Below are 57,671 nucleotides of genomic sequence, written 5' to 3'. Positions count from 1 at the left end.
GTCATAGGTGCTGGCCGAGCCGTAGCCGATGACGATCCCCTTGCGCGCCAACAGGTTCCAGCTCTGCGCGTAGCTCTGCGCGCCCAGGTGGTCGAACACCGCGTCCACCCCGTCGGGCGCCAGCTCACGCACCCGCGCCGGCACGTCGCCGCGGTAGTCGATCGGTTCGGCGCCCAGTTCGCGCACGGCCTCGTGCTTGGCCGCCGAGGCGGTGCCCAGCACCCGCGCGCCCGCGTTCAGCGCGAGCTGCACCAGCAGCGTGCCCACCCCGCCACTGGCCCCGTGCACCAGCACGGTCTGCCCGGACCCGAGCTTGGCCCTGGCGGCCATCTGGAACGCGGTGATCCCGTTGAGCACCGCGGCCACCGCGGTCGGGCTGTCCACGCCCTCGGGCACCGGCACCAGCTTGGTGGCCTCGACCTCGGCGAAACTCCGCCAGCCGCCGGTGACGGTCAGCGCGGCCACCCTGGTGCCGGTCAGGTGCTGGGAGACGCCGTCGCCGATCGAGCGCACCTTGCCGACCAGGTCGTAGCCGGGGGTGAACGGGAACTTGGGTTGGGCGGGGTAGGTGCCGTGCAGCATGTGCACGTCCGCGAAGGCCACCCCGCTGGCCTCCACCTCGATCAGCGCGGTGCCTGCCGCCGGGTGGTGTGCGGTGCGTTCCCGCACCTCAACCGGTCCGCCCTTGGCCGCAACCACGATCTCGCGTACCCGAGTCACCAGGGCACTCCTCCCAGTCAGGGGGTGAGCACGATCTTGCCGGTGACGCCGCCCGCGGTGAGTGTGGTCAGCGCCTCACCGGCCCGGTCCATCGGCAGCCTTTCGGCCACCCTTGGGTCCAGCTTTCCACCTCGCGCCAAACCGAAAACTTCAGCCAGTGCGGCGCGGCAGTCCTAACAGGTCTCTTACTGGAGTAAGAACTTCTTACATGAGTTTGACTCTGTTACATTCATCCTGTCAAGCGGGCAGGAGGACACGGGTGAGCGACCGGCGCGAGCGGTTCCGCGAGCAGACCATCGCCGAGGTGAAGGAGCACGCGCTGGCCCAGGTGGCCGAGGCAGGCGCGACCGGGGTGTCGGTGAACGCCATCGCCAAACGCATGGGGGTGACCGGCCCGGCGCTCTACCGCTACTTCGCCAGCCGGGACGCCCTGCTCACCGCGCTGATCTCGGACGCCTACCACGACCTGGCCGACGCGGTGACCGAGGCGACCACCGGCGCCGCCGGGCAACGGGCCCGCGCCTACGCCGCCGCCTTCCGCGGCTGGGCCCTCGCCCAGCCGCACCGGTACCTGCTGCTCTTCGGCACCCCCGTGCCCGGCTACCAGGCTCCCGAGGACACCATCGCGGCCGCCAACCGGGCGATGACCGTGCTGCTCACCGTCTTCGACGACACCGGCCGTAAGCCCGGCCCGGAACTACCCGGTCAGCTCCGGGACGAGCTGGCCACCTGGGGCGCCCGCGCCGGGCACGGCGACCGCAGCCCGGCCGAACTGCACTGGGCGCTTACCGCGTGGAGCCGCCTGCACGGCCTGGTCAGCCTGGAGGTGACCGAACAGTTCGGTCCGATGGGCATCTCGGCGGGCGCGCTGTACGAGCGCGAGGTGGACGAACTGGTGGCCGAGCTGCCGGGGTAGGACCTAGCCCGCGGCCACCGGCGGCACCGAGGACCAGCCGCCGGGCAGCAGGTCCCACTCCAGCCAGGGCACCGCCCCGGCCCGCTGCAGCGCGGCCGCGGACAGCCACACCGCGGCGAAGGTCAGCACCGGCAGGATCAGGCTCAGTTCGACCTTGCCGCCGGTCTTCATCCGCAGCAGCTTCGGCGGGGCCACCGGGAACCACAGCTTGCCCATGATCGGCACCGGCCACAGCATCGGGCAGCCCTGCTCGGTGATCGCGTCCCCGATGTAGTGCGCCACGCAGCCGGTGATCACCGCGATGCCCAGCGCCGGGGCCTGCTCCGGCCCGGTCTGCGCCCAGGACCAGCACAGGATGGTCAGCAGCGCGGAGGAACCGCTGATCGCCCAGGCGTCCCGCTTCGGGCACCACTTGTGCATCAGTCCGCGCACGGCCAGGCCGCAGAAGAAGAACAGCAGGATCGGCAGCGCCCACCGGTTGGTCGCCTGCACCACCGCGGTGGTGCCGATCCCGGCCAGCAGCGCGAAGACCACGGTGTGGGTCAGTCCGCGGTGGCCACCGTCCCGGTTGGAGTCCTTCTTGGTCCGGGTTCCCCGATACACCGCGTGACTGACCGTGTTGATCGCCTTGGACGCGGCTTTGCTGATCGGGCCGAAGGTGCGGGACACCGTGGAGCCGGGGTGGTCAAGATCGGGCAGCAGTGCCGCGCCGGAGGCCATGATGGCCCCCACCACCACGGTCTGCGGGGTGAAGTGCCCCAGGTCGTAGGCGCCGAAGCCGACCACCACCGCCCCCCAGGCGGCTGTGCCACTGATCGCGTGCGTCGGCCCTGTCGACATGGTTCCCCCCGCAGATTCACCCGGTTCAGCGAGGGAAACCTATCGGTCGGCACCGACAGCGAGTGTGACGGTGTTCCCTTTTCCCGAGGGCCAAAAGCAACTACCCGCCGCTACCAGTACGCTTGTCTTGCTTGCATTGTCGCGAGAGGAGAGCCCGCCGCATGGGCAAGATCAAGGTTCACGGGACCGTCGTCGAGCTCGACGGCGACGAGATGACCCGCATTATCTGGCAGTTCATCAAGGACAAGCTCATCCACCCGTATCTCGATGTCAACCTCGAGTACTACGACCTCGGCATCGAGTACCGGGACGCCACCGACGACCAGGTGACGATCGACTCGGCCAACGCCATCAAGAAGCACGGCGTCGGCGTGAAGTGCGCGACCATCACCCCCGACGAGGCGCGCGTCGAGGAGTTCGGCCTGAAGAAGATGTGGCGGAGCCCGAACGGGACCATCCGCAACATCCTCGGCGGCGTGGTCTTCCGCGAGCCGATCATCATCTCCAACATCCCGCGCCTGGTGCCCACCTGGACCAAGCCGATCATCATCGGCAGGCACGCGCACGGTGACCAGTACAAGGCCAGCGACTTCAAGGTCCCCGGTCCTGGCACCGTCACCATCACCTACACCCCGGCCGACGGCTCCGCGCCGGTGGAGATCGAGGTGGCGCAGTTCCCCGAGGGCGGCGGCGTCGCCATGGGGATGTACAACTTCCGCAAGTCCATCGAGGACTTCGCCCGCGCCTCGCTGTCCTACGGGCTGCTGCGCAACTACCCGGTCTACATGTCGACCAAGAACACGATCCTCAAGGCCTACGACGGCATGTTCAAGGACGTGTTCGAGGAGATCTTCCAGGCCGAGTTCAAGGCCGAGTTCGACGCCAAGGGCCTGACCTACGAGCACCGCCTCATCGACGACATGGTCGCCGCGGCCATGAAGTGGGAGGGCGGCTACGTCTGGGCGTGCAAGAACTACGACGGTGACGTGCAGTCCGACACCGTGGCGCAGGGCTTCGGCTCGCTGGGCCTGATGACCTCCGTGCTGATGACCCCGGACGGCAAGACCGTCGAGGCCGAGGCCGCGCACGGCACCGTCACCCGGCACTTCCGCCAGCACCAGGCCGGCAAGCCGACCTCCACCAACCCGATCGCCTCGATCTACGCGTGGACCGGTGGCCTGAAGCACCGCGGCAAGCTGGACGGCACCCCCGAGGTCACCGGCTTCGCCGAGGCCCTGGAGCAGGTCATCATCAACACCGTCGAGAGCGGCAAGATGACCAAGGACCTGGCGCTGCTGATCAGCAAGGACCAGGAGTGGCTGACCACCGAGGACTTCCTCGGCACCCTGGATGAGAACCTGCAGAAGAAGATGGCCGGCTGAGTCCGGTCACCACAGGTTCCGAGGGCCGTCTTCCCGCGCCGGAAGACGGCCCTCGGGCTTTTTCCGCTCACCGTTCGTTGCCGCCGCAAGCACGTTCGGGTGGCCGGTCCGGCCACCCGAGTGCACTTGCCCGCCGCCCTCTTCGCAGCTCAGAGCCAGCCCGCTATACCGGGTACAGGCCCGTGAGCGCCGAGGAGGCTGCCGTGTTCATGATCCGTCCGGTGCTGTTGGCAGGTGCCGCCGCCGCTGGTCTGTTCGTGCTGTCCTTCGGCAGCAACGCCCAGGGCGACAAGCCGGGGGAGGCCCCGGCCGACGGCAAGCCCCGCTGCGAGTTCCATGTGCAGGCCGATCTGCTCAACGTCCGCTCCGGCCCCGGCACCGCGCACAAGGTGGTGGCCAGGCTGCGCAAGGACGCCCAGACCGGCGGTCACGGCGAGACCAAGGACGGCTTCCGCAAGCTCGCCGACGAGCGCTGGGTGGCCGCGGAGTTCCTGAAACCGGACTCCCGCAACACCTGCCAGTAGCGCCTCAGCGCACCCCGGTCACCACGCCACCGGCCCCCAGTTCGACCCGGGGCCGCTCCCCGTCCATGTCCAGCCCCCGCACCCCGAGTCCGGACACCCCCGAGGGCAACGGCGCGCGCCGTGGCGCCGCCGCCGCCCGCGCGCCCTCGGGCAACGCGTCGATGGCCACCGGATCTCCCGCCACACTGGCGTTCTCCGCCACGACCACCACCTGATTGCCCTCGATCCGGGCCCCCAGCACGAGGTCCACCCGGACCCCGTCCACCTCCCCGCTGAGCCGCCCGTCCGGCGCCGGCCGCAACCCGGTCACCGCGGGCAGCGAGACGAACCAGGACACGTCCTCGGCCCGGTGCCGCCCGGGGTCCACCTGCCGGGCCAGCACCCGGACCGGGTTCCCCATCCCGTCCACCCCGCTCGCCTCGACCAGCTCGAACCAGCTCCCCGCCGAGTCCACCCCCGGCAGCCCCTCCACCCGGACCCCGGACACGTCGCCGCCCACCAGTGGCCGCACCTCCGCCGCCGCGGCGGCCTCCGAGGCCGAGTTCCCGGCCAGCAACAACGGCGCGATCAGATAGCCCACCACCGCCAGCCCCGCGGCAAAGGCCGCCACCCGCCCTGCATTGACCCGCCGCCCGGTCCCCATGTCCGCTGCTCCTCCCCAGTGAAGTTGCCCCCACCCTGCCGGGCCACCGGGAGCCCGCACCTCGGCTGAAAAGCCGGAGATCGAGCCGGCGGATCGGTCATTCGGCCAGCCCTGTCACCGCTCCGACCAGCCTTGACACCCTCAAGACGACTGGTCATATTTAACTCATGCCACGTCCCAGCGTCCGCGAGGTCATCGTCGAGACGGCCCTCGCCGAGTTCCACCGCAGCGGCTATTCCGCCTGCTCGGTGGACGCCATCACCCGCGCCGCCGGCGTGCCCAAGGGCTCCTTCTACAACCACTTCCGCAGCAAGGAGGAGCTGGGCGTCGAGGTGATCGGGCGGTACGCGGCCAACCCGGAGTGGAGCCGGGACGCCGACCCCGCGGCCGCGCCGCTGCAACGGTTGCGCGCGCGGTTCGGGATCATGCGGGATGTCATGGTGGGCAACGAGTTCACCCGCGGCTGCCTGATCGGCAACATGGGCTCCGAGCAGGCCGATCACAGCGCGGCGATCCGGGCCGAGGTGGACACCGACCTGAGCGCCTGGTCCGGGGCGATCGCCGAACTGGTGCGGGAGGCGCAGGCCGGCGGCACCGCGCCCGCAGGGCTGGACCCGGACCGGGTGGCCCGGTTCGTGCTCAACGCCTGGCAGGGTACGGTGCTGCGGACCAAGGTGGTGCGGTCCGGACAGGCCTTCGACGACTTCTTCGCGACCGTGTTCGACGACCTGCTCGCCGCGGACTAGTGTCCTGAGTCGTTAGTTCGTGTGCAGTGGCTTAGGGTTCAGTATGCCCAGCCCTAAGCTGCCCGCACTGGCGCTCTCCGATGACGAGCTACACACACTGAACGGCTGGGCGCGGCGACGGAAGACAGCCCAGGCAGTGGCGCTGCGATCACGGATCGTGTTGCGCTGCGCTGAAGGCGGCTCGAACAGCGAGATCGCCACCGAGCTGGGCATCCAGCGCAACACAGTGGCCAAGTGGCGTTCACGGTTCATCGCCGACCGTCTGGACGGCCTGCTCGACGAAGCACGCCCCGGCCGTCCCCGCACGATCTCCGATGAGCAGGTCGAGGCGGTGATCGTGAAAACACTGGAGTCCACACCGGCCAACGCCACGCACTGGTCCACACGTTCGATGGCCGCCGAGTCCGGCCTGACCCAGACCGCGGTCTCCCGGATCTGGAACGCCTTCGCACTCCAACCGCACCGACGTGAGGCATGGAAGCTGTCCAAGGACCCGTTGTTCGTGGACAAGATCAAGGACGTGGTCGGCCTCTACCTCGCACCACCGGAACGGGCGGTGGTGCTGTGCGTGGACGAGAAGTCCCAGATCCAAGCACTCAACCGCACCGCACCCATCTTGCCCCTATTGCCGGGAACGCCACAGCGGGCCAGTCACGACTACATCCGGCACGGCACCTCAAGCCTCTACGCCGCCCTGGACATCACCACCGGCAAGATCATCGGACGGCTCCACGCACGGCACCGCGCGATCGAGTTCAAGAAGTTCCTGATCGCCATCGACAAGGAGGTCCCCGCCGAGCTGGCGGTGCATCTGGTGCTGGACAACGTCTCCAGCCACAAGACACCGGTCATCAAGCGCTGGCTGGCCGCCCACCCGCGCTTCACCGTGCACTTCACCCCGACCTCAAGCTCCTGGCTCAACCTCGTCGAACGCTGGTTCTCTGAACTGACCACCAAAAAGCTCCAACGCGGAAGCCACACCAGCGTCCGCGCGCTCAACGCCGACATCCGCGCCTGGATCAAGACCTGGAACGACAATCCCCGGCCCTACGTCTGGACCAAGACCGCCGACCAGATCCTGGAATCCATCGCCCGCTACTGCACGCGAATTAACAACTCAGGACACTAGGCCGTCAGGTCGAGCACCACGCGGAAGCGGGCATTGCCGGAGAGCATGTGCTCGTAGGCCTTGGGCGCCTCGCTCATCGGCAGCACCTCGTTCATTGCCCGGATCCCGCCGCGCACGCTGAAGGCCAGGTTGTCCTCGTTCTCGATCGAGGAGCCGGTCAGGCAGCCGGTGATCGACCGGGTGCCGAAGATCAGGTCGGTGGTGTTCACCGTGATCGGGTCCCCGGCCGCGCCGAGCACCAGCAGCACGCCCCGCGGCGCCAGCCCGGCGACCAGCGGTGACATCGAGGCCCCGCTGGCGGCGGTGGCCACGATCGCCGCCGCGCCGCCGAGCCGCTGCAGGGCCTCGCCAGGGTCCTCGGTCCGGCTGTCGATGTAGTGCTCCGCGCCCAGCTCGGCCGCCAGCGCCGCCTTGTCCGTGCCCCTGGCGATCGCCGCCACCCGGTAGCCGAGCGCGCGGGCGTACTGCAGTCCCAGGTGCCCGAGCCCGCCGATGCCCTGCACCGCCACCAGCGCGCCGGGCCGCGCGTCCAGCCCCGCCAGCGCGCTGTAGGTGGTCAGCCCCGCGCACAGCAGCGGCGCGGCCTCCACCGCCGACAACTCCGCCGGGATCCGGACCAGCCCGGACGCCCGCGCGTAGACCACCTCGGCGTACCCGCCGTCCACGCTGGTGCCGGTGCGCGGCTGGTCCGCGCAGTTCACGAAGTCGCCCCGGCGGCAGGACTGGCAGGCGCCGCAGTGCCCGCCGAGGAAGCCCACGCCCACCCGCTCACCGGCCTGCCAGCCGCGCACTCCGGCGCCGACCGCCTCGATCACCCCGACGATCTCGTGCCCCGGCACGATCGGCTGGCTCGGGTCTTCGCGCAGCCCCTCGGCCGCCATCGCGTCGGTGTGGCAGACGCCGCAGGTCAGCGCGCGCAGCCGCACCTCGCCGGGGGCCGGCTCCCGGATCTGCCGTTCGACCAGCGTGAACTGCCGGGAACCCCGCGCCTCGACAGCGCGGTAGGTGGACTTGGATGCAGTGGTCATGAGGTCAATATGACCGGTCGTCTTAAACTCTGTCAAGCGACACCTTGGCTGGTCGGCGGTCCGTCCTCAGCCTCGCCGGCGCGCTGGACGAGCGGTTCCGCCGCTACCCGTGACAGCTCAGCGCGGCTTGCCCTCCTTGAGCGTCTCGACCGACTTCGCGATCCGCCGGGCCCTGGTCTCCGCGGTCTTCGCGCCGTCGATGTTGAGCGTGTGCCAGCGCTGGTTGCTGTAGGACAGGCCCCGGAAGAACTCCGCCGCGGCGGGTTCGGCGGCCAGCGCGGCGGCCAGGTCCGCGGGCATCTCCACCGTGCGCGGCGCGGTGTCCAGGGCCACCGTCACCTCGATCCGGTCACCCGCCGCCACCCCGGCCGCGGTGCGGTTCTCCGCGCTCAGCGGCAGCCAGTACTCCCCGCCCATCACCGCGACCGTGCTGCGGTAGCGGTGCCCGCCGATGGTGACCAGCACGGCGGGCCGCTTGCCCGCGTCGAGCACCTCCACCACCTCCACCGGCACCCGCAGCCCGGTCGCGGTCTTGCCGCCCAGCTCAACGGTGGTCAGAAACTTCATCGCGGTGCCCTTTCCACTGTGGTACCAACGCGATCGTGACCACTGCCGCGGATCGTCTCGACCACTGGATCCGCACGCGGTTCGCCGACCTCAACACCGAACTGGAGCAGCGCTACTTCGCCGCCCACACCGAGATCCTGCTCGGTGACCCCGACATCGACCGGCTCAAACACACGATCGTGACCCAGGGCGCCACGCTGATCGCCGAACTGGACCCGGTCACCAGCTACGACCTGCTCGGTCTGGTCGGCTTCTACCTGGGCGCCTGCCGCAGGCACGAGGTCGGCAGTGCGGCCGAGCTGACCCCCGCGCACGCCGTGGCCAACCGGATCGGCCTGGCCCTTGGCGTCGCGCCACGCTACGTCTTCGCGCACCAGTCGCTGTACAACCTGGCAGGCCGCGCGGGCTACCGCACCTTCACCACCCTGCCCGACGAGCGGATCTTCATCGAGTACAACGGCCTGGCCGTGCTGGCCTATCAGCGCGCGGCCACCGCGCTGCGCCGCATCCCCACCCTGGGCGTGGGCAACCCGCTGGCGGGCTACCTGCTCGAGGACGCCCGCGCCGCGCTGCTGGATGTGTTGCGGTTCAACCAGAGCCTGGCCAAGGAACTGGACGTGGACCGGTTCTTCCTCAACATCCGCCCGTACTTCAAGTCCTACCGGGTCAACGGCATCGAGTACCGCGGCGCCAACGCGGGCGACTTCGCCGCGGTCAACGAGATCGACCTGCTGCTGGGCCTGTGCCGCCAGGAAGACCCGTTCTACCAGCACCTGCTCAGCGAGAAGGCCCCGTACCTGCCGCCGGAGGACCAGCCGCTGCTGCGCGCTGCGCTGCGGACCGAGCCCCTGCTGACCGCCTTCCTCCGCGAGTCCGCCGAGCCCATGCCGCCCCAGCTCCGCGCCAACGCGGAACTCTTCCTGGCGGTCTGCCGGGCGCACGCCGCCGCCTACACCTTCCACCACCACCAACTGGTCAAGCCGTACCTGGAGGTCCCGGCCCAGCAGACCCCGCCCAGCCGCCAGGAAGACCTCACCGCCAGCGGCCCACCGCTGGCCGTGGTGATCGAGTCCCTGGCCCGGCTGGCCGACCTGCGGGCCGCCAGGGACCGCCCCGGCCTGACCACCGCGCGCACCCGCCTGGACCAGCTCCGCGACCGCTGCGCCTAGCCCGACCCAGCCAGCAACGCGCGCAACCGCAACGCGTTCACCTGCGCGTTGCCCTCGCAGCAGTTGTTGAACACCACCTGGCAGGTCTCCGCCAGCCCGGCCAGTTCCCCGGCCCGCTCCGCCACCCGCGCCAGTTCGGCGTCGTCGTAGCGGTACCGGTACCGCTCCTGCTTGTTCCCGCGCTCCCAGTCCGGACTCCGCCCATGCAACCGCAGCACCGCTGCGGCCGCGGTCGCCGCCGTGACCGGCGGCACCGAACCGGCAAGCCCGGCCGGCATGTCCACGCACACCAGCGCGATCCCTTGCCCGGCAAGGAAATCCAGGGTCCGCTGACACTCCGGCCCGCTCAGCCAGGCCGGATCCCGGAACTCGGCGCACAGCCGCAGCGGCGCCGCCCGCCGTGCGCACTCGGCCAGGTACGCCCGCGCCCGCTCCCCTGGCCGGAACCCGGACGAGAACTGGAACAGCAACAACCCCAGTTTCCCTGCCGCCACCAGCGGTTCCAGCTCCCCGAGGAACCGCTGCCACACCTGCTCGACCAGCTCCGCCCCGAGGTCATCGGCCCGGACCACGCGCACTCCCGGCGGCCGCAACTCCGGCGGCAGCATCGCCACGGGCGTGCGATGCCGGGTCAGCAGACTGAACGCCTTGACGTTGAAGACAAAGTCCGCAGGCGAGCGTTCCGCCCAGCCCCGGACGACCGAGGCCCTCGGCAGTCCGTAGTAGGTGGAGTTGACCTCCACGAAGTCGAACTGCCCGGCATACCAACGCAATCGCTGCTCGGGTCGGTAGATCCCCGGCGGGTACCAGCCCGCCGCGTCCGACCACCCCGCGGTACCCACTCGAATACGTCCCACCCGGCACGGCTGCCCGCCCCGGCAGGCTCCAAACGGCCCCACCCACCGAGGCTCCGGCCAGTGCGGCCACCTATTTAATTCGCCGCCCCTTGACTGTGATCAGCGTCACCGGACACGCTCGCCCCATCTTGCTACTCGTGAGTAGGGAAGGTCCCCATGGCTTCAGGTGTTCGTGCTCCCGGTCGCTTCCTGCTCGCGGCAGGCCTGGCCGCGACGATGGCCCTGCCCGCCGCGTCCGCCATCGCCGCCGCCCCGGCCGGCGTCGGGCGCTACGTGGCGCTGGGCGACTCCTTCGCCTCCGTCGGCACCCTGACCAACATCCACCTCGACCCGGTGGGCTGCGCCCGCTCCAAGGACAACTACCCAGCCCAGCTGGCCGCCCGGATCAAGCCGAAAACCTTCGTCGACCGCACCTGCGGCGCCGCCACCACCCCCGACATGACCGCCCCCCAACAGGTCCCCCTTGGCGTCAACCCACCCCAGTTCGACGCCCTGACCGCGGACACCGACCTGGTCACCCTGACCATCGGCGGCAACGACATCGGCTTCGCCGAGATCGTCCTGACCTGCGCCACCCTCAGCGTCACCGACCCCGGCGGCGCCCCCTGCAAGAAGCACTTCACCAAGGACGGCGACCAGCTCCAGCGCCGCATCGCCGACCTGGGCCCCAAACTCACCAAGGTCCTCACCGGCATCAAGGCCAAGTCCCCCAAGGCCCGCATCGCGGTCGTCGGCTACCTCCGCATCCTCCCGCCCAGCAAGGGCTGCTGGCCGCTCGTCCCGATCGCCGCCGGCGACGTGGCCTACTTCGAGACGGTCCAGGCCAACCTGAACACCAGCATCGGCGGCTGGGCCAAGGCCGCCGGCGCCACCTTCGTCAACCCGGGCCTGGTGACCGGGCACGACGTGTGCCAGCTGCCGGGCACGAAGTGGGTCGAGGGTCTGATCCCGACCTCGCTGTCAGTGCCGGTGCACCCGAACGCGCTGGGCCAGGACTACGTCGGCGGCCTGACCGCCGACGCACTGCGCTAGGACTGACCGATCAGCACCCGCATCCGCTCGGCTTCCAACCCACGCCGCTGCTGCACGAACAGCTCCAGTGCCTGCTCCCGCGTGGCTTGTGCCGCATCCGGATCCCTGCTGGCCAGGGCGTCACCGAGGTGGACCAGCACGTCTGCCTCGGTGGCGGCATCGGTCCGTTGCCGGCACAGTTCCAGGGCTTGCTGGTAGAGGTCGATCGCCTGGTCCAGGTCGCCGGTGCGGGCGGCGATGTAGCCGAGGCTGAGCAGGCAACGGGGGATGCCGCGCTGGTTGTTGTCCTGCTGGCAGCGGGCCAGCGCTGCCGCACAGTGCTCCTGCGCGGTGGCCAGATCGCCGAGCAGCGCGGTGTACCAGCCGATCTCGTTGAGCGCATGCGCGCCGCTGACGGCGTGCGCGAGCTGGTCGTAGAGCCGCAACGCCTCGCGGGAGTGGCGCAGCGCCTGCTGGTAGTCCGCGCGCAGCGCGTAGGTGGACGCCACCGCGCGGTGGGTGTGCGCCTGCCCGAGCTGGTCATCGTCGGCCGCAGCCACCTCCAGGCCACGTTCCAGGTGCTGCAACGCCTCATCGTGCTTGCCGAGCTGCCCGCAAGCCCGGCCCAGATGCCGGTAGGCCTGGGTGCGGTAGAGGGCTTTGCTCAGCTGCGCGGCAGCTGCGGTCCCGGCCCGCCACATGGTGTGGTTGTCGTGCAGGTGACCCTGGCCCAGGTTGAACGAGGTCATGGTCCAGGCCAGCTGCCACACCGCCGCATCGCGGCCCTGCTGCACTGCCAGGTGCTGTGCTGCCATCAGATTGGCGTGCTCGCCAGCGAACCACGCCTCGGCTTCAGCCTCGCTGGCCGGGGGCACAGGCACGCAGCCGTCAAGCAGGCCGGGCAGCTCAATCTCGATGTGGTGCTTAATGAGCTGCCGGTCCGCGCCGTGCGCCATGTGCACGTAGAAGTCAAACAGCCGCTGGGTGGCCAGCTCCTGCTCCCGCTGGGACAGCTCACTCCTGGCCACCTTGCTGGCGTAGAGGCGCAACAGGTCGTGCATCCGGTAGCGCTCGTGCTCGCACTGGAGCAGGGACACTGCCACCAGTTCGTCGAGGATTCGCTCCACCCGTGACTCCGGCAGCCCGGCCAGGCTTGCCGCTGCCGCAACACTGATGTCCTGTCCGGGCGCCAGTCCCAGCAACCCGAACACCTTCTGCTGGTCCTCCGACAGGCCCCGGTACGAGCTGGACAGCACCGCCTGCACCGAGTCCAGCTCGGTGCCACCCAGTCCGGCCAGTCGCTCGGACTCCTCGCGCAGCAGCCTGGCCTGCTTCGTCAGCGAAAATCCGCTCTGGCGCACCTGGGCGGCCACGATGCTCAACGCCAGTGGCAACCCGGCGCAGCAGCCCAGCAGCGCAGCGGTCGCCTCCGGCTCCGCGTCCAGCCGCTGCTCGCCCAGTCGCCTGGCCAGCAGTTCCCTGGCCGCCTCGTCGTTGAGGACCTCGACGTCCACCGGGTGAAAGGGCGTGCTGACCTGCAACCCGGCCAGCCGGTTGCGACTGGTGATGAGCACGGTGCAGGTGCCGCCGCCGGGCACCAGGTCCTTGACCTGCGCGCCGTCCAGGGCGTTGTCGAGCACGATGAGCACTTTCCGGTTGGCCAGCAGGGTCCGGTACAGCGCGACCTGGGCGTGCTCCTCCGCGGGGATCTTGTCCGGGGGCACGTCGAGTGCGGTCAGGAACCCGTGCACGGCCTCCCGTGGTGCCATCGGCGAGCCGGTCGGGTGGAACCCGTTCAGGTCGACGAACAACTGACCGTCCGGAAAACGTTCGATGTTCTGGTACGCCCAGTGCAGCGCCAGCCAGGTCTTGCCCACCCCGCCGGTGCCGTTCAGCGCCGAGATCACCACGGTGGCGCCTTCGGTCGCCCCGTCATCCAGGGCCTTGTTCAGGACCGCCAGCTCGTCCGCCCGGCCGGTGAACGTGCCGGGTGAGTGCGGAAGCTGCCGCGGTGTCGGCCATATCCAGTCGGCGGAGATCGCGACCCCGCCGTAGATCGTCCCGGCCTGCACCAGATTCCCGCTCACCGGTCCGCCAACGGTGTTATGAACCTCGGGAGTGGCCGACATGGCGCACAGTTTGCCCGACTGGCAACAACAAGTGCCCTCTATCGGGCGAACGTCCTACGAGTGTCCTAACTCTCCTGGATGACAGCCCGCCACCCGCGGCGACGAGCCACGGCAGCTCCATCGTCAACTTGATTCATTCCAGAAAATGGGCCAGACTGCCGCCTGTGCCCACCACCTCGGACTTCGAGCGCATGTTGCGTGGGGCCGCCCTGCGGGTGACCCGGCCGCGGCTGGCGGTGCTCGCCGCGGTGCACACGAACCCGCACGCGGACACCGATTCCATCCTCGGTGTGGTGCGCACGGATCTCGGCGCCGTGTCGCACCAGGCGGTCTACGACGTGCTGCGGGCGCTGACCGGGGCGGGTCTGCTGCGGCGGATCGAGCCGCCGGGTTCGGTGGCCCGCTACGAGGCCAGGGTCGGGGACAACCACCACCACGTTGTGTGCCGGTCCTGTGGCGCCATCGCCGATGTCGACTGCGCCGTCGGCGCCGCGCCCTGCCTGACCGCCTCCAACGACCACGGGTTCGTCATCGACGAGGCCGAGGTCATCTACTGGGGCCTGTGCCCCGGCTGCTCCACCACAACCAGTTCCTGAGCACACCTTTGATCTTGGAAGGATTCCCGTGGCTGACAGCCCTGACGCCGTTGTTGGAGAGATGAATGAGGAAGCCGCGGGCGGCTGCCCGGTCTCGGTGGGGCGCCTGAGCCACCCGACCGAGGGCGGCAGCAACCGTGACTGGTGGCCGAACCAGCTCAACCTGGCCATCCTGCGCAAGCACTCCGAGGTCGCCAACCCGATGGACGGGGACTTCGACTACGCCGCGGAGTTCCAGACCCTCGACCTGGACGCGCTGGCCCGCGATGTCGACGAGGTGCTGACCACCTCCAAGGACTGGTGGCCCGCTGACTTCGGCCACTACGGGCCGTTCATGATCCGGATGGCCTGGCACAGCGCGGGCACCTACCGCACCCACGACGGCCGTGGCGGCGCCGGTGCGGGCATGCAGCGCTTCGCGCCGCTGAACAGCTGGCCGGACAACGGAAACCTGGACAAGGCGCGCCGCCTGCTCTGGCCGGTGAAGAAGAAGTACGGCCGCAAGATCTCCTGGGCGGACCTGATGATCTTCACGGGCAACCGCGCCCTGGAGACCATGGGCTTCAAGACCTTCGGCTTCGCCGGCGGTCGCGCGGACGTCTGGGAGCCGGACCAGGACGTGTACTGGGGCCCGGAGCGCACCTGGCTCGGCGGCGACGAGCGCTACACCGGTGACCGCGACCTGGAGAACCCGCTGGCCGCGGTCCAGATGGGCCTGATCTACGTCAACCCCGAGGGCCCCAACGGAAACCCGGACCCGCTGGCCTCGGCCCGCGACATCCGGGACACCTTCGGCCGGATGGCGATGAACGACGAGGAGACCGTCGCGCTGATCGCCGGCGGCCACACCTTCGGCAAGGCGCACGGCGCGGCCGACCCGGACAAGTACGTCGGGGCCGAGCCCGAGGGCGCGCCGCTGGAGGAGCAGGGCCTGGGCTGGCGCAACAGCTTCGGCTCCGGCAAGGGCCGGGACGCCATCACCAGCGGTCTCGAGGTCACCTGGACGGCCACGCCGACCAAGTGGGGCAACGGTTTCTTCCAGAACCTCTTCGGCTACGAGTGGGAGCTGACCAAGAGCCCGGCCGGCGCCCACCAGTGGCAGCCCAAGGACGGCGGCGGCGCGAACACCGTGCCCGACCCCGAGGACGGCTCGCTCACCCGCCCGCCGACCATGCTGACCACCGACCTGGCGTTGCGCTTCGACCCGATCTACGAGCCGATCTCGCGCCGGTTCCTGGAGAACCCGGACCAGTTCGCGGACGCCTTCGCCCGCGCCTGGTTCAAGCTGACCCACCGCGACATGGGCCCGCTGCAGCGTTACCTCGGCCCGCTGGTGCCGCAGGAGAAGCTGCTGTGGCAGGACGTCATCCCCGAGGTGACGCACGAGCTGATCGACGCCGAGGACGTGGCCGCGCTCAAGGCCAAGGTCCTCGACTCCGGCCTGTCGGTCGCCCAGCTTGTCTCCACCGCGTGGGCCTCGGCTTCCACCTTCCGCGGCAGTGACAAGCGTGGCGGGGCCAACGGCGCCCGCATCCGCCTGGAGCCGCAGCGGGCCTGGGAGGTCAACGGTCCGGACACGCTGGCCACCGTGCTGCGCACGCTGGAAGGCATCCAGGAGAGCTTCAACAGCGCCCAGACCGGCGGCAAGCAGGTCTCCCTCGCCGACCTGATCGTCCTCGGCGGCGCCGCCGCGGTCGAGCAGGCCGCCAGGAACGCCGGCCACGACGTCCAGGTGCCGTTCACTCCCGGCCGCGCCGACGCCACCCAGGACCAGACCGACGTCGAGTCCTTCGCCGCGCTGGAGCCGACCGCGGACGGCTTCCGCAACTACCGCGGCAAGGGCCACCGCCTGCCTGCCGAGTACCTGCTCATCGACCGGGCGAACCTGCTCACCCTGAGCGCCCCCGAGCTGACCGTCCTGGTGGGCGGCCTGCGCGTGCTGGGCGCGAACCACCAGCAGTCCACGCTGGGTGTGCTCACCACCGCGGTGGAGTCGCTGACCAACGACTTCTTCGTGAACCTGCTCGACATGGACACCGAGTGGAAGCCGGCCAACGCCGACGCGGAGACCTTCGAGGGCCGCGACCGCGTCACCGGCGAGGTCAAGTGGACCGGCAGCCGCGTCGACCTGGTGTTCGGCTCGAACTCCGAGCTGCGCGCCGTCGCCGAGGTCTACGCCAGCGATGACGCCCAGGAGAAGTTCGTCAAGGACTTCATCGCAGCCTGGGACAAGGTCATGCAGCTGGACCGCTTCGACCTGGTCTGATCGGACCGTCCAGGCCGGCCGCCACCCGGCCGGCCTGGACGCCGGGGCACCGCGCCGCCAATTGAGGTGAACTGCGCGACCCGCTCGACCCGTACTTCTGCACAAGTCGGAACCAAACCGGTGCAGGAGGTCGTCGAATGCGCGCTCGACACAAGAGGATCAACCGCCCCAAGATCGTGGTGACCGCGGCAACCATCACCCTGGCCGCAGCGGTGGTCATCGCCCTGCCCCAGGCCAACGCCGCCAACACAGAGGCCGTAGACCCCGCCGCCGCACCCACGGAAACCTTGCGCAGCAAGGCATCCATCCCCGGCACCGCCTGGGCGGAAGACCCCCAGACCGGCCAGGTCGTGGTGACTGCGGACAGCACCGTCAAGGGCGACAAGTGGAACACCCTGATGTCCACCGTCGGCTCCATCGGCACAAACAAGGTCCGCGTCCAACGAGCCCCCGGCAAGTTCACCCTCTTCGCCGAAGGCGGCGATGCCATCTTCAGCGGCAACTCCCGCTGCTCCCTGGGCTTCAACGTCACCACCAACGCCGGCGCCCCCGCCATCCTCACCGCGGGCCACTGCGTGACCGCGGCCCGCCGCTGGTCCCTGACCCAGGGCGGCACCCCCATCGCCACCGCTCGCCAGTCCAGATTCCCCGGCAACGGCGACTTCGCCCTGCTGACCTACGACAACCCCGCCACCCGGCCCCCCAGCGCAGTGGACACCGGCGGCGGCCGCATCGTGCAAATCCGCCGGGCAGCCGCGGCCACCGTGAACCAGCGCGTCTTCCGCATGGGCAGCACCACCGGCCTGCGCAACGGCCGGGTGACCGCGCTGGGCGCGACCGTGAACTATCCGGAGGGGACGGTCACCGGACTCATCCAGACGACGGTGTGCGCGGAGCCTGGGGACAGTGGTGGGTCGCTGTTCACGCAGGACGGGAGCGCTATTGGGCTGACTTCAGGGGGTAGCGGGGACTGCCGGTCCGGCGGGGTGACGTTCTTCCAGCCGGTGACCACGGCGTTGACGGCGGTCGGAGCCAAGATCAGCGGCACCTGACCCGGTGTGCCACAACGCTGGATTCTTCAATGCCCGAGAGGCTGTCGTGTCCGAGTGACCACATGAACACCTGTAGTGCGCAGGCAAGCTACATTTTTGTGTCCGAGGACCGAGTTGAACCACATCCCCAACCTGGTGCACGCCACTGAACTGCGGCTTCTCTGAAGCTTCACTATCGCTGCTTGGTGTGGGACGTTGGAGGGCGGCCGCGTCGAGATCGATTAGCTGGTTGTGACCAGCCCGTGCGCCAACCTGATTCCGGGTCACGAGGGACAGGGTGCTCCGCCTGTCGCGGGCGGCCCAGGCGGGCAGCCGGTGCGGGCCCAGACCGCCCGCAGTGGGCTCAAGTTCCAGCGCGCTGAAGACCAGGTCCGTGGTGATGGGGCGGTGATCCAGGTGCCCATCGCTGTTCCGCCAATGCTGTCAGGGTCGGTGCGGCCGCCGGTGCGGTGAGGAAGGCGGTGACCGTGTCCACCAGGTCGCCGATCTCCACCACGAGCGGTAGTACCGGTGGGTTCAAGGTCCGGGCCCGTTCCCGATCCGACGTCGCGCGCACGATCAACCGCATGGCCTGCCGAATTCGGTGCACCCGCAGTGAAGTGGGCAGCGGAGCCAGGAATTCATTGAGCGTCTGCTGTAACTCGGCGGCGTCGGCCTCCATCTCCGCGGAGAGGTTGAGGAAGACCTCCCAGCGCCTGTGGTGCAACAGCATGGCCAGGAAACCGAGGTAGTGGCTGTGCCTCAACTCAGCCTGGGTGAACACCGCGGTGATGTGGCAGTCCAGCCATCCGCGCAGGTCGGCAGGCTGCTTGTGGGCGATCAGCTCGATGCGCCCCCGGTGCAGCTGTGCCGAGGTCCAGTCCGGGCGCTGCTGCAGCAGCGCCGGGGTGCCCAGCCGGGTGCCGCTAGCCCGCGCGGCCACGATATCGCTGCCGGGCGCGGAGATCTCCGGCTTCACTGCGCCGTCCCTGGCTGGAGAAGCCAGAACGGCCACCCGCCATGGTCATGCTGCCCATGGTCAGCGCCAGGTCAGCCGCTCCTGGCGCGCCCACGGTGCCCGGCCTGCCGTCATTGCCCGCGGTGATCACGAACAGCGCGCCGTGCTCCCGGCTCAGCCGGTTCACCGCCTGAGACATCGGGTCGGTGCCATCGGTGGGCATCCCGCCCAGGCTCATGTTGACGATCTTGGCCACGGCCTCCCGCACGGCCCAGAGCATGCCGGCGATGATCTCGTCGAGCTGCCCGTTGCCGGTGTCGTCGAGCACCTTGCCCACCACCAGATCGGCCTCCGGCGCGCCAACCTGTGGCACGCTCTCGGCCAGGGCGGCCTGCGCCTTGCCGTTAAGCCAGATCCGCCGCGGCCCACCGGCCCAACCGCCCGGCGCCTGCCACTGGTCAGCGCGCGCCAGAACTCCCCGGTCCCACGCTCGTCCGCCTCCACCGCGGCCAGATCCAGCCCAGGCAGGGTCCGCCGCACCCTGGCGTTGCGCAGCCCCGCGACCCCGGCCTCGGGAGCCTCCACCAGCAGCGGCAGCGCCGGGCTGCGCGCGTCGTCAAGACCCTGCCGGATCAGCCCGGTGACGTTGAACAGCTCCCAGTCCGGCACCCCGGCCGCGACCAGCCCACTGGCCTGCGAGGGGATCGGGTACTCATCGGTCTGCCCGTTCCGGGTGACCGGAAACCGCTGGTACGCCAGGTGATCGCCGAGCGCAGCCAGGCTCCAGCCGCCGCCTGCCGCGGGGGGGGGGGGGGGGCACCCGGTCCCCGGCGATCAGGGTGACCTCGTGCGTGACCACCGCCGCGGCCTTGGGCGTGGTGACCGCCGCGGCCACCGGGGCAGCACCCGCCACCACGCCCAGGGCCGCTAGAAGGGCGGCCACGCGTGGTCTGCTGTGTCTGTTCACATCGGCTTGGTGGACGACAGGTCAGAGGTGCTGCGGCCATCCCTCCATGTGGACCGCGATGCTTGCGGCCGCAGCCTCTCAGTTCGCGTCGTGGAGGAACGTGGGCAGTGGGCGCAACAGGCCGGCAGGCGTGGTCTCGGCCCAGGCGCGGTCGGGGTGCCAGACCTCCGACCCTGCGAGGTGTTCGATGTACGAGTGGAGTTGGCTAGCGCCGATCACGAGGAACGGGACACCCGCCTCTTCGTGCATCTCATCGACGAGCAGGCTGTGCGCCCCCACCGGCCTGCCTCCGCGATGCTCGACCCAGCCGAGGTTCTTGTGGTCTTGGGTGACGAACACGATGGGCTTTCGGGGCTCCTGGTTCCGGGCGAGCTGCATAATCTGGTGCCAGATGATGCAGTCATTGGCGCGCTGCCCCGGTCGATGCTTCCGATCCGCATAGCTCGGCGGCCGCTTGGACTTAATCCGCGCGGTCGAATCGGTTATCCAGGCGCTCCGCTCCTCTGGAGTGGGTGCCGGCCCGACTCTGCCCTTGATCAGGCGCTCGAGTCGCTGATTGATGCTCTCAAGTTCTTCCGGAGTGCGAGGTGATGGCCTCGCGGCGTCGCCCCTATTCTGGGCAAAGTTCACCATTTCCTCGGTGGCTGCGTGAAACTTTCTGACAGCCAGCTGTTCTGCTTGCCGCTCGACTTCGTTCCTACGCATACTCACCCGAAGGCGCAACAACTTCTGCTGAATTCCGCGGCGAAAACTCTCTCCCTGCTCCACCGTTTCCTTTCGGAAGTCGTTCTCGACGGTGGCGCCGCGGCCGGTGATCTCCAGCATGACCTGGTGTGGGACCCAGATCCGGTCGCGGACAGACCACAGGTCGTCGAGCACTGTTTGCGCACTGGGGACTGGCCGGTAAGCACACAGGATGTAGCTGGAGTCGAGCACCAGCGTTCCGGTATTGAGGTCGGAGAGGTGAATTCTCCAGTCAACTTTCAGTGTTAAGTCACCAACATCGTCCTCGGCTGCCGGTTCGCCGCTCACCAAACCTCCCTAGAGAATTGTGGATCCCTCGGCCGTCAAGCCTTGTTATGCTCCGGCGGAGAGGTGGCGGGTACCCTACCACCGATCAGTCGGGGGACTGAGTCGAATAGGTGCGCATGTGTCGCAGGAGGGGGAGGCGGGAGTGGCGGATGAGGACGGCGTCAATCCTGGGCTGCGTTTGATTGCGCAACAAACGGAATCGTCACCAGAACCGGCCACAGCCGAGCCGCTTTCACCCGACCGCCTGCCCGGCCAGATGAAGGTGGTGGCCTACCTCAACGCCGACAACGCAGCCTTCTACCGGCTGTTGCTCGACGAACTCCTGGCCGAGGAAGCACGTCTCGGCCTTCACCTGCCGACCCTGGAGATCGAGCAACGCGTGCTGCTCCGGCTCGCGCAGGTTCCTGATGCCCCTGCTTTGCCCAAAGTGGACACGTTGCTGGAACAGCTTTACAGCTGGGGCAACGTCGACCGGATCCAGAACACCCACCGCAAAGGCAGCTACCAGGAGTACCTTCGGAAGGACTACCTCTACCAGCTGACGCCAGCCGGTGCGCAGGTGCACCGCTTCCTGACAGCCGTCGACGCCGAGCTGCAGGCGACCGGCGCCCTGCAGTCCTCGATGCTGCCGGAGGTGCTGAAGGCGCTGCACGAACTCGTCGGTCAGCTGATGGCAGTGGACAAGAAGCCTCCGCTGCGGGAGGTCTACGCGACCCTGCAACGGATCATCAACGGCTTCACCCGGCTCTCGGAGAACGCCAAGCTGTTCATCCAGGGTCTAAACCGGGCCTTGGAGGTGGACACCGAGCTGTCCGAGGAGGTTTTCCTCGCGTACAAGGACGTTGTCGTGCTCTACCTCCAGACGTTCGTGATGGCGCTGGTCAACTACGCCTCCGCCATCACGCAGGCCATTGAGCAGGCGGAGCAGGGTGGGATCCTGGTGCTCCTCCCGGATCTGGCTAGGTTGGAGGCCGCGCCCGCGCTTGGCATGTCCCAGCAGGACGTGGCCGACCAGGACGCTGAAGTCATACGCCAGCAGTGGCACGGCCTGCGGAGCTGGTTCTTCGGGGAGCTGGACCGGCCGCCGGTGGCCGTGATCCTGCAGGACCGCGCCGCGGATGCGGTCAACCGCATCGTGGCGACCGTGCGCAGGCTCAACGATCGGAGATTCCGCAGGCTCAACCGCGCGGCCGACCTGCTGACGCTGGCCACGTGGTTCGCGGGCACGGAATCCGGGTTGGAGCGCGCGACCCTGTGGCGAAACGCCTTCGGCATGTACTCGGTGCGGCACCTCGGCACTGCGCACGCGGTTACCAGCGAGCTCGACGTGCGGCCGAAGATGAGCTGGTGGGACACACCAGCCGCGCCGGTCGAAGCCAGGTTGCGCACACAAGGTCCACGGGCGACGACCGGCAGGCCCGCCGGCGTTGGTGATCCCAGAGAGGCGAAGCGCCGGCTGGCCGAGCGGCAAGCGGCCGAACAGGCTGCCAACGACGCCGCGATCACCGTACTCGTCAACCACACACCATCCCACCTCTCCGCGCTGCCGGTGTTGTCGGAGCAGGAGTTCGACCTCCTGTTGAGCTGTCTGGCGGTCGTGGTGTCAGCTCGCGCCGATGGGGAGGGGGTGCGCACCGGGCGCACGAGCGACGGCAGGCTCCGCATTCAGCTGAAGCCCGGTGCCGGGGCAACGTCAGGCGTGCCGGAGGTAGCGGTCGTGCGAACCGCCAGGGGGCGGATGGCCGTGCAGAACTTCGAGCTGGACGTGCGGGACCAACGAGAAGGTGCGCGATGAACAACGAGCTGGAAACCGAGAACTTGTGGCTGGCCGCGCGGACCCTGCTGGTGCGGCCCCTGCTGCGGTCGGGCGGTCCGGACGCGGCGGTGGCCGCGATCATCCGGCGGTCGCCATACCGGGAACAGCTGCAGAGCTGGTTCGAGCACAACCTCGGATGGAAACTCGTGGTCGATCGCGACGTGATCCGGCTGCACAAGGTGCCGGTGTCCGCTGCCACCGATGAGCGGGAGGCCCCCAACCAGCGTTGCTGCGTTCTGTACTGCCTGGCCCTCGCGGCTCTCGAGGAGTGCGGGGAGCAGACGGTGATCAGCGAGCTCGGCGAGAAGGTGAGTTCGCTGTCTGCCACCAGAGTCGAGATCCCGACCTACGATCCCGCCGAATTCCGGGATCGACGTGAGCTGACCTCGGCCATCCGGCTCCTGGTCGAGCACGGCGCCCTGGTGCCCACCCAGGATGACGCGGTGACGCAGCAGGACGAGCGGAGTTACCTGCACGGTGCGGGCAACGCCCTCTACGACGTGGACCACCGGGCGGCAGCCCTGCTGCTCGCCTGCCCGGTTCCGCCCTCCCGAGCCGGCACACCGAGTGGCCTCACCCAGGAGGCGGTGCCCGACACGGTTGATGGTCTCAACCGCCGCAGGCGGCATCTGTTGATGCGCAGGCTCGTGGACGATCCAGTGCTCTACCTGGCGGAGCTTCCTGAGGATCAGCAGAACTACTTCCGCACCCAGCGGCCCATGCTGGTCCGAGAGCTCGCCGACATGCTCGACGTCCGGGTGGAGGTGCGCGCGGAAGGCGCCGCGATCATCGACGATGAGCTGACCGGGCTGAGGTTCCCGTTCGAGCGCACTCCGCAGTTCGCGGCCTTGCTGCTGGCCGACGCGTTGGCCGAGGAACCGGGCGTGCAGACCGGGCAGAGTGCGGTTGTGTCCGATCTGAGGCTGATCGAGCTGTCGTGGAGCCTTGCGGACAAGGTAGCGGAGAAGGTCAAGACCATCGAACAGCTCCCGGTGACCCCCACGGCGGTGCTCAGCGTTGCGCGGACCGTGCTCGTCATGCTGCGACTGGCCGAACCGGTCCAGGGTGGTCTGAGAGTTCTGCCCGCCCTAGCCCGGTACCGGGATGCGGCACGCGGCAGCGCACGGCTGGCTCAGTCCACCACCGTGCCCACATTGCCCGGTACGGGGGGAGCAAACTGATGACCACCACCGCACTCGAGAAGGAAAAAATGGCAGCGGCGCTTTCAGCGCTGCTCGCGGGCGAGCCCCCGAAGCCCTGCCGGGAGCGATTCCAGCCATTACGGCTGGGACTGCTGGGCATCTGGCAGTACGACGAGCAGGAGTTCGTTTTCCACGACGGCCGCATGGTGCTGCGCGGGCGCAACGGTAGCGGCAAGACGAAGGTGCTCGAGGTCACCAGTCCGTTCCTGTTCGACGCCAACCTCACCGCACGACGGCTGGATCCTTTCGGGAGCGCGGCCCGGTCGATGCGGGACAACCTGCTCTACGGCAGCAAGAGTCACCAGATCGGCTACGTGTGGTGCGAATACGGGAGGCTGCAACCAGATGGAACCATGCAGTACCTCACCCTGGGGGCTGGTATGCGGGCCCAGGCGGCGAAGAACGGGTCGCCGGACACCTGGTACTTCCTGACTGACCAACGGGCGGGGGTTGACTTCAAGCTCTACGACAGCGCCAGAAGACCGGCCAACGACAAGGTTCTGGCGGAGCGGCTTGGCCCGCACCAGGTGTTCAGCACCGCTGACGCGTACCGGAGAGCGGTGGGCCGGGACCTGTTCGGCCTGACACCGGACCGCTTCCGTTCGCTGGTGGAGCTGTTGATCACTCTCCGGCGGCCCAAGCTGAGCGAGAACTTCGGCGTTGAGAAGCTGACCGCATTCCTCAGCGATGGCCTGCCTCCGGTTGACTACAACCTCGTCGATGAGCTGGCCAGGGGGTTCGATGAACTCGCGCGGGACCAGGAGGACCTCCAGAAGTTGGAGCACACCAAGCGAGAGGTCGACCGTTTCCTGAACGGATACCGGGTCTACGCCCGGAAGATGGTCCGCTACGTGGCGGGCAAGGTCCGTGCGGCAGTCACCAGGTTCGACGACGTGACCAGGCAGAAACACGCTGCCGAGGCGAAGCTGGCTGAGTCGGAGAAGACTGTCGCGCACCTGGAGGCCCGCGCTGCGGAGCTGCAGCTGACAGCCGGGCAGGAGGCCGCCCGGATCCGGACTCTGGAGCAGCGGCCCGAAGTGGCCCAGCATCAAGCAATGCTGCTCTTGCGCAAGCAGGCCGCCACGACCGAGGAGCAGGCGCGCCGGGCCAAGGCGCGACTCGCGGATGCCACTCGCGAGTTGGAAAGCATGGCGGAGGAGCTTGCCGCTGCCGAGCAGGACCTGGCAGTTTCGCTGGCCAGGCAGGAGGAGCTGAACTGCCGTGCCGGCGAGGAAGCCGAAGGGTGCGGGCTGAGTCTGGAACACGAGGTCCAGGCCGAACGGCTGCACGACGATTCCGCCGCTGCCCGCCGAATTCTGGAGGCAGTGGTCGATTCCCGGCGCAGCGCTGTCCGGGAGACCCGTCGGCTGGTTCGTGTTGTGGATCAGGCGCAGATCAGTTTCGACCGGGCGCAGGCAACCCGAGACGACCTGGTCGCTCGGCGGGAGGCCGCGGCGGACGCCGTGGAGCGGCAGCAAGGCCAGCTGAACGAGGAGATCGAGGCGGTCAGCACCGCGGTTGTGTCGTGGGCTGGTGAATGCCGGGAACACCGCTGGTCCGACAGCCAGCTCGATGGTCTCCTCGACTCGGTGAAGCTGGCAGGTGAGCCCGGCGCGCCGGTGCTCGCCGAGCTGGTCCGGCAGCACTCGGCCGTGCTTGAAGGAGAGCTGTTCCGGGAACGAGCCCAGCACGAGCAGGCACTGAAGGCGTTGCGGGACAAAGAGGGTGAGCTGAATCGACTTCGAGAGCAGGTGGTGGAAGAACGGGATCTGCCCCCACCTCCGCCGTTGGTCGAGCGCAGGGACCGCATGGCAGGTGTACTGCCGGGTTTGCCGTTGTGGCGCTCGGTGGACTTCTCCGATGACGTTGCCGAGACGGTGAGGAACCAGGTCGAGGCTGCATTGCTGGGCGCTGGACTGCTCGACGCGTGGTTGACCCCGGAAGGGTCGGTACTGGCGGCGGACACCCTTGACGTGGTGCTGCGGCCGGGAAAGGCGTTGAAGGATGGTGTCACCCTGGCCGCCGTGTTGCGGCCGGCCCAGCAGGGGGAAGTCGCCGAGGACGTCGTGCTCGATGTGCTGGCTGGCATCCGCTACGGAAGCAGTGCGGCCCCGAATCAGGAAGAAGTGGCCATCGGCGCCGACGGCAGTTGGACTGTCGGACTCCTGTCCGGCCGCACACGAGGCGGACCTGCCAGCTACATCGGAGCGACCGCGAGGCAAGCGGCCCGGCAACGCCGACTGGCTGAACTCGATCTCAAACTCGCCGAGGTCGCGCAAGCCATCGAGATTCTGAACGAGCTGCTGGGGCGGGTGACCACCCGCCGTGCCCGGCTGCTAGAGGAGCGGAACTCCTGCGCCACCGACGAGCCGGTCCGGGCAGCCCGGGCGGCACTCGACGCAGCCATCCGGACGGCAGCGCAGTTCGCTGAGGAAGCAAGGCGGTCAGAAGAACGCCTGCTGGCAAAGCGAGATGAGTTGCGGACCGCTGTCGCCGCGTTGGATTCCTACGCCGGCCAGCACACCCTCGGCACCACCATCGCGGCCCTCGACCATGCCGACGCCGCGTTGACGAGCTACCGCGAGGCGGTCGCTGACCTGATGGCCCAGGTAGCTCAGACCCGGAACCAGCAGTCGAGAGCCATCGCGGCGCGAAGCCGAACTGATCGTCAGCGAGCCCGGACCCAGACCGTGACAGAGGAGCACGAGCAGGTCCGCGCGCTCGCACTCGACCTGGCCATGGAGTACGCCACGCGGCGGGAGATGAGCGGTGCCAGCGTGGACCAGGTGATGGCCGAACTCGAGACGGCGCGGTCCACGCAGAACCGTATCGCGGCGGAGAAGAAGGAAGCCGACAGCCGGGGACTGGCCGCCGCGCAGGAGCTCGGTGCGGCGCGAAGCACCCTGCAGGCCATCGAGCACGACCGCCGTCGGCGCGAGGAAGATCGGCTCGCAGCCGTGGCCGAGTTCGACAAGGTACGGCGCCAGGGTTTCCTGGAACTGGTGCAGGTGTTCGGCATGTCCTCCGGAGCCGTGTCTCTGACCAGGAGCGTCGACGAGGCCAGGCAAGCCGAACAGGTTCTGCACGAGGAGGACATCTCGGAGAAGGCCCGCAATGCCGGGCGGAACCAGGTCGACGAACGCTTCCGCGAGTTGACGCGCCAGATCGATGGGCCGGACTGGCGGCCGTGGGGGGACAACGACGGCGAGCTGTTTGTCGTGCGGGTGACTCACAACGGACTGGACCGCACGGTCCCGGAACTGGTCGACCTCATCCAGAACGAGATCGAAACCCGCCAGAGTTACCTCGACGAACGGGAACGCCGTCTGTTCGCCGAGGTTCTGCTCGGTCGGATCGGCGAGCACCTGCGCCGGTGCCGGGTTGAGGCGAACAGTCTGCGTGATCGGATGAACCACCTGCTACTCAAGCAGCCGACCGCCTCCGGCATGCAGATGCGGCTGCGGTGGGAACCTGACCCAGAGGCGGGACCGGACGTCGGGCGGGCCATCCTGCTGCTCGACCAGCAAGCGACCCGGTTCCTGACCGATGAGGCCCGGGATGAGCTGGTCGGCTTCCTGTCCGCACGGGTGCGGCAGACCCGGGACAACGACCAGGTCGGCGATTGGCGTGTGCACCTGCGTGAGGCGTTGGACTACCGCAAGTGGTCACGCTTCCGGCTGGAAGTTCGGCACGGGGCCGGTGGCAGGTGGGCGGACCTGACCGACTCCAAGCACCAGCAGGGATCTGGCGGGGAGAAGGCGGTCATGCTCCAGCTCCCGTTGTTCGTCGCGGCCGCGGCACACTACCAGGGAGCCGCGAAAACCGCGCCACACCCGATCTACCTGGACGAGGCATTCGCCGGCATCGACGCGGAGATGCGTGGCAGCTGCATGAAACTCCTCGGTGACCTCGACCTTGACTTCATCCTGGCCAGCCATGATGAGTGGGGGTTCCACGCGGAGGTGCCAGGGCTGGTGACTTACAGCCTGTTCCGCGACCCGTCCGCCCCGGGCGTGCTGACCACCCCATTCGTGTGGGATGGGGTGACGAGCCACCACCTGGACGACCCGGCCTTGCAGTGAACGGCACAGCACACCGGCAATCTGAGGACCGACAGAGCGATTGATGGCTGAACTACCCGAGGAACTGCAGTGCTGGACCGCGCTTCCTGGCCCGGCGAAGTTCCTGAATTTCCTGCACGAACGTCTGTTGAACGGCGGCAAGTTACAGAAGCCGCTGGTGCTTGCCAGAGACCGGTTCACCGAGGATGAGCGCCGGGAGATCGAGGAGCTGTTCGGAATTGGCGCGGTGAACGAGCGTTCGGTGAACCTCGTGCTGGCCCAGCAGCGGCTCGACGACAGCCGCTTCCCGGTGAAGCTCGTCAATCTGGTCTCTGGCGTGTTCGGTGAGGTGATTACCAGATCGGAGCGGAAGCGGGCACGCGACGCGGCGAACACGGCGGCCGCGGACGTGGCGCGGCAAGAGATGCTGAACCTGATGAGGGATGTGCCTGAACTCCAAGAGGAGTACCACCTGCTGCTGAATCTTCCTTCAGCGCCGACCAAGCGAGTGCCAGTGGGAAGTCGAACCAGGGCTGGGACATGGAGCACGTACGGAACCGCAATCCGGGCTGCTGCCGTGTGGTGGCCACGCCACCGGAGCGGCATCGAGACTCGGCGGAAAGGGCTGGCGGCCACCGCGCTCGGTGGAGCGAAGACTTGGACCAAGAGTGGACGCCTGGCTTTCCAGAACCTCATTGGCATGCCAGTAGACGAGGCGACTGCCCCGTCGGACACGGAGATGCGCCTTCGAGGCCCGCTGCTGTGGAAGCTCAAGTCCGTCATCGTCGATGCGAGCCTTGGTAATCCTTGGGTGAGCGTTCCGGCGAAAGGCATTGTGAACCACGGTGACCTCGACAGTCAGCCAGTGGGGATCCTGTTGATCGAGAACGATGAGAGCTTCGAGCAGGCGTGCCTGATTTCGGAGGTCACCGCCCGCTGGCTGTGCGTCTGGGTGCAGGGATTCGCCAGCGACGGGCTGATCGAGTTCATCCGGAAGTTCAACGACCCGATCCTGGCGGCGTGGTGCGATCTCGACACTTACGGCATCGAGATCATCAGGAACGTCATGCGGGAAGCAGAACGGGAGGTGTTTCCCGTGGGCATGGAGCCTGAGCTATGGGAGCAAGCTCCGAAAAGGTGGGAGGCAGCCGAGAAGCAATCCCAGTTTCGCAGGCAGGCCGAGCAACTTGCCAAGGACGGGCCACCGCTGCTGCGACCGCTCGCCAGGGCGATGGCCACTACCGGAGAACGTGTCGAGCAGGAGGAGCTGTCTGTCAACGACGCGGTGATCCCTACCCTGGAACACAGGCTTGCGGAGATCGAGCAAGCGGCCGGGAACCGGCTCAAGGTCAGGCGTGTCGAGGGCGTCTGACAGGGTGCCAGCCCCCGGCGACGACCTCTTGCCAACCCGATCGGAGCATTGGTCTCGTGGTCCGGAGGCGTAGCGGCGCGGCCGTGAGCTAGTGGTTGGCCTTGGCCACCGCTCGGTCGCAGTAGGTGGCCAGCAGCCGGGGGCGCGTACATGTCGGCCGGGTACGCACCGGTCACGTGCACGCCATGCGGTTCAACTCCGCCCGCAGTGCTTCGCACAGGCTGCGGACGGCGTTGACGGTGCCGAAGGAGTTGACCGCCATGTGGTGGTGGAAGGTGTCGGTGGGCAGCTCGGTGAAGCAGCCGCGCAGCACCGTGCCGGCGCAGAGCACCGCATCATGCACCGGGCGGTGCAGGGCGCGGCCAGGTGGGGTCTGTCGCGGGTGATCACCGAGACGCTGGTGCCGCGAGCGGTGAGTTCGCGGGCCAGGGCCAGGTCGATGCCGCTGGAACCGCCGGTGATCAGGAGGTGCCGGTCGGCCCAGGTCCGGTGCCTCATCGAGTGCCTCCCAACAGACCGAATTCGGTAATGCACCCGGCGAGCAGGCTGACCGCCCTGTGGATCTCCGCCTCGGTGTGTTCGGCGGTGACGAAGAACCGGCGCCGGTCCTGGCCATGGGGACTGCGGGCGTGACCACTTTCCGTCTCGGTGCGAATGCTGATCCTGGTCCGTTCGGTCAGTTCCCACTGGCTCAGACAGCGCCGGAGCCGGTGGCTGCGGACGGACTCGCCGAAGGTCGCCGGATGGTGAGTCGCCGCCGGTCAGGTATGGGGATCTCCACAGTGGTAGGCCGACTCGACGGTGTACCTGAGTGGTCGCGCTGAGTGACGTACGATCCCAGGTACAGTCGCACCCGGGGGGACGTGTGGTCGATCCACGACGTGAAATCGTGCTGATTCGCCAGAACCAGGCCCAGCCGTTCGTGGACGAGACGCCGAAGGTGGCTCGTCACACGTTCCTCGGCGGTGGCCGGGTCGAGATCGCCTTCCGGAGTGGCAAGGCTTACCCGTACGGGCTGAGCCGGGTGCTGATCCTGCGTGCAGAACGGGACCCGGTCCGGCTTGCGGAGGGCGACCGGGCCGAGGTCAACGGAGTCATCTGGGAAAGCGCGACCGAGATCGTGACCTTCGTCGACCGGGCCGGGGCGGGTGCGTGGTCCCGGATCTTCTACCGGAGGCAGAAGGGCGAATCATACAGCACCTACCCCGCCAACCAGGTCCGTGTGCTCACCTCGCCCACCCGGGAGCTGGCCGCGAGCAACGTGCTGCGGTACTGGCGTGACATCGTGCGCCGTGTCCCCGCAGACGATCCACTGAAACCTGCCTACGAGCGGCTGACCTTCGTCCACCCCGAGAGCGCACTGGGCGCGTTCCTGACCGGCGGCGCGATCACCGCGCGGGAGCTGCATGCCGCCCCGATCTTCCCGTTCCGCTGCAACATCAGCCAACGGCAGGCGGTCGAGCACGGCCTCACCCGCTCCGTCTCGGTCATCGAGGGACCGCCGGGCACCGGCAAGACCGAGACCATCTTGAACCTGATCGCCAACATCATCACCGTTGAGGGCAAGACGGTCGGCGTGGTCTCCGCTGGCAACACCGCGGTGGACAACGTCCGGGACAAGCTGACCGAACTCGGTTTCGGCCACGTGATCGCCAACCTCGGGCGCCGGGAGAAGCGCGCGGAGTTCTTCGCTGGACAGGCTGAGCGCAACACCCAGGTCAGCGCGCTGATGCAGCAGGTGCCGCCGACACCTGACCTCGAACGGCTGGCCACCCTCGACCGCCGGCTGCGCCAGCTGCAGGCCGCCGAGCGCACCCGGGCCGAACTGCGACAGGAGCTGGCCGCGTACCAGCTGGAGTTGCGGCACTTCGAGCAGCACCTCCAACAGGCCGACCTGCCTGAGCTGACCGACCTGCCGCTGCTGCGGCGATCGGCCGGCCGGATCCTGGACTACCTGGCCGAGTCCGAACTGGAACACCTCGGCGCCCGTCCGGGCCTGCTGCGCCGGATCACCAGGTACTTCAGGTACGGCTCCCTGCGCGGACTGGATCCCGGCGACACGAGCGTGGTGCTCCGGCTGCAACGGGCCTACTACGACAAGCGCATAGCCGAGCTGACGGCGGAACAGGAGCGGATCGAGACCACGCTGCGGCGAGCCGACTTCGACCAGCTGGTGCGCGAGCACCAGACGCTGTCGCTCCAGGCCCTGCGCGCCGACCTCGGCCGCCGGTACCGCAGCCGGGCCCGCACCACTTACCAGGAGGACACCTACCGCCGCGCGGGCACCTTCTCGGGCTTCGCCGCGGACTACCCGGTGCTGTTGAGCACCTGCCATTCCTTACGAGCCAGCATCGCCGCTGGTGTCCTGCTCGACTACTTGATCATCGACGAAGCGTCCCAGGTCAACCTGCTGGTGGCCGCGCTGGCCATGTCGGCCTGCCGCAACCTGGTGGTGGTCGGCGATCAGAAGCAGCTGGCCCCGATCGCGCCGGCGGCCGCGGCCGAACTCGAGCCGCCTGACCCCATCTACGACTGCCGGGAGCACAACCTGCTCTCGGCACTGGGGCAGCTGCACGGCGACCGGCTGCCACACACCTTGCTACGTGAACACTACCGATGCGATCCGGCCATCATCGGGTTCTGCAACAAGAAATTCTACGACGAGCAGCTGATCCCGTACACCAGTAGTGGCTCCGACCGGCCGTTGCTCGTGGTGCCGACGGCCGAGGGCACCCACATGCGCCGGCCCGACAGGGGCGGCCGCTTCAACCAGCGCGAGGTGGATGTCATCGCGCTGGAAGTGGTCCGGGACCACTGCCTCGGCGTGGCCGACTCCGAGATCGGTGTCACCACGCCCTACCGCCTGCAAGCCGAGCGGGTCAGCGGGGCGCTCCTGGGCAGCGTCGCGGACACCGTGCACAAGTTCCAGGGCAGGCAGAAGCCGGTGATCGTGCTGAGCACTGTGCTGGACGAGACGGCGAGCGGCCGGAGCGGCCTGCCCTTCGTGGACGATCCACGGATGATCAACGTGGCGGTGTCCCGGGCTATCCGCCGGTTCATCCTGGTGACCAACCACGCCATGATGCCCACCAGCCGCCACATCCGTGACCTGGTCGGCTACATCCGCTATCAGAACCTCGGCGAGGGCGTGGCTACCAGTGCGGTGCTCTCGGTGTTCGACCTGCTGTACCAGGAGTACTCACCCCGGCTGCGGGCGCTCGCGGCCCGGTTGCGCGGTGTGATCCCCGAGCGCTCCGAGGACATCATTTGGACTGTGCTGCAAGAGATCCTGGCCGAGCCGCGGTACCAGCACCTGACTGCGGTGAGCCAGGTGCTGGTGAGCAACCTGTTGGCTGACCGCAGCAGGCTCACGCGGGCACAGGCGACCTACGTGGGGAACCGGGCCTCCGTCGACTTCGTGGTGTACAACCGGGTCACCAACGAGCCGCTGCTGGCCGTGGAAGTCGACGGCTTTAAGCACCACGAGAACAACCCGGCCCAGCTGGCCAAGGACGCGATGAAGAACGACATCCTGGACCGCTACGAGTTGTCCTGGCTTCGGCTGCCCACCACTGGTAGCGGCGAGCACGGCAAGATCCGAGTAGCGCTGGACCGGGCCGAAGCCGGGCAAGCTCGGGCGGCAGCCGAACCAAGATCACGGTAGCGGAAACCATTGGGCTGCAACGGCTCACAGCGCCGGGCGGCGGTCCTGCCAGGGTGCCTCGATCTCCAGCCGCGCGGCCACCCGTAACAACAGGTCCTCTCGCCTGGGCGCGCCCACCAGCTCCGCACGGACCAGGTGAAGTCGGCCACGCCGCCGAGGGCGACCTGCCGGTCCGCGGGTGTCACCTCGGCGCCCAGCGGGCTCAGGGTACAGTTGAGCGGTTCCAAGTCAGCCGCGGTGACCTCGCGGCCCAGCTGGTCCAGGGCCAGGTCGCCCAGGATGGCCGGGAAGCCGGGGTCTACGTGGTGTCAAGCCCAGGGTTTCATGGAGACTGGATTAGTTGGTTTCCAGGGATGCGGTAACCAGACGGGTGATCGTGTGTAGTGCTTCATACTCGGCGGACGGGACGTGCCCAAGCTCGCCGTGCAAGCGCCGGTTGTTGAACCAGTCGATGTACTCGACAGTCGCGATTTCCAGGTCGTCAAGGCCACACCAGGGGCCACGGTTACGGATGAGTTCGGCCTTGTACAACGAGTTGAACGCCTCCGCCAGCGCGTTGTCGTAGGAGCCGCCCTTGGAACCGACGGAGGCGACCGCGCCGGTGTCGGCCAACCGCTGGGTGTAGCGGATCGCCCGGTACTGCACTCCGCGGTCGCTGTGCTGGACCAGGTCCGCCAGGTCCGCGCCCTCGGCCCGGCGGCGTGCAGTGCGTCCAGGGTCAGGTCGGTGTACAGGGCTGGTGGCGACCTGCCAGCCGGCGGCAGTGCGGACATGGGTCAGATCCGCGACCCACAACTCGTTCGGGCCGGTGGCGGTGAAGTCGCGTTCGACCAGATCACCCGGCCGTCCGGTCTCGGCGGCCGACTTGGTGGTGCGCGGGGACTTTTCCCGCAACAGTCCGCGAAGCCCGCTGTCACGCATGGGCCGTTCGACCATGCACCGTGCCCTGCCGGTTCAGCTCCGCCCAGACCTTCCTGGCCCCGTAGACGCTGTAATTCGCTTCGTGCACCTGCTCGATCTTCTCGGCCAGCACCTGGCCCCATGCCGTGCGGGCGGACTCGGGACGGGCCAGGGTGGCGTGGTAGGTAGACGGTGCGATTTCGGCAGGCGTCCCCTCAATGGCCTCCAAGACCGGCTGGACACCATGCTCTGTCCGCTGGGAGTCAACGAACTCGACCTTCATCGTGATGGACGGTCCATCTCCGCCCCGAAGAAAGACGCCGCTGACTTCAGGATCTGGTTCGCCCGGCGTAACTCAAGCACCTCGCGTTCCAGCTCAGTGATCCTGGCCGCTTCCGTTGAGGTCGTTCCCGGCCGTGCTCCTTCATCGGTCTCGGCCTGCTTCACCCACATCCGCAACGCTTCGGGAGGGGGCACCGAGCTGGTCCGCAATCCGCTTGACCGCCCCACCGGCCGAGGCCGGGTCCCGCCTGGCCCCAACCGCCAGAAGCGTCGCCCGCTCACGCAACTCGTCCAGGTATTTCCGTGGTGCCGCCACGACTGCGAATCCTCCGGGTGTTCGATGTCTCCATCAAACCCGGGGTGGGACATCCGGCCGTGGTGTCGGCAGCAGTCCTGGTAGTCGGTAACCCAGCCGAAGCTGGTGTGTCTGGTATGGCCTGGTCTGTTCGGGTGGTACCGGAATTTCCGACGTCATGCGGCGCGCCCGGCTGCTGTCTCGACTCTGAGCAGCGAAGGGAGCCGAGATGACGGCGCTGACCGGTGCGGAGTTCGTGGAAGCCCTCGCCGCTCGCCGTCGCGGCTCGGTGCGACTTTCCGGCGGGGCGAACGGCTGCGGTATGCGGTTCGCCTTCTATGGGCGGATGTCGACCAGCGAGTTCCAGGATCCGCAGACATCCCGGGCGTGGCAGCGGGCGGTATCGGATGAGCTGGTTGAAGGCTTCGGCGAGGTCGTGGTCGAGTTTTTCGATGAGGGTCGGTCGCGGCGGTGGTCGTGGTGGGACAGGCCGGCGGCCTCGGCGTTGCTGGCGGCCGCAGAGCGGCGGGATCGTGAGTTTGACGCGGTTGTGGTGGGTGAGTATGAGCGTGCTTTCGCAGGTGGTCAGTTCCGGCAGGTGCTGGGGCGGTTGAGTGCGCTGGGTGTGCAGGTGTGGTTGCCGGAGGCTGGTGGTCCGGTGGAGTTGGACAGCCCGGTGCACCAGGCGTTGATGGTTCTCTTGGGTGCTCAGGCTCGGCGGGAAGTCGCGCGGGCGCGGCAGCGGGTGGTGGCAGCCATGCGTGCGCAGACCCGGCTGCAGGGCCGCTTTCTCGGTGGTCGTCCACCGTATGGGTACCGGCTGGCTGATGGCGGACCGCACCCGAACGCCACTCATGCGAGATGGGGTCGGCGGGTGCATGTGCTGGAGCCGGATCCGGTGACCGCGCCGTGGGTGCGGTGGATGTTCGCTCAGCGTTCCAGTGGGCGGTCGGTGGCTTCGCTGACGCGGGAGTTGAATGAGCGTGGTGTGCCGTGTCCGTCGAGTGTGGATCGGGCGCGGAATCCGCATCGGTCGGGGCAGCGATGGATTGTGCGAACGGTGGCGGAGATTCTGGAGAATCCGCGGTACACGGGCCGCCAGGTGTGGAACCGGCAGGGCAGCAAGGGCCACGGCGCTGGTGGACGCGTCGGTGGCCGAGGTGCCGGGAAGGTGAGTGTGAATCCGGTCCAGAAGTGGGAGGTGTCGGAGAGCCTGGCTCACGTCCCGTTGGTGGATGAGGCCATGTTCGTGGCGGTCCAGGGGATCCGGGCTGGACGGCTCACCAAGAACGGCGACCGGCGGGAGTACATGTTGGCCGGGTTGGTGGTCTGCGAGGTGTGTGGTCGTCGGATGGACGCGCATTGGGTTCACGACCGACCTGGCTACCGCTGTCGCCACGGCTACACCAGCGGCACGCCCCGGCCCGTGGGAGCGGCGCGCAACATCTACGTCCGCGAGAATCTTCTCGTCGAGGCTCTGTCCGGCCTGTTCAGAGACCTCCAGGCCGCCGAGGACGCACCGCTCACTGTCGCCGAGCACCTTCGTCGGCACGGGCTGGAGATCGTCTGTGGTAACCAGAGTCGACATCTGCGGCGGCTGGCACAACCAGCGATAGTCAGCCAGTTGGCGGTGCTTGGCCAACCCGCGCTCGAACTGGATTGGAGCGCAGGGGGTGCTGGGACAGGTCGTCGGGCACAAGCAGTAGTCAGTAACCGGGATGCACTGCCGTCGGGGCACGAAGAACTAATCCCGACGTAGATCAACCCCACAGTTCGCGAATCCGTGGGGTAAGTGAGTGTCCGAGGGGGGACTTGAACCCCCACCCCCTTTCGGGGACTAGCACCTCAAGCTAGCGCGTCTGCCATTCCGCCACCCGGACCGGTGGACGGACCCCGTTGACCAGCGTCAGCGGGCTCCGTCCCGCCCAGCCTAGCGCACCCCCACCGTCACCCCCGCCACGGGGCGCTCCGGCCGTGGTTCCCGCGTGGTGGGCTGGGGGTTGTCGGGGGTGGTGGTTACCCTCGCGCCGTGCTGACCGTCTCCACCGTCAATGTCAACGGCCTGCGTGCCGCCGCCAAGAAGGGCTTCCTGCCCTGGCTCGCCGCCACCAGCGCCCAGGTGGTGTGTCTGCAGGAGGTGCGGGCCGAACCGGGGCAGCTGACCGAGGAGGTGCGGGAACCCGAGGGCTGGCATGTGGTGCACGCGCACAGCGAGCTGAAGGGGCGGGCGGGGGTGTCGTTGCTGACCCGGGAACAGCCCTCCGCCGTGCGGATTGGCTTCGGCGGAGCCGAAAAAGACGGGCACAGTGGCGTGGCCGAGTTCGACCGCAGTGGGCGTTATGCCGAGGTGGATCTGCCTGGGCTCACCGTCGGCAGTCTGTACCTGCCCAGTGGTGATGTCGGCACCGAGCGCCAGGACGAGAAGGAGCGGTTCATGGCCGCCTTCCTGCCTTACCTGATCGAGCGCCGGGAGAAGGCCGCGGCCGAGGGGCGGGAGGTGCTGGTCTGCGGGGACTGGAACATCGCGCACCAGGAGATTGATCTCAAGAACTGGAAGAGCAATCAGAAGGAGTCCGGGTTCCTGCCCGAGGAACGGGCCTGGCTGGGGCGAGTGCTGGGCGAGGGCGGCTACGTGGACGTGCACCGCGCGCTCCAGCCCGAGGGGCCTGGGCCGTACACCTGGTGGTCCTACCGCGGCAAGGCCTACGACAACGACTCGGGCTGGCGGATCGACTACCACCTGGCCACCGCGGGACTGGCCGGACGTGCCCGGACCGCGGTGGTCGAGCGCGCCGCGACCTACGCCGAGCGCTGGTCCGACCACTCGCCCGTCACGGTGACCTACGCCGACTGATCACAGCCGCGTCGCATCGGGACTCCCTGGTTTCTTATTCCCGAATTCTCGGTGATATTTGGTACGACGCCCTCGGCCCGCGCGTCGTTCCCTCCGGTCACCACCGGTGCCTAGGCTGCTGTGGTGACCGCGGATGATCAGCGACCCAGTCCATCGGCGATCCGGCGCGCGCTTCGGCGGGCCAGGGACGGCGTCAGCCTGGACGCGGCGGAGGCGGCGGTGCTGCTGGCCGCGCGGGACGAGGAGTTCGAGCAGCTGCTGGCCGCCGCGGCGACTGTGCGGGACGCGCATCTGCGGGCCGAGGGCCGCGAGGGCCTGGTCACCTACAGCCGCAAGGTGTTCATCCCGCTGACCCGGTTGTGCCGGGACCGCTGTCACTACTGCACCTTCGTCACCGTCCCGCACCGGGTGCCCGGCGCCTACCTCGAACGTGAGGAGGTGCTCGAGATCGCCCGCCAGGGCGCAGCCATGGGCTGCAAGGAAGCCCTGTTCACCCTGGGCGACCGGCCGGAGGAGCGCTGGCCGCAGGCCAAGGAGTGGCTGGACGAACGCGGTTATTCCTCCACTGTGGACTACGTCCGCGCCTGCGCGATCGCGGTGCTGGAGGAGACCGGGCTGCTGCCGCACCTCAACCCCGGCGTGCTGAGCTGGGAGGAACTCCAGCGGCTCAAGCCGGTCGCGCCCAGCATGGGCATGATGCTGGAGACGACCGCGACCCGGCTGTGGAGCGAGCCGGGCGGCCCGCACTACGGCTCGCCGGACAAGGAGCCCGCGGTCCGGCTGCGCTCGATCACCGACGCCGGCCGGGTCGGCGTGCCGTTCACCACCGGCATCCTGATCGGCATTGGCGAGAATCTCACTGAGCGCGCCGAATCTTTGCTCGCGATCCGCCAGATCGCCCGGCAATACGGGCACATCCAAGAGATCATCGTGCAGAATTTCCTGGCCAAGCCGGGCACCGCGATGATGCACGCGCCCGACGCCGACCTGCGCGAGCTGGCCGCCACCGTCGCGGTCGCCCGGCTGCTGATGCCGTCGGGGGTGAGCGTGCAGGCGCCGCCGAACCTGGTCGGCAACGAGCACCTGCTGATGCTGCGGGCCGGTATCGACGACTGGGGCGGCGTGTCCCCGCTGACCGCCGACCACGTCAACCCGGAGAAGCCCTGGCCGCAGATCGAATCGCTGGCCGCGACCACGGCCGAGGCCGGGTTCACCCTGGTCGAGCGGCTGACCGCGTACCCGAGGTTCGTCCGCCAGGGTCAGCCCTGGTTCGACGTCCGGGTGCTGCCGCACATCACCGCGCTGGCCCAGCCGGGCGGACTGGCCGACATGGCCGCGCCGGTGGTCGGGCACGAGTGGCAGGAGCCCGACGGCGGACTGACCGGCACCGGCCGGGTCGACCTGAACACCAGCATCGACACCGAGGGCCGCACCGGGGACCGCCGCGGCGACTTCGACTCCGTCTACGGCGACTGGGACGAGTTGCGCAGCCAGGCCGGTGGCGCGGTCACCCCGGAGCGGCTGGACGAGGACGTGCGGGCCGGATTACGGCTGGCCGAGTCCGATCCGGCCGCGCTGCTGGCGGAGCGCAACGCCGCCGCCGCGCTGGCCCTGTTCACCGCGGACGGCCCGGCGCTGGAGACCATGACCAGGCTGGCCGATCAGCTGCGCGCCGAGGTGATCGGCGCGGACGTCACCTACGTGGTCAACCGCAACATCAACTTCTCCAACGTCTGCTACGTCGGCTGCCGCTTCTGCGCCTTCGCCCAGCGGGAACGCGACGCGGACGCCTTCCGGCTGTCCCCGGAGCAGGTCGCCGACCGTGCCGAGGAGGCCTGGAACGAGGGCGCCACCGAGATCTGCATGCAGGGCGGCATCGACCCGGAGATCCCGGTCACCGGCTACGCCGACCTGGTGCGCGCGATCAAGGCCCGGGTGCCCGGCATGCACGTGCACGCGTTCAGCCCGATGGAGATCGTCAGCGGCGCGACCAAGGCCGGGGTGAGCATCGCGGAGTGGCTGACCGAGCTGCGTGACGCGGGGCTGGACACCATCCCCGGCACCGCCGCGGAGATCCTCGACGACGAGGTCCGCTGGGTGCTGACCAAGGGCAAGCTGCCCACCGCGACCTGGCTGGAGGTGGTCGGCACCGCGCACAAACTGGGCATCCGCTCCAGCTCCACGATGATGTACGGCCACGTCGACCACCCCGGGCACTGGCTCGGGCACCTGCGCACGCTGGCCAGGCTGCAGGACGAGACCGGCGGCTTCACCGAGTTCGTGCCGTTGCCCTTCGTGCACCGCAACGCCCCGATCTACCTCGCCGGGGTGGCCCGTCCCGGCCCGACCCGGCGGGACAACCGGGCCGTGCACGCGATGGCCCGGCTGGCCCTGCACGGGCGGATCCGCAACATCCAGTGCTCCTGGGTCAAGCTCGGCGACGAGGGCACCGCGGACGTGCTCACCGGCGGCGCGAACGATCTCGGCGGCACCCTGATGGAGGAGACGATCAGCCGTATGGCCGGGTCAGAGCATGGTTCGGCCCGCACTGTCCAGCAGCTTCACTCGATCGCGGCCGCGGTGCACCGGCCCGCGCGACAGCGCACTACCACGTATGCCCAGTAGATGATCAAGTAGCCGGGTGAAAGCGGGTTGTCACCAGCCCGCTACTCTGCCTCACGTAACGAAGGTGCAACCGGCGGCAAATATGAGCGGGTTGACACGTTCGGTAGCTTTTCCCCGCAGAACCACAGGTACCCTCACTCGAACGGGTTAACCGTGCTTTGGGAGGAACGCTCGTGAGCAGCCGCATCGCTCGTGCCGTCCCGCGCGTGATCACCACGCTCGTGGTCGTCCCGGCAACCGGTCTTCTCGCCTCCGGAGTCGCCGACGCAGGCGAGACCGCGCAGGCCGCGGTCGCCGCGTCGGTGGGAACCACCGGCCTGGTGCCGATCGTCGCGGTCGCCCTGGGCGTCGGCGGCATGGTCGCCGGGGTGGTGCGCGGTCTGCGTGGGCAGACCAAGGTCGACCCGGCCAACGAGCGAATCAACCCGTAGCTCCCACGGCCATCGCGGCACCTGCGAGAATCGCGGGCGTGCCAAGCGACGTGTCCACCCCCGTGGCCGAGCCCCGTCCCCGGGTGCTCTCCGGAATCCAGCCCACCGCCGACTCCTTCCACCTCGGCAACTACCTCGGTGCGCTGCGGCAGTGGGTGGCCCTGCAGGAGGACCACGACGCCTTCTACTGCGTGGTCGACCTGCACGCGATCACCGTCGAGCAGAACCCGGCCGAACTGCGCCAGCGCACCAGGGTCTCGGTGGCCCAGCTGCTCGCGCTGGGCATCGACCCGGAGCGGGCCACCCTGTTCGTGCAGAGCCACGTGGCCGAGCACGCCCAGCTGGGCTGGGTGATGCAGTGCCTGACCGGCTTCGGCGAGGCCGGGCGGATGACCCAGTTCAAGGACAAGTCGGCCCGCCAGGCCGCCGAGCACGTCAGCGTCGGGCTGTTCACCTACCCGATCCTGCAGGCCGCGGACATCCTGCTGTACCAGGCCAACCGGGTGCCGGTGGGCGAGGACCAGCGCCAGCACCTGGAGCTGACCCGCGACCTGGCCAACCGGTTCAACTCCCGGTACAGCCCCACCTTCACCGTGCCCGAGGCGCACATCGTCAAGGGCACGGCCAAGATCTACGACCTGCAGGAACCGACGGCCAAGATGAGCAAGTCGGTCCCGGCGGGCGTGATCGAGCTGCTGGCCGACCCGAGGGCCTCGGCGAAGAAGATCCGCTCCGCGGTCACCGACACCGAGCGGGAGATCCGCTTCGACGCCGAGCACAAGGCGGGCATCTCCAACCTGCTCACCATCTACTCCTCGCTCACCGGCAAGACCGTGGCCGAGCTGGAGGCGCAGTACACCGGGCAGGGCTACGGGGACTTCAAGAAGGACCTCGGCGAGGTCGTGATCGAGTGGGTCACCCCGATCCAGGACAAGGTCAAGGCGTACCTGGACGACAAGGCCGAGCTGGACAAGATCATGCAGCGCGGTGCGGAGCGGGCCAGGCACGTGGCCGCCCGCACGCTGGCCAAGGTCTACAAGAAGGTCGGCTTCCTCCCGTTGGGCGGCTGACTGCGCCGCGCGGGTGAGTTGATCAAGCAGTGCCGGCTCACCCCGGTTAGCGTTCCGGGGTGAGCACCGAGAAGCCGTCCTGGTTCGGCAGGCAGCGGGAGCGTTTCCCCTGGCTGGACCACCTCGTCCGGGCCGGTGGGCGCTACCAGGAGCGCTACGGCGACCACTACGCGGCCGCGATCACCTACTTCAGCGTGCTCTCGCTGGTGCCGGTGCTCATGGTCGCCTTCGCCGCGGCCGGTCTGGTGCTCTCCGGCAACACCGAGCTGCTCGACCAGGCCAAGGCCGAACTGGCCGCCGCGGTGCCGGACAAGGCGCTCAGCGACACGCTGACCAAAGCCGTGCAGCAGGCGATCGACCAGCGGTACGCGGTCGGCATCATCGGTCTCGCGGTCGCGCTGTACTCCGGCATCGGCTGGATGACCAACCTGCGTGACGCGATCACCGCGCAGTGGGGCCAGGCCCGCGAGGAGCTGCCGCTGCTGCGCACCTACCTGGTCGACTTCCTGTCCCTGATCGGCCTCGGCCTGGCGCTGGTGGTCAGCTTCGGGCTGACCACGCTGGCCCAGGGCTTCGCCGAGGACCTGCTCGACCTCGTCGGCCTGCACAACCAGGGCCTGCCCAGGGTGCTGTTCATCGGCCTGGCCGTGCTGCTGTCGGTGGCGGCCAACTTCGGCGTGTTCCTCTGGGTGCTGGCCTGGCTGCCACGCAAGCGGGTCAGCGCCCGCAGCGCGCTCAAGGGCGCGCTGGCCGCGGCCATCGGCTTCGAGCTGCTCAAGCAGGTCGGCGGCATCTACCTGCGCAGCATCAGCGCCAGCCCGGCGGGCGCGGCCTTCGGCTCGCTGCTGGGTCTGCTGGTCTTCATCTACCTGGTCTCCCGCTTCCTGCTCTTCGTCACCGCCTGGACCGCCACCGCGCGGGACAACCTGGCCGCGGAGCCGATCCAGCCACCGCCGCCCGCGGTGATCCGGCCGGTGGTGGAGGTGCGTGGCGGCCCCGCGCCCCGGCAGACCGCCGCCCTGCTGGGCATTGGCGCGGCCGTGGGACTGCTGCTGCGCGGGCTGTTCCGCTCCCGGCGGGACTGAGCGGGCCGGCGAAGCCCCCGGAACGGGCGTCAGCGGCCGGCGTTGAGCCGGGCGGCCTGACGGGTCAGGTGGGCGACCTCGGCCAGGTTGGTGGCCTGCTGGGCCGCCTCGGCGTAGAGCCGGGCCGCGGTGGCCAGATCGCCGTCCCGCTCGTGCAGGTAGGCCGCCACCGCGGTGTAGCGCGGCAGCGAGCCGTCCAGCGCGGCCAGTGCCGCCAGCCCAGCCCGCGGTCCGTCGGCCTCGCCAACGGCCACCGCCCGGTTGAGCCGGACGACCGGGCTGTCGGTCAGCTGCGCGAGTTCGTCGTACCACTCCACGATCTGCACCCAGTCGGTCTCCGCGGCGGCGGGCGCGTCGGCGTGCAGGGCCGCGATGGCGGCCTAGGCCTGGAACTCGCCCAGCCGGTCCCTGGCCAGCGCCGCCTGCAGGATCGTCACGCCCTCGGCGATCAGGGTGGTGTCCCACCGGCCGCGGTCCTGCTCGGCCAGTGGCACCAGCTCGCCCTCCGGCGTGGTCCGGGCGGCGCGCCGGGCGTGGTGCAGCAGCATGAGCGCGAGCAGCCCGGCCACCTCGGGGTGGTCGATGGCGGCCGCGAGCTGCCGGGTGAGCCGGATGGCCTCGGCGGCCAGGTCGACGTCGCCGGAGTAGCCCTCGTTGAAGACCAGGTAGAGCACGCGCAGCACGGTGGCCACGTCGCCGGACTGGTCGAAGCGCACCTCGGCGACGGTGCGCTTGGCCCGGCTGATGCGCTGCGCCATGGTCGCCTCGGGCACCAGGTAGGCCTGGGCGATCTGGCGGGTGGTCAGCCCGCCCACGGCGCGCAGGGTGAGCGCGACCGCGGAGGAGGGCGTCAGCGACGGGTGCGCGCACAGGAAGTAGAGCTGGAGCGTGTCGTCCGTCGCGGGCGCCGGACCGGGCGCGGGCTCCTCCTCGACCAGGTCCTCCCGCCGCCTGCGGGCGGTCTCGGCGCGGGTCGCGTCCAGGAACTTGCGCCAGGCCACGGTGACCAGCCAGCCCTTGGGATCCCGCGGCTGCTCCGCGGGCCAGACCCGGAGCGCCTCGACCAGTGCGTCCTGCACGGCATCCTCGGCCGCCGCGAAATCCGCTCCGCGACGGACGAGGATGCCGAGTACTCCCGGGGTGAGGCTGCGGAGCAGGACCTCGTTCAGCACCGAGGTCATTCGGTGACGGTCGGCGGCACGCCGTAGAACGGGCGCACCTCGAGCCACTCGTGGATCGGCTTGCCACCCGCACCTGGCGCGGCGGACAGCTCACCGGCCAGCTCGATGGCCCGTTCCTGGCTGTCGACGTCGATCACCATCCAGCCCGCGATCAGGTCCTTGGTCTCGGCGAACGGGCCGTCGGTGACCGGCGGGCGCCCCTCGCCGCCGTACTGGACCCACAGGCCCTCGGGGGCCAGCGCCTGACCGTCGACGTACTCGCCGGTCTTGGTCAGCCGGTCGGCGAAGTCCTGCATGTACTGCACGTGGGCCGAGATCTCCGCCGGGGTCCACTGGTCCATCGGCACGTTGTTGACCGCTGCCGGGGCGCCGCTGTAGTGCTTGAGCAGCAGGTACTTGGCCATCGGGTTCTCCTCGGTGCTGGTGCGACCCATTGTGGTCGCTTTCACGGCAGGGACGGAGCAGGCCGCGGGATCTCGACATCGCCGCCCAAGATTTCTCGGATTTTCTTCGCCGAACACCCTGAGCTGCGAAGAGCCCGGAAAAGCACGATGCCGCCCTCCCGGCGTGTGGGAGGGCGGCATCGTCAGGTTGACGTCGCTGCGGGCCGCTCAGACGGCCGCGGCGGCCGCTCGTGCCCGGGCAGCCGCCTTCGCCCGCTTCTTCCGGACGTAGAGGAAGGCGAAGATGATCACGAACACGCCGGCCGCGATGGTCAGCGGCAGGCCCACGTTGCCGAACGGGGTGACCGCGGCGGCGGAGGGGTTCTCCGGGGCGGTGATGCCGCCGTTGCCGTCCTGCTTGGCCTGGGCCGCACCGCCGTCACCGCTGGCCGCGGTCTCCGCGGGGGCCCGCTCGACCAGCTGGCCGACCGGCTCCGAGGCCGCCTTCACGCTGAAGCCGTAGTCCAGCAGCTTGGCCGCCTGGGTGTAGACCGACTGGGCGCCGATCTTCTCCGCCCTGATCAGCACCGCGACCAGCCGGCGGCCGCCCTTCTCCGCCGCGCCGATGAAGGTGTGCCTGGCATCGTCGGTGAAGCCGGTCTTGCCGCCCAGCGCGCCGGTGTACAGGGCCAGCAGCTGGTTGTCGTTGCTGACCTTGAACGCCGGCTTGTTGCCGTAGCCGGGGAAGTTGAAGGACTTGGTGCCGACCGCCTTGGCGATCTCCGGGTTCTTCAGCGCGGCCTTGAAGATGACCGCCTGGTCGTAGGCCGAGGTGGACATCCCGGGGCCGTCCAGGCCGGAGGGGGTGGCCGCGCGGGTGTCCAGCGCGCCGAGCTGGCGGGCGAGCTGGTTCATCTTGCGCACTGTCTCGTCCACGCCGCCGAGCTTGCGGGCCAGCGCGTGCGCCGCGTCGTTGCCCGAGTCCAGCATCATGCCGGTGATCAGGTCCTTGACGGTGTACTTGCCGCCGACCCCGACCCCGACCTTGCTGCCCTCCTGCTCGGTGTCCGCCTTCTCCCCGACGATCACCGTCGAGGGGTCCAGCTCCTTGAGCGCGACCAGCGCGGTCAGCACCTTGATGATGGAGGCCGGGCGGTGCCGGGCGTGCGGGTCCTTGGCCGCGACGATCGCGCCCGAGTTCAGGTCCGCGACCACCCAGGACTGGGCGTTGAGCAGGTTCGGACCCGGCGGCGCCGGAGCACCGCTGGGGGTGATCACGCCGCAGTCGTAGAGCCGAGAGCCACCGACCGGCTTGGCAGGCACCGGCAGTGGGCCGGGCGCGGTCTTACCGGGTTTGGGCTGCTCGGACATGTCCACCGCGGGCGGCGGAATGCTGCGGTCCTGACAGGAGGCGGACGGACTCGACGAGGTCGGCGTCGTGGTCTGCGACGGCTGGGCCAGCACGACCGGAGCGCTCAGCACCGCGGCAGCCAGCAGCGCGCAGACAGAGGCGACCAGCGCCGTTGCGGGGCGGTGGGCGGTAGATGGCACAAGGGCAGGCTAGCCACCCCAGCCCGGGAACGGTATTCGGCCCACCGGAATACTGCGGTGGTGATCCTGTCCCGCCGTGCCTCGCTGTTCCTGCTGGCCTTCGCGCTCTGGAGCTGGTGGATCTGGCCGACGTTCCTGGTGAACATCTCCCGGGACGCCCGTTCCTGGGCCGCAGACGGCTCCCCGACCGGCTTCTTCACCGTGCACCTGGTGCTGGTCATCACGTCGCTGGTGCTCGGAACTGTGATCGGCGTCATGGGATGGCGCGGCTTCCGTGCTATACGTAGGCAGACTACGGAATGCTGATCTGAAGAACTGCTGAATTCTTCCCACCACGAAGGAGACCGCCGTGGAGTTCGTGCGGCTTGTCCTGATCTTCCTGCACCTGCTCGGCATGGCGATGCTGGTCGGGATGATCCTGCTCCAGCTCAAGACGGCCAAGGACGGCCCGCTGAACAAGGGCTGGCTGCACGGCGTGCTGTTGCAGCTGGTCACCGGGGTCGCGCTGGTCGGCATCGCCTACCCGCTCGGCAAGGACGTGGACAACATCAAGATCGGCGTGAAGCTCCTGGTCCTGATCGCCATCGGCGCCATCGTCGCGGCCAACCTGAGCAAACAGAAGATCGCCACCTGGCTCGTCCCCACCCTGGCCGCCCTCACCGTCCTCAACGTCGGCGTAGCCGTCTTCTGGCGCTAACCCCAGCAACCCCACAACAACGGCCAACACTCGAACCGCACCGAGTGTTGGCCGTTGTCGTACACCGAGTTGGCCGTTGTGGACGCCGAGTTGGCCGTTGTTGTACGGCACGTTGGCCGTTGTTGTACGCCATAGGCCGCTGCGACCGGGCGAAGCCCGAAAGACAGGCAGCCGGGGTGGCTTTTCAAACATCCCCCGAGCGGTTCCCCATCCCCGTCAGCCTGGAGAGGACACACCGCATCCTGGGCAAGCGGCCTGCAACCTGCTTGGCCCTAGCCTCCCAACCGCAACGGGCCGCTTGCCCAGGATGTGGTTTGGTATCGGAGGGCTGACGGGGATGGGGAACCGCACACGAGCACTGCTCTTCGCTCTTGACTGTCAACCCGAAGATCAAAAAAGGATGGCCTCGCCGGCCGGGCAGACCACCGGAGGGGGGAGGCAGATCAACACCCGGGCCAGCAGGTTGCGGGGCGGGGTCTGGGCCGCCGACTTAAGACCCAGCGTGGCTCCGAGGGCTCGCGTGTTCTCCGTACGGCCTTCCGCCAGCCAACCACACCTCACCGAGCGGCCCCGGTCGCGTTGGGAGGGCCGGGCGGCGGTTTGTGTTGCAGGGGCCACTCGGCGAGGCGTGGTCAGCATGCTCCAGGCCGTACGGAGAACACGCGAGAACCCTCGTCGTGGGGGTTTCACCCCCCACCCCGACCCGTCCCGTCCCACAACGGCCAACGACCCGTACGACAACGGCCAACTCGCCGTCCACAACGGCCAACACCCCGTACGACAACGGCCAACACTCGCGGAAGGGGTTTCACCCCGCCGGCGTGTTGGCCGTTGTTGTACGTCGGGTTGGCTGTTGTGGGTCAGCGGCGGAAGAGCAGGGCGCGCTTCACTTCCTGGATCGCCTTGGTCACCTGGATCCCGCGCGGGCAGGCGTCCGTGCAGTTGAACGTGGTCCGGCAACGCCAGACACCGTCGACGTCGTTGAGGATGTCCAGCCGCTCCTCGGCGGCCTCGTCCCGGCTGTCGAAGATGAACCGGTGCGCGTTCACGATCGCGGCGGGCCCGAAGTAGGAGCCCTCCACCCAGTACACCGGGCAGCTCGTGGTGCAGCAGGCGCACAGGATGCACTTGGTGGTGTCGTCGAAGCGTTCGCGGTCGGCCGCGGACTGGATGCGTTCCTTGGACGGGTCCTGGCCGTAGTTGATCAGGTACGGCTTGACCGCCCGGAATGCCTCGAAGAAGGGCTCCATGTCCACCAGGAGGTCCTTCTCCGCCTGCAGGCCCTTGATCGGCTCCAGGGTGATCGTGGTCGGCTTGCCCTTCTTCGCCATCAGGTCCTTGACCAGGACCTTGCAGGCCAGCCGGTTCACGCCGTTGATCCGCATCGCGTCCGAGCCGCACACGCCGTGCGCGCAGGAGCGGCGGAAGGTCAGCGAGCCGTCGACGTACCACTTCACGTAGTGCAGCAGGTTGAGCACCCGGTCGGTGGGCAGTGCGGGCACCGAGAAGGACTCCCAGCGCGGCTCCGCGTCGGTCTCCGGGGTGAAACGCCGGATCCGGACGGTGACGAGCGTGGACCCCTCGGGGGCGGGGGGAAGGGCGCCGCGGGAACCCGCCGCGGGGGCCTCAGCAGTCGCGGTCATCAGTACTTGCGCTCCATCGGCTGGTAACGGGTGATGGTGACGGGCTTGTAGTCCAGGCGGATGTCCGCGGCCAGGCCCTCACCGTGCTTGTAGGCCATGGTGTGCCGCAGGAAGTTCACATCGTCGCGCTGCTGGTAGTCCTCGCGGGCGTGCCCGCCGCGGGACTCCTTGCGGTTGATCGCGCCCTGCACCAGCACCTCGGCCAGCTCCAGCAGGAAGCCCAGCTCGATCGCTTCCAGCAGATCCGTGTTGAACCGCTTGCCCTTGTCCTGGATGGCCACCCGCGCGTACCGCTCCTTCAGCGCCTGCACGTCGTGCAGGGCCTGCTTGAGGGTCTCCTCGGTGCGGTACACCGACGCGTTGAGGTCCATCGTGGTCTGCAGCTCGCCGCGGATGTCGGCCACCCGCTCGCCGCCGTCGGCCGACAGCATCCCGCTGACCATGGTCTCCACCAGCGTGGCCGGGTTGTCCGGCAGCTCGGTGTGCTCGACCGTCCTGGCGTACTCCGCGGCGGCGATGCCGGCGCGGCGGCCGAAGACGTTGATGTCCAGCAGCGAGTTGGTGCCCAGCCGGTTCGCGCCGTGCACGGAAACACACGCGCACTCGCCGGCGGCGTAGAGGCCGGGGACCACGTTGTCGTTGTCCCGCAGCACCTCGCCGGAGATCTTGGTCGGGATGCCGCCCATCGCGTAGTGCGCGGTCGGGTACACCGGCACCTGCTCGGTCACCGGGTCGATGCCCAGGTAGGTGCGGGAGAACTCGGTGATGTCGGGCAGCTTCGCGTCCAGCACCTCGGCGCCCAGGTGGGTCAGGTCGAGGTAGACGTAGTCCTTGTGCGGGCCGGCGCCGCGGCCCTCGCGCACCTCGGTGGCCATCGCGCGGGCGACCATGTCCCGCGGCGCGAGGTCCTTGATGGTGGGCGCGTAGCGCTCCATGAACCGCTCGCCCGCGGAGTTGCGCAGGATGCCGCCCTCGCCGCGGGCGCCCTCGGTGAGCAGGATGCCCAGGCCGGCCAGACCGGTCGGGTGGAACTGGTAGAACTCCATGTCCTCCAGCGGCAGGCCCTTGCGGAAGACGATGCCCATGCCGTCACCGGTGAGGGTGTGCGCGTTCGAGGTGGTCTTGAAGACCTTGCCGAACCCGCCGGAGGCGAACACGACCGCCTTGGCCTGGAAGACGTGGATCTCGCCGGTGGCCAGCTCCAGGGCGACCGCGCCGGTGCAGACCGGGCCGTTGTCGGTCTCGGTCAGGCAGATGTCGAGCACGTAGTACTCGTTGAAGAACTCGATGCCGTGCTTGACGCAGTTCTGGTACAGCGTCTGCAGGATCATGTGACCGGTGCGGTCGGCGGCGTAGCAGGCCCGGCGCACGGCGGCCTCGCCGTGGTTGCGGGTGTGCCCGCCGAACCGGCGTTGGTCGATCTTGCCCTCGGGCGTGCGGTTGAACGGCAGGCCCATCTTCTCCAGGTCGAGCACCGCGTCGATGGCCTCCTTGGCCATGATCTCCGCGGCGTCCTGGTCAACCAGGTAGTCGCCACCCTTGACCGTGTCGAAGGTGTGCCACTCCCAGTTGTCCTCCTCGACGTTGGCCAGCGCGGCGCACATGCCGCCCTGGGCCGCGCCGGTGTGCGACCGGGTCGGGTAGAGCTTGGTGAGCACCGCGGTGCGGGCGCGCTGGCCGGACTCGATCGCGGCCCGCATCCCGGCGCCACCAGCGCCGACGATGATGACGTCGTACTTGTGGAACTGCATGGTGGGAGCCTCGCTCAGCCGAAGTTCGGGGTGAAGGTGAAGATCACGAACGTGCCGAGCGCGACTGTCAGGATCACGGACACGTACAGCAGCGTGGTCAGCCAGAACCGGGTGCTGTCCTTGCGCGAGTAGTCATTGATGATCGTGCGCATCCCGTTGCCGCCGTGGATCATCGCCAGCCACAGCATGGACAGGTCCCAGAACTGCCAGAACGGCGAGGCCCAGCGGCCGGCCACGAAGGCGAAGTTGACCTTGTGCACACCGCCGTCCAGGAACAGCATGATCAGCAGGTGGCCGAGCACCAGGAACACCAGCACCAGGCCGGACAGCCGCATGAACAGCCAGCTGGCCAGCTCGAAGTTGCTCCGGCGGGCGGCCCGGCGGCGCGGGTGCCGCGGCGGCGCCAGGTCGGGCGCGTTGAGGGTCGCTTCGCTCATGTCACATCCCGCCCATCAACATGCTGTACGCCTTGGCGAGCAGGTGGTACGAGCCGGGGATCATCAGCGCGGCCCAGATCACCAGCACGGTCCACATCATCGGACGCTGGAAACGGGGGCCCTTGCCCCAGAAGTCCACCAGCATGACGCGGATGCCGTTGAGCGCGTGGAAGAGCACCGCGGCGACCAGGCCCAGCTCGAACAGGACGAAGAACGGTTCTTTGTAGGTCGCGATGACCTTGTCGTACGCCTCCGGCGACACCCGCACCAGCGCGGTGTCCAGGACGTGCACGAACAGGAAGAAGAACGTGAGCACCCCGGTGATCCGGTGGGCGACCCACGACCACATGCCCAGGTCTCCCCGGTACAGCTTGCCGCCGCCGCGGGAACCCCGCTGCTGCGTCGCCGCGGCCTCTGTGCTGGCCATGGTGGACGGCCTCCAACGTCATTGCTGGATCTCTGGCACCGGTGTTCGGGCAGCCGGGGCCTTGACCCACGGGATGCTAGCCGTGTAGACGCCGGTCGACCCACTTGACGTCGCCCGCTGTGATCGACGAGACAGCCTGCCGGGGGACTCGCGCCCGCGACGCGACACGCGCGTGACTAGCGCGCGCGAACTTCGGCGCGAACGGGGGTGGCCTGTGGATGGAGCGCCCAACAATTCGGTCACGTCGGGCAGACTGCCTGCGGAGGACGCCGTACCGGCGGGTACGGTTCGGCGTTTGTAGAAGCCCCCGTCGATGGAGCCGGGGGTTGTGCCGGGCGGCCGTGAGGTAGCTCGGTGAGGCCATGTGAAGGAGACGAGAGCCGTGCGTCGGATGCGAAACGCCGCGGTGGCCGCGGTCGCGATCACCAGCGTCCTGTCGCTGGTCGCGTGCGCGAAGGACAGCGGGACGACCCCTGGCGGCAACGCCGGTGGGGCCGAGTGCCAGAAGGCCACCCCGCCCACCGTGCAGGCCGGTTCGACCAGCAGCAGCACGACCGGGACCAAGCCCGACGCCAAGGCGCTCAAGGTGGGTCTGACCTACGACATCGGCGGCCGGGGTGACGCCTCGTTCAACGACGCCGCCGCCGCGGGCATCGACCGCGCGATCGCCGAGCTGGGTGTGCTGAAGAGCAACGTCAAGGAGGCGTCGGCGGCCGCCGGCGACACCGAGGACGTCAAGTCCAGCCGCCTGCGCCAGCTGGCCAGCGAGGGCTACAACCCGGTGGTCGCGGTCGGCTTCGCCTACGCCGACGCGCTCAAGGTGGTCGCCGCGCAGTTCCCGAACACCCGCTTCGCCATCGTGGACGCGGGCGTGGAGGGCGCCAAGAACGTCACCCCGCTGGTCTTCGCCGAGGAGCAGGGCTCCTTCCTGGCCGGGGTGATCGCCGCGTACAAGAGCAAGAAATGCTCAGTCGGCTTCGTCGGCGGCGTGAACGTGCCGCTGATCCAGAAGTTCGAGGCGGGCTTCTACGCTGGCGCCAAGGCGGCCGCGCCGAACATCAAGATCGAGAAGAAGTACCTCACCCCCGCGGGTGACGTCTCCGGCTTCAACGACCCGACCAAGGGCAAGGTCGCCTCGGACGGTCTGATCGACGGCGGCGCGGACGTGCTCTACCACGCGGCGGGCGCCTCCGGTAAGGGCGTGTTCAACGCCGCCAAGGCCCGCGGCGCGCTGGCCATCGGCGTGGACTCCGACCAGTACAAGCAGACCACCGTGGCCGAGTCCAAGGACATCATCATCTCCTCGGTGCTCAAGCGGGTCGATGTGGCCGTCTACGACTACATCGCCGCGGCCGCCAAGAACGACCTGAGCACGCTGCCCAAGTCCTTCGACCTGAGCGTGGACGGCGTCGGCTACGCCACCAGCGGCGGCAAGGTCGACGACATCAAGTCCACTGTGGACGCCTACAAGGCCGCGATCGTGGCCGGCCAGATCAAGGTCTCGGACAAGCCGAGCAGCTGAGCAAGCATCAACACGCGGCGGGCCCGGGGCGCGGCTCCGGGCCCGCCGCGCGTTAGCCGCCACCCACCGGGAGAACTCGAAGATGAGCAGTTCCCTCGATGCCGCCCAGCACTCGCGCCCCGCGGTCCGGCTCACCGGCATCACCAAACGCTTCCCCGGCGTGATCGCCAACTCCGACGTGCACCTGACCGTGGCGCACGGCGAGGTGCACGCGCTGTGCGGGGAGAACGGCGCTGGCAAGTCCACGCTGATGAAGATCCTCTACGGCATGCAGCAGCCCGATGAGGGCACGATCGAGGTCAACGGCGAGCAGGCGCACTTCCGCTCGCCCTCGGATGCGATCAAGGCAGGCATCGGCATGGTGCACCAGCACTTCATGCTCGCCGACAACCTCACCGTGCTGGAGAACGTGGTGCTGGGCGCCGAGGCGCTGCACGGCATCGGGTCCAAGGCGCGCAAGCGGATCGCCGAACTGGCCAAGCAGACCGGGCTGCGCGTCAGCCCAGACCTGCCGGTGGAGCACCTTGGCGTGGCCGACCGGCAGCGGGTGGAGATCCTCAAGGTCCTCTACCGCGGCGCGCGGATCGTCATCCTGGACGAGCCCACCGCGGTGCTGGTGCCGCAGGAGGTCGAGGAGCTGTTCCTCACCCTGCGCGGCATGCGCGAGCAGGGCTACACGTTCCTGTTCATCTCGCACAAGCTGGACGAGGTCAGGGCCATCGCGGACAGCCTCACCGTGATCCGCCGCGGCAGCACGGTCGGCACCGCCGACCCGAAGACCGTCACCTCCCGCCAGCTCGGCGAGCTGATGGTGGGCAGTGAGCTGCCCAGCCCGGAGACCCGCGAGTCCACCGTCACCGACCGCCCCGTGCTCACCCTGTCCGAGGTGCGGCTGTGCGCCGCGGGCGGGCAGCGGCCGCTGCTGGACCACATCACGCTGACCGTGCACGCGGGCGAGGTGCTGGGCATCGCGGGCGTGGAGGGCAACGGCCAGACCGAACTGGTCGAGGCCGTGATGGGCATCCGCAAGATCGACAGCGGCTCGGTCACCCTGGACGGCGAGGACATCACCAAGACCCCCACGCTGGCCAGGCGGGAGGCCGGGATCGGGTACGTGCCAGAGGACCGGCACCGGCAGGGCCTGCTGCTCACCCAGACGCTGTGGGCCAACCGCATCCTGGGTTACCAGACCCGCCGCCCGGTGGTCCGCGGCCGCTGGCTGGACATCGAGGGCGCGCGGGCGGACACCCGGCGGATCGTCGAGCAGTTCGACGTGCGCACCCCTGGCATCGAGGTGCCAGCGGCCGCGCTCTCCGGCGGCAACCAGCAGAAGCTCGTGGTCGGCCGCGAACTCTCCGGCGACCCGGTGCTGCTCATCGCCTCGCACCCGACCAGGGGCGTGGACGTGGGCGCGCAGGCGGTGATCTGGGAGCAGATCCGCACCGCGCGGGCCAACGGCCTGGCCGTGCTGCTGGTCTCGGCCGACCTGGACGAGCTGATCGGGCTGTCCGACACGATCAAGGTCATGTCGCGCGGACGGCTGGTGGCCGACGCGGACCCGAACGTGGTGACGCCCGAGGACCTCGGCGCGGCCATGACCGGCGACTGCGAAGACGAGGTCGGCGCCATCGACGAGGGGACCGAGCAGTGAAGCTGAACGCCCGCGCTGTCCTGCTGCCCCCGCTGCTGGCGATCATCGCGGCCCTGCTGCTGTGCTCGATCGCGCTGGTGATCTCCGGCGGCAACCCGCTGGAGGCCTTCGGCGCGATGATCGCGCAGGTCGGCAGGGGCACCACCGCGGTGGACATCGTCAACACCGGCAGCACCTACTACCTGGCCGCGCTCGCGGTGGCCATCGGCTTCCAGATGAAGCTGTTCAACATCGGCGTCGAGGGCCAGTACAAGCTGGCCGCGATCGTGGCCATGATCGCCGGTGGCGCGGTCGCCCTGCCGCCGGTGCTGCACACGCTGTTCATCCTGGTGGTGGCGGCCCTGGTAGGTGCGATGTGGGCGGCCATCCCGGCCATCCTCAAGATCACCCGCGGGGTGAACGAGGTCATCTCCACGATCATGCTCAACTGGATCGCCACCGGCATCGCCGCGTATCTGATCCAGCAGTCGGTCTTCGGCGAGCTGCGCGGCAACAACCTGGGCACGCCGGTGGTGGCCGAGTCCGGCTGGGTGCCCGGCATCTCCCTTGGCGGCGCTGGGACGATCTTTGGCCTGGTGGTGCTGGCGGTGCTGGCCGGGGTCGGCTACTGGGTGCTGATGAACCGCACCCGGTTCGGCTTCGAGCTGCGCGCCTCTGGCGAGTCGGCCACCGCGGCCACCGCCGGCGGGGTCAACGCGAAGAAGATGATCCTGGTCGCGATGCTGCTCTCCGGGGCCACCGCGGGCCTGGTCGCGATGCCCGAGCTGCTCGGCCGCGACCACACCTACACGCTGAACTTCCCGGCCGCCTACGGCTTCACCGGTATCGCGGTGGCGCTGCTGGGCCGCAACCACCCGGTCGGCATCGCCTTCGGCGCGCTGCTGTGGGCCTTCCTGGACAAGTCCTCGGTCGCGCTGGAGAACGTGGGCGTGCCCAAGGAGATCGTGACCATCATGCAGGGCTCGATCGTGCTGTCGGTGGTGGTGGCCTACGAGGTGGTCCGGCGGATCACCCTGGCGGCCGAACAACGCAAGGTCGGGCAGCAGCTCGGCACGACGGACGAGGTGGCCGCATGAGCGCCGTAGTCGACACCCCGCAGACTCCCGACAGCGCGGCGTTTCTCGCCGGGCCTGGGCCGAAGCGCAAGCTGCCGGGCTGGAGCGTCGGCCTGCTGCTGGTTGCCGCGGCCATCGGGGCGCTGTCCACCGCCTCCTACCTGACCGGCGTGCCGCAGCTGACCTCCTCCGGCACCTTCCAGACCGCGGTCCAGCTGGCCATGCCGATCCTGCTCGCCGGGCTCGGCGGGCTGTGGGCCGAGCGCGCGGGCGTGGTCAACATCGGCCTTGAGGGCATGATGATCCTGGGCACCTGGGGCGGGGCCTGGGCCGGTTACCAGTGGGGCCCGTGGGCCGGACTGGTCGCGGCCGCGGTCTTCGGCGCGCTGGGCGGCCTGCTGCACGCCATCGCCACGGTGACCTTCGGGGTCAACCACATCGTCTCCGGTGTGGCGATCAACCTGCTCGGCGCCGGCGTGACCAAGTACCTCTCCACGCTGCTGTTCCAGCCGGTCTCGCACAACCCGCGGGAATCGCCGCCGGTGCCCAAGTTCGACACCTTCTCCATGCAGCCGCTTGGTGACTGGCTGGCCGAGCTGGAGAACGAGCAGCGGGTCGGCATCTCCGATGTCGCCGGCATCCTCAAGGGCCTGGTCACCGGGGTGTCCCCGCTGACCATGCTGGCCATCCTGCTGGTGCCGATCACCTACCTGGTGCTGTGGCGCAGCCGGTTCGGCCTGCGGCTGCGCTCCTGCGGGGAGAACCCGGTGGCGGCCGAATCGCTCGGCGTCAACGTCTACCTGCACAAGTACGCCGCGGTGATCGTCTCCGGCGCGCTGGCCGGGCTCGGCGGGGCGGCGCTGCTGCTCAACCCTGGCCAGTCAGGTTACCTGGAGAACCAGACGAACGGCCGCGGTTACATCGGCCTGGCCGCGATGATCTTCGGCAACTGGCGGCCCACCGGCCTGCTCGGCGGCGCGGCGCTGTTCGGCTACGCCGACGGGTTGCAGCTGCGCAGTGGCGGCGGCGCGGTGCTCGCGCTGCTGTACGCGGCGGTGCTGGCGCTGGGTGTGGTCGTGGTCTGGCAGCTCTGGCGGCGACGCTGGGTGGCCACCGCGGTGACCGTCTCCGGCGCGCTGCTCCTGTACTGGGTGTACTGGTCCTTCAACGAGCTGCCCAGTCAGATCACCACCTACCTGCCGCACCTGGTGACGCTGGTGGTGCTGGCGGTGTCCGCGCAACGCCTGCGCCCACCGGCGGCGAACGGCGTCGAGTACCGGCGCGGCTGACAATGTCCACTGTGGACTGGGAACTGCTGAGGGATACCGCGGTCAAGGCCGCCGGGCACGCCTACTGCCCCTATTCGGGGCTGCAGGTGGGCTCGGCGGCCGTCTGCGACGACGGCCGGATCGTGACCGGCTGCAATGTGGAGAACGCCTCCTACGGCCTCGGGCTGTGCGCGGAGTGCACGATGGCGGGGCAGTTGCGGCTCACCGGCGGTGGCCGGTTCGTCGCGGTGACCTGCCGCAGCGGCACCGGCGAACTGCTGATGCCGTGCGGCCGCTGCCGCCAGGTGCTCTACGAGCTGGGCGGCCCGGACTGCCTGCTCGACACCCCGCGCGGGATCCTGCCGATGAGCGAGGTCCTGCCGGATGCCTTTGGACCCGACCAGCTGCCGGAGCCGCCAGCATGAGTCACAACGCGATCGACGTGATCCGCGCCAAGCGCGACCGCAATCGTTTGACCGATGAGCAGATCGACTGGGTGATCGACGCCTACACCAGGGGCGCGGTGGCCGACGAGCAAATGTCCGCCCTGGCCATGGCCATCTTCCTGAACGGGATGACCGCCGAGGAGACCGCCCGCTGGACCGCCGCGATGGTCGCCTCCGGCGAGCACCTCGACCTGTCCGCGGTCACCCGGCCCACGGTGGACAAGCACTCCACCGGCGGCGTCGGCGACAAGATCACCCTGCCGCTGGCCCCGCTGGTGGCGGCCTGCGGCGCGGCCGTGCCGCAGCTCTCCGGCCGGGGCCTCGGCCACACCGGCGGCACCCTGGACAAGCTGGAGTCCATCCCCGGCTGGCGGGCGAACCTGTCCACCGAGGAGATCACCGCGCAGCTCAACTCGGTCGGCGCGGTCATCTGCGCCGCCACCGAGGGCCTGGCGCCTGCCGACCGCAAGCTCTACGCGCTGCGCGATGTCACCGGCACGGTCGAGGCCATCCCGCTGATCGCCAGCTCGATCATGAGCAAGAAGATCGCCGAGGGCGCGCAGTCCCTGGTCCTGGACGTCAAGACCGGCACCGGCGCGTTCATGAAGACCGAGGCCGACGCCCGCGCGCTGGCCCAGGCCCTGGTCGCCATCGGCAAGGCCAACGGCCTCAACATCAGCGCCCTGCTCACCGATATGTCCATCCCACTGGGCCGCGCGGTCGGCAACGCGGTGGAGGTCGCGGAGTCCATCGAGGTCCTGCGCGGCAACGGCCCCGCCGACGTCACCGAGCTGACCGTGGCCCTGGCCAGGGAAATGCTCACGCTGGCCGGCATCGACACCGACCCGGCCCCCGTGCTCGCCTCCGGCCAGGCCTACGAGACCTGGTGCCGGATGATCAAGGCCCAGCACGGCGACCCGGACGCCGCCCTGCCCAAGCCCAACCACATCCACGTGGTCGAGGCCCCCGAAACCGGCACCCTCACCGCCCTGGACGCCTACGCCGTCGGCGTCGCCGCCTGGCGCCTGGGCGCGGGCCGGGCCCGCAAGGAAGACCCGGTCCAGCACGCCGCCGGCATCCTCTGCCACGCCAAACCCGGCGAACACGTGACCAAGGGCCAGCCCCTGCTGGAACTGCACACCAACACCCCGGAAGCCTTCGACGGAGCCCTGTCCGCCCTCACCGGCAGCTACCAGATCGGCGACTCCGCCCCCGAGGCCAAACCCCTCATCCTGGACACCCTCCACGCCTGACCCACAACAGCACTCCCGTACCAGACTCGAAAATCGGTTGGTGAGTGGGCAGACGGCGATGCCCCGGCGGGCGGGTTGACCGGCGGGGTCAGTTGTCGGTGTTGACAGTTGTGGCGGCTGGCGGCTGGTTGTGGTGTGGGTCAGGCCGCGGTGTGGTCGGGACGGGGCTGGAGGGTGACCCTGTGGCCGGTCAAACGTTCGAGCTGGCGGGTGAGGTCGCGTTCGCGGCGTTGCCGGT

48 protein-coding genes, 1 tRNA gene and 2 pseudogenes (1 of these 51 running past the window's edge) are annotated in these 57,671 nt (G+C 69.0%); 30 read left to right on the top strand and 21 right to left on the bottom strand.

Translation table 11 applies throughout. The annotated features are described in order from the left end of the window. Both ACTOWY_RS11425 and ACTOWY_RS11420 read right to left on the bottom strand, forming a co-directional pair. On the bottom strand, positions 1–720 hold the 5' portion of the coding sequence (locus ACTOWY_RS11425; RefSeq protein ID WP_441309577.1) for a zinc-binding dehydrogenase. The gene continues 282 nt to the left of window position 1, outside the view; only the first 720 of its 1,002 coding nucleotides appear in the window; it begins with the start codon at positions 718–720; the stop codon falls past the left edge of the window. Between the two features lie 17 nt (positions 721–737). Continuing rightward, positions 738–878 (bottom strand): zinc-binding dehydrogenase, encoded by a 141-nt coding sequence (locus ACTOWY_RS11420; protein WP_441309854.1) that lies wholly within the window; start codon positions 876–878, stop codon positions 738–740. Between the two features lie 101 nt (positions 879–979). On the opposite strand from ACTOWY_RS11420, the gene ACTOWY_RS11415 reads away from it, so the two are divergent. Continuing rightward, complete coding sequence (locus ACTOWY_RS11415; RefSeq protein ID WP_441309576.1) at positions 980–1,636, top strand: TetR/AcrR family transcriptional regulator; 657 nt, start codon at positions 980–982, stop codon at positions 1,634–1,636. Between the two features lie 3 nt (positions 1,637–1,639). Here ACTOWY_RS11415 and ACTOWY_RS11410 read toward each other — a convergent pair whose 3' ends face one another. Beyond that, positions 1,640–2,476 carry a metal-dependent hydrolase gene (locus tag ACTOWY_RS11410; protein WP_441309575.1) on the bottom strand — a complete coding sequence of 279 codons (837 nt, stop codon included), beginning with the start codon at positions 2,474–2,476 and terminating at the stop codon, positions 1,640–1,642. Between the two features lie 161 nt (positions 2,477–2,637). On the opposite strand from ACTOWY_RS11410, the gene ACTOWY_RS11405 reads away from it, so the two are divergent. Both ACTOWY_RS11405 and ACTOWY_RS11400 read left to right on the top strand, forming a co-directional pair. Next, positions 2,638–3,858, top strand: coding sequence for an NADP-dependent isocitrate dehydrogenase (locus ACTOWY_RS11405; RefSeq protein WP_185001597.1), 1,221 nt, complete (start codon positions 2,638–2,640; stop codon positions 3,856–3,858). Positions 3,859–4,061: 203 nt separating this feature from the next. After that, a complete protein-coding gene (locus ACTOWY_RS11400; RefSeq protein WP_441309574.1) occupies positions 4,062–4,382 on the top strand; it encodes an SH3 domain-containing protein in 321 nt (106 codons plus the stop codon). A gap of 4 nt (positions 4,383–4,386) precedes the next feature. Here the strand turns inward: ACTOWY_RS11400 and ACTOWY_RS11395 are convergent, their stop codons facing one another. After that, entirely contained in the window at positions 4,387–5,025 is a 639-nt protein-coding gene (locus ACTOWY_RS11395; protein ID WP_441309573.1) for a hypothetical protein, read from the bottom strand. A 167-nt stretch (positions 5,026–5,192) separates the two neighbouring features. Between ACTOWY_RS11395 and ACTOWY_RS11390 the strand changes: the two genes are divergently transcribed. Continuing rightward, the gene (locus tag ACTOWY_RS11390; protein ID WP_441309572.1) at positions 5,193–5,771 is read left to right on the top strand and encodes a TetR family transcriptional regulator C-terminal domain-containing protein; all 579 of its coding nucleotides are present in this window, start codon (positions 5,193–5,195) and stop codon (positions 5,769–5,771) included. Positions 5,772–5,814: 43 nt separating this feature from the next. Beyond that, the gene (locus ACTOWY_RS11385) at positions 5,815–6,900 is read left to right on the top strand and encodes an IS630 family transposase (RefSeq protein ID WP_441309571.1); all 1,086 of its coding nucleotides are present in this window, start codon (positions 5,815–5,817) and stop codon (positions 6,898–6,900) included. Here ACTOWY_RS11385 and ACTOWY_RS11380 read toward each other — a convergent pair. Both ACTOWY_RS11380 and ACTOWY_RS11375 read right to left on the bottom strand, forming a co-directional pair. Continuing rightward, positions 6,897–7,928, bottom strand: a complete 1,032-nt coding sequence (locus ACTOWY_RS11380) for an alcohol dehydrogenase catalytic domain-containing protein (protein WP_441309570.1) — start codon at positions 7,926–7,928, stop codon at positions 6,897–6,899. The genes ACTOWY_RS11385 and ACTOWY_RS11380 overlap by 4 nt on opposite strands. Positions 7,929–8,045: 117 nt before the next feature. Further along, positions 8,046–8,495: a YdeI/OmpD-associated family protein gene (locus tag ACTOWY_RS11375; RefSeq protein WP_441309569.1), complete on the bottom strand. Its 450-nt coding sequence runs from the start codon at positions 8,493–8,495 to the stop codon at positions 8,046–8,048. A 35-nt stretch (positions 8,496–8,530) separates the two neighbouring features. On the opposite strand from ACTOWY_RS11375, the gene ACTOWY_RS11370 reads away from it, so the two are divergent. After that, the gene (locus ACTOWY_RS11370; RefSeq protein ID WP_441309568.1) at positions 8,531–9,664 is read left to right on the top strand and encodes a monodechloroaminopyrrolnitrin synthase PrnB family protein; all 1,134 of its coding nucleotides are present in this window, start codon (positions 8,531–8,533) and stop codon (positions 9,662–9,664) included. Here the strand turns inward: ACTOWY_RS11370 and ACTOWY_RS11365 are convergent. After that, positions 9,661–10,506 (bottom strand): DUF72 domain-containing protein, encoded by an 846-nt coding sequence (locus ACTOWY_RS11365; protein WP_441309567.1) that lies wholly within the window; start codon positions 10,504–10,506, stop codon positions 9,661–9,663. The two genes, ACTOWY_RS11370 and ACTOWY_RS11365, sit on opposite strands and share 4 nt — an antisense overlap. A 171-nt stretch (positions 10,507–10,677) precedes the next feature. On the opposite strand from ACTOWY_RS11365, the gene ACTOWY_RS11360 reads away from it, so the two are divergent. Continuing rightward, positions 10,678–11,553, top strand: a complete 876-nt coding sequence (locus ACTOWY_RS11360) for an SGNH/GDSL hydrolase family protein (RefSeq protein WP_441309566.1) — start codon at positions 10,678–10,680, stop codon at positions 11,551–11,553. Here ACTOWY_RS11360 and ACTOWY_RS11355 read toward each other — a convergent pair. Continuing rightward, on the bottom strand, positions 11,550–13,661 hold the full coding sequence (locus ACTOWY_RS11355; RefSeq protein ID WP_441309565.1) for an ATP-binding protein: 2,112 nt from the start codon (positions 13,659–13,661) through the stop codon (positions 11,550–11,552). The two genes, ACTOWY_RS11360 and ACTOWY_RS11355, sit on opposite strands and share 4 nt — an antisense overlap. A gap of 164 nt (positions 13,662–13,825) precedes the next feature. On the opposite strand from ACTOWY_RS11355, the gene ACTOWY_RS11350 reads away from it, so the two are divergent. The 3 genes from ACTOWY_RS11350 to ACTOWY_RS11340 all read left to right on the top strand — a co-directional run bounded on the left by ACTOWY_RS11350 (position 13,826) and on the right by ACTOWY_RS11340 (position 17,575). After that, positions 13,826–14,257: a Fur family transcriptional regulator gene (locus tag ACTOWY_RS11350; protein WP_247763247.1), complete on the top strand. Its 432-nt coding sequence runs from the start codon at positions 13,826–13,828 to the stop codon at positions 14,255–14,257. A gap of 28 nt (positions 14,258–14,285) precedes the next feature. After that, the gene (katG, locus tag ACTOWY_RS11345; protein ID WP_441309564.1) at positions 14,286–16,523 is read left to right on the top strand and encodes a catalase/peroxidase HPI; all 2,238 of its coding nucleotides are present in this window, start codon (positions 14,286–14,288) and stop codon (positions 16,521–16,523) included. Positions 16,524–16,660: 137 nt separating this feature from the next. Further along, positions 16,661–17,575 (top strand): S1 family peptidase, encoded by a 915-nt coding sequence (locus ACTOWY_RS11340; protein ID WP_441309563.1) that lies wholly within the window; start codon positions 16,661–16,663, stop codon positions 17,573–17,575. A 343-nt stretch (positions 17,576–17,918) separates the two neighbouring features. Here the strand turns inward: ACTOWY_RS11340 and ACTOWY_RS11335 are convergent, their stop codons facing one another. Further along, positions 17,919–18,533, bottom strand: a complete 615-nt coding sequence (locus ACTOWY_RS11335; RefSeq protein WP_441309562.1) for a hypothetical protein — start codon at positions 18,531–18,533, stop codon at positions 17,919–17,921. Next, the gene (locus tag ACTOWY_RS11330; RefSeq protein WP_441309561.1) at positions 18,481–18,885 is read right to left on the bottom strand and encodes a S8 family serine peptidase; all 405 of its coding nucleotides are present in this window, start codon (positions 18,883–18,885) and stop codon (positions 18,481–18,483) included. Before ACTOWY_RS11330 ends, ACTOWY_RS11335 begins: the two co-directional genes overlap by 53 nt. Before the next feature lie 174 nt (positions 18,886–19,059). Between ACTOWY_RS11330 and ACTOWY_RS11325 the strand changes: the two genes are divergently transcribed. Beyond that, a complete protein-coding gene (locus ACTOWY_RS11325) occupies positions 19,060–19,275 on the top strand; it encodes a hypothetical protein (RefSeq protein ID WP_441309560.1) in 216 nt (71 codons plus the stop codon). Positions 19,276–19,557: 282 nt separating this feature from the next. Here ACTOWY_RS11325 and ACTOWY_RS11320 read toward each other — a convergent pair whose 3' ends face one another. Further along, entirely contained in the window at positions 19,558–20,511 is a 954-nt protein-coding gene (locus tag ACTOWY_RS11320) for a PIN-like domain-containing protein (RefSeq protein ID WP_441309559.1), read from the bottom strand. A gap of 142 nt (positions 20,512–20,653) precedes the next feature. Here ACTOWY_RS11320 and ACTOWY_RS11315 point away from each other — a divergent pair, with 142 nt between their 5' ends. From ACTOWY_RS11315 to ACTOWY_RS11300, 4 genes are read left to right on the top strand one after another with little or no spacing between them, the layout of a single operon-like run. After that, positions 20,654–22,306, top strand: a complete 1,653-nt coding sequence (locus tag ACTOWY_RS11315) for a TIGR02677 family protein (RefSeq protein WP_441309558.1) — start codon at positions 20,654–20,656, stop codon at positions 22,304–22,306. Next, positions 22,303–23,508 (top strand): TIGR02678 family protein, encoded by a 1,206-nt coding sequence (locus tag ACTOWY_RS11310; protein ID WP_441309557.1) that lies wholly within the window; start codon positions 22,303–22,305, stop codon positions 23,506–23,508. Before ACTOWY_RS11315 ends, ACTOWY_RS11310 begins: the two co-directional genes overlap by 4 nt. Further along, positions 23,508–27,611, top strand: coding sequence for a TIGR02680 family protein (locus ACTOWY_RS11305; RefSeq protein WP_441309556.1), 4,104 nt, complete (start codon positions 23,508–23,510; stop codon positions 27,609–27,611). The genes ACTOWY_RS11310 and ACTOWY_RS11305 overlap by 1 nt, the downstream gene beginning before the upstream one ends. Positions 27,612–27,654: 43 nt before the next feature. Further along, a complete protein-coding gene (locus tag ACTOWY_RS11300) occupies positions 27,655–28,962 on the top strand; it encodes a Wadjet anti-phage system protein JetD domain-containing protein (protein WP_441309555.1) in 1,308 nt (435 codons plus the stop codon). Positions 28,963–29,134: 172 nt separating this feature from the next. On the opposite strand, the gene ACTOWY_RS11295 is transcribed toward ACTOWY_RS11300, so the two are convergent. Next, positions 29,135–29,305: a hypothetical protein gene (locus tag ACTOWY_RS11295; protein WP_441309554.1), complete on the bottom strand. Its 171-nt coding sequence runs from the start codon at positions 29,303–29,305 to the stop codon at positions 29,135–29,137. Between the two features lie 546 nt (positions 29,306–29,851). Here ACTOWY_RS11295 and ACTOWY_RS11290 point away from each other — a divergent pair. After that, a complete protein-coding gene (locus tag ACTOWY_RS11290) occupies positions 29,852–32,626 on the top strand; it encodes an AAA domain-containing protein (RefSeq protein ID WP_441309553.1) in 2,775 nt (924 codons plus the stop codon). 336 nt (positions 32,627–32,962) lie between these two features. Here the strand turns inward: ACTOWY_RS11290 and ACTOWY_RS11285 are convergent. Continuing rightward, positions 32,963–34,124 (bottom strand): annotated as a pseudogene (locus ACTOWY_RS11285) (IS3 family transposase). 208 nt (positions 34,125–34,332) lie between these two features. Here ACTOWY_RS11285 and ACTOWY_RS11280 point away from each other — a divergent pair. Then, positions 34,333–35,862, top strand: a complete 1,530-nt coding sequence (locus tag ACTOWY_RS11280) for a recombinase family protein (RefSeq protein ID WP_441309552.1) — start codon at positions 34,333–34,335, stop codon at positions 35,860–35,862. Between the two features lie 38 nt (positions 35,863–35,900). Here ACTOWY_RS11280 and ACTOWY_RS11275 read toward each other — a convergent pair. Continuing rightward, positions 35,901–35,983: transfer RNA gene (locus ACTOWY_RS11275), tRNA-Leu, on the bottom strand. Between the two features lie 149 nt (positions 35,984–36,132). Between ACTOWY_RS11275 and ACTOWY_RS11270 the strand changes: the two genes are divergently transcribed. The 5 genes from ACTOWY_RS11270 to yhjD all read left to right on the top strand — a co-directional run bounded on the left by ACTOWY_RS11270 (position 36,133) and on the right by yhjD (position 42,168). Continuing rightward, on the top strand, positions 36,133–36,957 hold the full coding sequence (locus tag ACTOWY_RS11270) for an exodeoxyribonuclease III (protein WP_441309551.1): 825 nt from the start codon (positions 36,133–36,135) through the stop codon (positions 36,955–36,957). 123 nt (positions 36,958–37,080) lie between these two features. Continuing rightward, positions 37,081–39,582 (top strand): bifunctional FO biosynthesis protein CofGH, encoded by a 2,502-nt coding sequence (locus ACTOWY_RS11265; RefSeq protein WP_441309550.1) that lies wholly within the window; start codon positions 37,081–37,083, stop codon positions 39,580–39,582. 173 nt (positions 39,583–39,755) lie between these two features. Continuing rightward, positions 39,756–40,013, top strand: a complete 258-nt coding sequence (locus ACTOWY_RS11260; RefSeq protein ID WP_441309549.1) for a hypothetical protein — start codon at positions 39,756–39,758, stop codon at positions 40,011–40,013. A 38-nt stretch (positions 40,014–40,051) separates the two neighbouring features. Next, positions 40,052–41,083, top strand: a complete 1,032-nt coding sequence (trpS, locus tag ACTOWY_RS11255) for a tryptophan--tRNA ligase (protein WP_441309548.1) — start codon at positions 40,052–40,054, stop codon at positions 41,081–41,083. 59 nt (positions 41,084–41,142) lie between these two features. Next, positions 41,143–42,168, top strand: a complete 1,026-nt coding sequence (gene yhjD, locus ACTOWY_RS11250; RefSeq protein WP_441309547.1) for an inner membrane protein YhjD — start codon at positions 41,143–41,145, stop codon at positions 42,166–42,168. 29 nt (positions 42,169–42,197) lie between these two features. Here the strand turns inward: yhjD and ACTOWY_RS11245 are convergent. From ACTOWY_RS11245 to ACTOWY_RS11235, 3 genes and pseudogenes are all read right to left on the bottom strand, one after another. After that, a pseudogene (locus ACTOWY_RS11245) lies at positions 42,198–43,337 on the bottom strand (RNA polymerase sigma factor). Positions 43,338–43,345: 8 nt separating this feature from the next. Further along, positions 43,346–43,753, bottom strand: coding sequence for a YciI family protein (locus tag ACTOWY_RS11240; RefSeq protein WP_441309853.1), 408 nt, complete (start codon positions 43,751–43,753; stop codon positions 43,346–43,348). Positions 43,754–43,960: 207 nt separating this feature from the next. Beyond that, a complete protein-coding gene (locus ACTOWY_RS11235) occupies positions 43,961–45,283 on the bottom strand; it encodes a D-alanyl-D-alanine carboxypeptidase family protein (RefSeq protein ID WP_441309546.1) in 1,323 nt (440 codons plus the stop codon). A gap of 60 nt (positions 45,284–45,343) precedes the next feature. Between ACTOWY_RS11235 and ACTOWY_RS11230 the strand changes: the two genes are divergently transcribed. Both ACTOWY_RS11230 and ACTOWY_RS11225 read left to right on the top strand, forming a co-directional pair. Further along, on the top strand, positions 45,344–45,589 hold the full coding sequence (locus ACTOWY_RS11230) for an SCO4848 family membrane protein (RefSeq protein ID WP_441309545.1): 246 nt from the start codon (positions 45,344–45,346) through the stop codon (positions 45,587–45,589). 43 nt (positions 45,590–45,632) lie between these two features. Continuing rightward, positions 45,633–45,980 (top strand): hypothetical protein, encoded by a 348-nt coding sequence (locus ACTOWY_RS11225; RefSeq protein WP_441309544.1) that lies wholly within the window; start codon positions 45,633–45,635, stop codon positions 45,978–45,980. A gap of 860 nt (positions 45,981–46,840) precedes the next feature. Here ACTOWY_RS11225 and ACTOWY_RS11220 read toward each other — a convergent pair. From ACTOWY_RS11220 to sdhC, 4 genes are read right to left on the bottom strand one after another with little or no spacing between them, the layout of a single operon-like run. Next, positions 46,841–47,623, bottom strand: coding sequence for a succinate dehydrogenase iron-sulfur subunit (locus ACTOWY_RS11220; RefSeq protein WP_247763260.1), 783 nt, complete (start codon positions 47,621–47,623; stop codon positions 46,841–46,843). After that, the gene (gene sdhA / locus ACTOWY_RS11215; RefSeq protein ID WP_441309543.1) at positions 47,623–49,374 is read right to left on the bottom strand and encodes a succinate dehydrogenase flavoprotein subunit; all 1,752 of its coding nucleotides are present in this window, start codon (positions 49,372–49,374) and stop codon (positions 47,623–47,625) included. The genes ACTOWY_RS11220 and sdhA overlap by 1 nt, the downstream gene beginning before the upstream one ends. Before the next feature lie 14 nt (positions 49,375–49,388). Beyond that, positions 49,389–49,811: a succinate dehydrogenase hydrophobic membrane anchor subunit gene (locus ACTOWY_RS11210; protein WP_441309542.1), complete on the bottom strand. Its 423-nt coding sequence runs from the start codon at positions 49,809–49,811 to the stop codon at positions 49,389–49,391. A 1-nt stretch (position 49,812) separates the two neighbouring features. Further along, the gene (gene sdhC, locus ACTOWY_RS11205; RefSeq protein WP_247763263.1) at positions 49,813–50,238 is read right to left on the bottom strand and encodes a succinate dehydrogenase, cytochrome b556 subunit; all 426 of its coding nucleotides are present in this window, start codon (positions 50,236–50,238) and stop codon (positions 49,813–49,815) included. A 391-nt stretch (positions 50,239–50,629) separates the two neighbouring features. On the opposite strand from sdhC, the gene ACTOWY_RS11200 reads away from it, so the two are divergent. The 6 genes from ACTOWY_RS11200 to ACTOWY_RS11175 all read left to right on the top strand — a co-directional run bounded on the left by ACTOWY_RS11200 (position 50,630) and on the right by ACTOWY_RS11175 (position 57,433). Then, complete coding sequence (locus ACTOWY_RS11200; protein ID WP_441309852.1) at positions 50,630–51,760, top strand: BMP family lipoprotein; 1,131 nt, start codon at positions 50,630–50,632, stop codon at positions 51,758–51,760. An 82-nt stretch (positions 51,761–51,842) separates the two neighbouring features. Continuing rightward, positions 51,843–53,411 (top strand): ABC transporter ATP-binding protein, encoded by a 1,569-nt coding sequence (locus tag ACTOWY_RS11195; RefSeq protein WP_441309541.1) that lies wholly within the window; start codon positions 51,843–51,845, stop codon positions 53,409–53,411. Positions 53,412–53,413: 2 nt separating this feature from the next. Then, on the top strand, positions 53,414–54,487 hold the full coding sequence (locus ACTOWY_RS11190) for an ABC transporter permease (RefSeq protein ID WP_441309851.1): 1,074 nt from the start codon (positions 53,414–53,416) through the stop codon (positions 54,485–54,487). Continuing rightward, positions 54,484–55,755: an ABC transporter permease gene (locus ACTOWY_RS11185; RefSeq protein ID WP_247763265.1), complete on the top strand. Its 1,272-nt coding sequence runs from the start codon at positions 54,484–54,486 to the stop codon at positions 55,753–55,755. The genes ACTOWY_RS11190 and ACTOWY_RS11185 overlap by 4 nt, the downstream gene beginning before the upstream one ends. Positions 55,756–55,757: 2 nt before the next feature. Then, a complete protein-coding gene (locus tag ACTOWY_RS11180) occupies positions 55,758–56,159 on the top strand; it encodes a cytidine deaminase (RefSeq protein ID WP_247763266.1) in 402 nt (133 codons plus the stop codon). After that, the gene (locus ACTOWY_RS11175) at positions 56,156–57,433 is read left to right on the top strand and encodes a thymidine phosphorylase (RefSeq protein WP_441309540.1); all 1,278 of its coding nucleotides are present in this window, start codon (positions 56,156–56,158) and stop codon (positions 57,431–57,433) included. Before ACTOWY_RS11180 ends, ACTOWY_RS11175 begins: the two co-directional genes overlap by 4 nt. Positions 57,434–57,671: the final 238 nt, after the last annotated feature.

Source organism: Crossiella sp. CA198 (assembly GCF_052078295.1).
Taxonomy (GTDB): Bacteria; Actinomycetota; Actinomycetes; order Mycobacteriales; family Pseudonocardiaceae; genus Crossiella.
The sequence above is the reverse complement of the archived record's forward strand: the minus strand, read 5'-3'. Positions and strand labels throughout refer to the sequence as shown.

Coding starts and splice junctions, on each gene's coding strand:
- ACTOWY_RS11300 (WP_441309555.1), top strand. CDS start 27,655: ATGGCTGAACTACCCGAGGAACTGCAGTGCTGGACCGCGCTTCCTGGC.
- sdhA (WP_441309543.1), bottom strand. CDS start 49,374: ATGCAGTTCCACAAGTACGACGTCATCATCGTCGGCGCTGGTGGCGCC.
- ACTOWY_RS11220 (WP_247763260.1), bottom strand. CDS start 47,623: ATGACCGCGACTGCTGAGGCCCCCGCGGCGGGTTCCCGCGGCGCCCTT.
- ACTOWY_RS11410 (WP_441309575.1), bottom strand. CDS start 2,476: ATGTCGACAGGGCCGACGCACGCGATCAGTGGCACAGCCGCCTGGGGG.
- ACTOWY_RS11240 (WP_441309853.1), bottom strand. CDS start 43,753: ATGGCCAAGTACCTGCTGCTCAAGCACTACAGCGGCGCCCCGGCAGCG.
- ACTOWY_RS11405 (WP_185001597.1), top strand. CDS start 2,638: ATGGGCAAGATCAAGGTTCACGGGACCGTCGTCGAGCTCGACGGCGAC.
- ACTOWY_RS11280 (WP_441309552.1), top strand. CDS start 34,333: ATGACGGCGCTGACCGGTGCGGAGTTCGTGGAAGCCCTCGCCGCTCGC.
- sdhC (WP_247763263.1), bottom strand. CDS start 50,238: ATGGCCAGCACAGAGGCCGCGGCGACGCAGCAGCGGGGTTCCCGCGGC.
- ACTOWY_RS11395 (WP_441309573.1), bottom strand. CDS start 5,025: ATGGGGACCGGGCGGCGGGTCAATGCAGGGCGGGTGGCGGCCTTTGCC.
- ACTOWY_RS11305 (WP_441309556.1), top strand. CDS start 23,508: ATGACCACCACCGCACTCGAGAAGGAAAAAATGGCAGCGGCGCTTTCA.
- ACTOWY_RS11200 (WP_441309852.1), top strand. CDS start 50,630: ATGCGAAACGCCGCGGTGGCCGCGGTCGCGATCACCAGCGTCCTGTCG.
- ACTOWY_RS11310 (WP_441309557.1), top strand. CDS start 22,303: ATGAACAACGAGCTGGAAACCGAGAACTTGTGGCTGGCCGCGCGGACC.
- ACTOWY_RS11355 (WP_441309565.1), bottom strand. CDS start 13,661: ATGTCGGCCACTCCCGAGGTTCATAACACCGTTGGCGGACCGGTGAGC.
- ACTOWY_RS11385 (WP_441309571.1), top strand. CDS start 5,815: ATGCCCAGCCCTAAGCTGCCCGCACTGGCGCTCTCCGATGACGAGCTA.
- ACTOWY_RS11175 (WP_441309540.1), top strand. CDS start 56,156: ATGAGTCACAACGCGATCGACGTGATCCGCGCCAAGCGCGACCGCAAT.
- ACTOWY_RS11375 (WP_441309569.1), bottom strand. CDS start 8,495: ATGAAGTTTCTGACCACCGTTGAGCTGGGCGGCAAGACCGCGACCGGG.
- ACTOWY_RS11195 (WP_441309541.1), top strand. CDS start 51,843: ATGAGCAGTTCCCTCGATGCCGCCCAGCACTCGCGCCCCGCGGTCCGG.
- ACTOWY_RS11185 (WP_247763265.1), top strand. CDS start 54,484: ATGAGCGCCGTAGTCGACACCCCGCAGACTCCCGACAGCGCGGCGTTT.
- ACTOWY_RS11390 (WP_441309572.1), top strand. CDS start 5,193: ATGCCACGTCCCAGCGTCCGCGAGGTCATCGTCGAGACGGCCCTCGCC.
- ACTOWY_RS11360 (WP_441309566.1), top strand. CDS start 10,678: ATGGCTTCAGGTGTTCGTGCTCCCGGTCGCTTCCTGCTCGCGGCAGGC.
- ACTOWY_RS11180 (WP_247763266.1), top strand. CDS start 55,758: ATGTCCACTGTGGACTGGGAACTGCTGAGGGATACCGCGGTCAAGGCC.
- ACTOWY_RS11380 (WP_441309570.1), bottom strand. CDS start 7,928: ATGACCACTGCATCCAAGTCCACCTACCGCGCTGTCGAGGCGCGGGGT.
- ACTOWY_RS11210 (WP_441309542.1), bottom strand. CDS start 49,811: ATGAGCGAAGCGACCCTCAACGCGCCCGACCTGGCGCCGCCGCGGCAC.
- ACTOWY_RS11340 (WP_441309563.1), top strand. CDS start 16,661: ATGCGCGCTCGACACAAGAGGATCAACCGCCCCAAGATCGTGGTGACC.